General features: G+C 31.1%; 52 protein-coding genes and 5 tRNA genes. 44 read left to right on the top strand and 13 right to left on the bottom strand.

Going from position 1 to position 44,964, the window contains the following annotated elements:
• The first annotated feature begins 187 nt into the window (after positions 1–187).
• The 8 genes from B5E87_RS15075 (at position 188) to B5E87_RS15435 (ending at position 5,460) form a co-directional block, all read left to right on the top strand.
• On the top strand, positions 188–325 hold the full coding sequence (locus B5E87_RS15075) for a hypothetical protein (RefSeq protein WP_158095601.1): 138 nt from the start codon (positions 188–190) through the stop codon (positions 323–325).
• Between the two features lie 96 nt (positions 326–421).
• On the top strand, positions 422–892 hold the full coding sequence (locus B5E87_RS10230) for a hypothetical protein (protein ID WP_158095600.1): 471 nt from the start codon (positions 422–424) through the stop codon (positions 890–892).
• A 31-nt stretch (positions 893–923) separates the two neighbouring features.
• Entirely contained in the window at positions 924–1,661 is a 738-nt protein-coding gene (locus tag B5E87_RS10225) for a CPBP family intramembrane glutamic endopeptidase (protein ID WP_087244825.1), read from the top strand.
• 195 nt (positions 1,662–1,856) lie between these two features.
• Entirely contained in the window at positions 1,857–2,288 is a 432-nt protein-coding gene (locus B5E87_RS10220) for a PH domain-containing protein (protein WP_087244824.1), read from the top strand.
• 515 nt (positions 2,289–2,803) lie between these two features.
• Complete coding sequence (gene rhuM / locus B5E87_RS10215; RefSeq protein WP_224759593.1) at positions 2,804–3,433, top strand: RhuM family protein; 630 nt, start codon at positions 2,804–2,806, stop codon at positions 3,431–3,433.
• 6 nt (positions 3,434–3,439) lie between these two features.
• A complete protein-coding gene (locus tag B5E87_RS15445; RefSeq protein WP_342670400.1) occupies positions 3,440–3,760 on the top strand; it encodes a type II toxin-antitoxin system death-on-curing family toxin in 321 nt (106 codons plus the stop codon).
• Between the two features lie 393 nt (positions 3,761–4,153).
• Positions 4,154–4,900 carry a hypothetical protein gene (locus B5E87_RS15440; RefSeq protein ID WP_241147163.1) on the top strand — a complete coding sequence of 249 codons (747 nt, stop codon included), beginning with the start codon at positions 4,154–4,156 and terminating at the stop codon, positions 4,898–4,900.
• Entirely contained in the window at positions 4,897–5,460 is a 564-nt protein-coding gene (locus B5E87_RS15435; protein WP_241147162.1) for a transposase, read from the top strand. The genes B5E87_RS15440 and B5E87_RS15435 overlap by 4 nt, the downstream gene beginning before the upstream one ends.
• A gap of 119 nt (positions 5,461–5,579) precedes the next feature.
• On the opposite strand, the gene B5E87_RS10205 is transcribed toward B5E87_RS15435, so the two are convergent.
• The 6 genes from B5E87_RS10205 to B5E87_RS10180 form a co-directional block, all read right to left on the bottom strand.
• Positions 5,580–5,927 (bottom strand): hypothetical protein, encoded by a 348-nt coding sequence (locus B5E87_RS10205; protein WP_087244823.1) that lies wholly within the window; start codon positions 5,925–5,927, stop codon positions 5,580–5,582.
• A 25-nt stretch (positions 5,928–5,952) separates the two neighbouring features.
• Positions 5,953–6,624 carry a flavodoxin gene (locus B5E87_RS10200; RefSeq protein ID WP_206399294.1) on the bottom strand — a complete coding sequence of 224 codons (672 nt, stop codon included), beginning with the start codon at positions 6,622–6,624 and terminating at the stop codon, positions 5,953–5,955.
• Positions 6,625–6,803: 179 nt separating this feature from the next.
• Positions 6,804–7,766, bottom strand: coding sequence for an alpha/beta hydrolase (locus B5E87_RS10195; protein WP_087244822.1), 963 nt, complete (start codon positions 7,764–7,766; stop codon positions 6,804–6,806).
• Positions 7,767–7,769: 3 nt separating this feature from the next.
• A complete protein-coding gene (locus tag B5E87_RS10190; protein ID WP_087244821.1) occupies positions 7,770–8,450 on the bottom strand; it encodes a flavodoxin in 681 nt (226 codons plus the stop codon).
• A 32-nt stretch (positions 8,451–8,482) separates the two neighbouring features.
• Positions 8,483–9,331, bottom strand: coding sequence for an aldo/keto reductase (locus B5E87_RS10185; RefSeq protein ID WP_087244820.1), 849 nt, complete (start codon positions 9,329–9,331; stop codon positions 8,483–8,485).
• The gene (locus B5E87_RS10180) at positions 9,328–10,200 is read right to left on the bottom strand and encodes an aldo/keto reductase (RefSeq protein WP_087244819.1); all 873 of its coding nucleotides are present in this window, start codon (positions 10,198–10,200) and stop codon (positions 9,328–9,330) included. The genes B5E87_RS10185 and B5E87_RS10180 overlap by 4 nt, the downstream gene beginning before the upstream one ends.
• Before the next feature lie 107 nt (positions 10,201–10,307).
• Between B5E87_RS10180 and B5E87_RS10175 the strand changes: the two genes are divergently transcribed.
• The 17 genes from B5E87_RS10175 to B5E87_RS10095 all read left to right on the top strand — a co-directional run bounded on the left by B5E87_RS10175 (position 10,308) and on the right by B5E87_RS10095 (position 25,667).
• Positions 10,308–11,207, top strand: a complete 900-nt coding sequence (locus tag B5E87_RS10175) for a LysR family transcriptional regulator (RefSeq protein ID WP_087244818.1) — start codon at positions 10,308–10,310, stop codon at positions 11,205–11,207.
• A gap of 15 nt (positions 11,208–11,222) precedes the next feature.
• Entirely contained in the window at positions 11,223–12,998 is a 1,776-nt protein-coding gene (locus B5E87_RS10170) for a DUF885 domain-containing protein (RefSeq protein WP_087244817.1), read from the top strand.
• Complete coding sequence (locus B5E87_RS10165) at positions 12,998–13,447, top strand: HD domain-containing protein (RefSeq protein WP_158095599.1); 450 nt, start codon at positions 12,998–13,000, stop codon at positions 13,445–13,447. Before B5E87_RS10170 ends, B5E87_RS10165 begins: the two co-directional genes overlap by 1 nt.
• Complete coding sequence (locus tag B5E87_RS10160; RefSeq protein WP_087244815.1) at positions 13,444–14,070, top strand: HAD family hydrolase; 627 nt, start codon at positions 13,444–13,446, stop codon at positions 14,068–14,070. Before B5E87_RS10165 ends, B5E87_RS10160 begins: the two co-directional genes overlap by 4 nt.
• Positions 14,071–15,438, top strand: a complete 1,368-nt coding sequence (locus B5E87_RS10155; protein ID WP_087244814.1) for an MATE family efflux transporter — start codon at positions 14,071–14,073, stop codon at positions 15,436–15,438.
• A 68-nt stretch (positions 15,439–15,506) separates the two neighbouring features.
• Positions 15,507–16,175, top strand: coding sequence for an N-acetylmuramoyl-L-alanine amidase family protein (locus B5E87_RS10150; RefSeq protein ID WP_087244813.1), 669 nt, complete (start codon positions 15,507–15,509; stop codon positions 16,173–16,175).
• 75 nt (positions 16,176–16,250) lie between these two features.
• Positions 16,251–16,327: transfer RNA gene (locus B5E87_RS10145), tRNA-Ile, on the top strand.
• Between the two features lie 24 nt (positions 16,328–16,351).
• Positions 16,352–16,428 (top strand) — tRNA-Ile (locus tag B5E87_RS10140).
• A 16-nt stretch (positions 16,429–16,444) separates the two neighbouring features.
• A tRNA-Ala gene (locus B5E87_RS10135) sits at positions 16,445–16,520 on the top strand.
• A gap of 84 nt (positions 16,521–16,604) precedes the next feature.
• Positions 16,605–17,561, top strand: coding sequence for a choloylglycine hydrolase (bsh, locus tag B5E87_RS10130; RefSeq protein ID WP_087244812.1), 957 nt, complete (start codon positions 16,605–16,607; stop codon positions 17,559–17,561).
• A 72-nt stretch (positions 17,562–17,633) separates the two neighbouring features.
• Positions 17,634–18,383 carry a putative ABC transporter permease gene (locus tag B5E87_RS10125; protein ID WP_087244811.1) on the top strand — a complete coding sequence of 250 codons (750 nt, stop codon included), beginning with the start codon at positions 17,634–17,636 and terminating at the stop codon, positions 18,381–18,383.
• A complete protein-coding gene (locus B5E87_RS10120; RefSeq protein ID WP_087244810.1) occupies positions 18,370–19,386 on the top strand; it encodes a PTS sugar transporter subunit IIC in 1,017 nt (338 codons plus the stop codon). Before B5E87_RS10125 ends, B5E87_RS10120 begins: the two co-directional genes overlap by 14 nt.
• A gap of 32 nt (positions 19,387–19,418) precedes the next feature.
• Positions 19,419–20,879 (top strand): UDP-N-acetylmuramoyl-L-alanyl-D-glutamate--2,6-diaminopimelate ligase, encoded by a 1,461-nt coding sequence (locus B5E87_RS10115; RefSeq protein ID WP_087244809.1) that lies wholly within the window; start codon positions 19,419–19,421, stop codon positions 20,877–20,879.
• Between the two features lie 38 nt (positions 20,880–20,917).
• Positions 20,918–22,312, top strand: coding sequence for a polysaccharide deacetylase family protein (locus B5E87_RS10110; protein WP_087244808.1), 1,395 nt, complete (start codon positions 20,918–20,920; stop codon positions 22,310–22,312).
• A 98-nt stretch (positions 22,313–22,410) separates the two neighbouring features.
• Positions 22,411–23,037 (top strand): hypothetical protein, encoded by a 627-nt coding sequence (locus B5E87_RS10105; RefSeq protein WP_087244807.1) that lies wholly within the window; start codon positions 22,411–22,413, stop codon positions 23,035–23,037.
• Positions 23,038–23,120: 83 nt separating this feature from the next.
• Positions 23,121–24,464, top strand: coding sequence for a glycoside hydrolase family 1 protein (locus B5E87_RS10100; protein WP_087244806.1), 1,344 nt, complete (start codon positions 23,121–23,123; stop codon positions 24,462–24,464).
• Between the two features lie 183 nt (positions 24,465–24,647).
• The gene (locus tag B5E87_RS10095; RefSeq protein ID WP_087244805.1) at positions 24,648–25,667 is read left to right on the top strand and encodes a LacI family DNA-binding transcriptional regulator; all 1,020 of its coding nucleotides are present in this window, start codon (positions 24,648–24,650) and stop codon (positions 25,665–25,667) included.
• A 15-nt stretch (positions 25,668–25,682) separates the two neighbouring features.
• Here the strand turns inward: B5E87_RS10095 and gltX are convergent, their stop codons facing one another.
• Positions 25,683–27,092 (bottom strand): glutamate--tRNA ligase, encoded by a 1,410-nt coding sequence (gltX, locus tag B5E87_RS10090; protein WP_087244804.1) that lies wholly within the window; start codon positions 27,090–27,092, stop codon positions 25,683–25,685.
• A 48-nt stretch (positions 27,093–27,140) separates the two neighbouring features.
• Between gltX and B5E87_RS10085 the strand changes: the two genes are divergently transcribed.
• The 4 genes from B5E87_RS10085 to B5E87_RS10070 all read left to right on the top strand — a co-directional run bounded on the left by B5E87_RS10085 (position 27,141) and on the right by B5E87_RS10070 (position 28,821).
• A tRNA-Gln gene (locus tag B5E87_RS10085) sits at positions 27,141–27,216 on the top strand.
• Positions 27,217–27,931: 715 nt separating this feature from the next.
• Positions 27,932–28,150, top strand: coding sequence for a hypothetical protein (locus B5E87_RS10080; RefSeq protein ID WP_087244803.1), 219 nt, complete (start codon positions 27,932–27,934; stop codon positions 28,148–28,150).
• Between the two features lies 1 nt (position 28,151).
• Entirely contained in the window at positions 28,152–28,412 is a 261-nt protein-coding gene (locus B5E87_RS10075; RefSeq protein ID WP_087244802.1) for a hypothetical protein, read from the top strand.
• Positions 28,413–28,584: 172 nt separating this feature from the next.
• Complete coding sequence (locus B5E87_RS10070) at positions 28,585–28,821, top strand: hypothetical protein (RefSeq protein ID WP_143746901.1); 237 nt, start codon at positions 28,585–28,587, stop codon at positions 28,819–28,821.
• Positions 28,822–28,980: 159 nt separating this feature from the next.
• Here the strand turns inward: B5E87_RS10070 and B5E87_RS10065 are convergent.
• A tRNA-Glu gene (locus B5E87_RS10065) sits at positions 28,981–29,056 on the bottom strand.
• Between the two features lie 291 nt (positions 29,057–29,347).
• Here B5E87_RS10065 and B5E87_RS10060 point away from each other — a divergent pair.
• Positions 29,348–30,613 carry a UDP-N-acetylglucosamine 1-carboxyvinyltransferase gene (locus tag B5E87_RS10060; RefSeq protein ID WP_087244800.1) on the top strand — a complete coding sequence of 422 codons (1,266 nt, stop codon included), beginning with the start codon at positions 29,348–29,350 and terminating at the stop codon, positions 30,611–30,613.
• 101 nt (positions 30,614–30,714) lie between these two features.
• Positions 30,715–30,918, top strand: coding sequence for a 50S ribosomal protein L31 (rpmE, locus tag B5E87_RS10055; protein WP_087244799.1), 204 nt, complete (start codon positions 30,715–30,717; stop codon positions 30,916–30,918).
• A gap of 36 nt (positions 30,919–30,954) precedes the next feature.
• On the opposite strand, the gene B5E87_RS10050 is transcribed toward rpmE, so the two are convergent.
• Complete coding sequence (locus tag B5E87_RS10050; protein WP_087244798.1) at positions 30,955–31,548, bottom strand: cytidylate kinase-like family protein; 594 nt, start codon at positions 31,546–31,548, stop codon at positions 30,955–30,957.
• Between the two features lie 125 nt (positions 31,549–31,673).
• Here B5E87_RS10050 and B5E87_RS10045 point away from each other — a divergent pair, with 125 nt between their 5' ends.
• From B5E87_RS10045 to B5E87_RS10030, 4 genes are all read left to right on the top strand, one after another.
• Positions 31,674–32,423 (top strand): MBL fold metallo-hydrolase, encoded by a 750-nt coding sequence (locus tag B5E87_RS10045; protein WP_087244797.1) that lies wholly within the window; start codon positions 31,674–31,676, stop codon positions 32,421–32,423.
• Positions 32,413–32,892 carry a 23S rRNA (pseudouridine(1915)-N(3))-methyltransferase RlmH gene (rlmH, locus tag B5E87_RS10040; RefSeq protein WP_087244796.1) on the top strand — a complete coding sequence of 160 codons (480 nt, stop codon included), beginning with the start codon at positions 32,413–32,415 and terminating at the stop codon, positions 32,890–32,892. The genes B5E87_RS10045 and rlmH overlap by 11 nt, the downstream gene beginning before the upstream one ends.
• 394 nt (positions 32,893–33,286) lie before the next feature.
• On the top strand, positions 33,287–33,520 hold the full coding sequence (locus B5E87_RS10035; RefSeq protein ID WP_087244795.1) for a hypothetical protein: 234 nt from the start codon (positions 33,287–33,289) through the stop codon (positions 33,518–33,520).
• Positions 33,521–33,534: 14 nt separating this feature from the next.
• A complete protein-coding gene (locus B5E87_RS10030; RefSeq protein WP_087244794.1) occupies positions 33,535–34,254 on the top strand; it encodes a glucosamine-6-phosphate deaminase in 720 nt (239 codons plus the stop codon).
• Positions 34,255–34,307: 53 nt separating this feature from the next.
• Here the strand turns inward: B5E87_RS10030 and B5E87_RS10025 are convergent, their stop codons facing one another.
• Both B5E87_RS10025 and B5E87_RS10020 read right to left on the bottom strand, forming a co-directional pair.
• Positions 34,308–35,705 (bottom strand): C40 family peptidase, encoded by a 1,398-nt coding sequence (locus B5E87_RS10025; RefSeq protein WP_158095598.1) that lies wholly within the window; start codon positions 35,703–35,705, stop codon positions 34,308–34,310.
• A gap of 162 nt (positions 35,706–35,867) precedes the next feature.
• On the bottom strand, positions 35,868–37,928 hold the full coding sequence (locus B5E87_RS10020) for an elongation factor G (protein ID WP_087244792.1): 2,061 nt from the start codon (positions 37,926–37,928) through the stop codon (positions 35,868–35,870).
• Between the two features lie 140 nt (positions 37,929–38,068).
• Here B5E87_RS10020 and B5E87_RS10015 point away from each other — a divergent pair, with 140 nt between their 5' ends.
• From B5E87_RS10015 to B5E87_RS09995, 5 genes are all read left to right on the top strand, one after another.
• Positions 38,069–38,356 carry a hypothetical protein gene (locus B5E87_RS10015; protein WP_087244791.1) on the top strand — a complete coding sequence of 96 codons (288 nt, stop codon included), beginning with the start codon at positions 38,069–38,071 and terminating at the stop codon, positions 38,354–38,356.
• Positions 38,353–38,835 carry a peptidylprolyl isomerase gene (locus tag B5E87_RS10010; RefSeq protein WP_087244790.1) on the top strand — a complete coding sequence of 161 codons (483 nt, stop codon included), beginning with the start codon at positions 38,353–38,355 and terminating at the stop codon, positions 38,833–38,835. Before B5E87_RS10015 ends, B5E87_RS10010 begins: the two co-directional genes overlap by 4 nt.
• A gap of 1 nt (position 38,836) precedes the next feature.
• Positions 38,837–39,100 carry a thioredoxin domain-containing protein gene (locus B5E87_RS10005; protein ID WP_087244789.1) on the top strand — a complete coding sequence of 88 codons (264 nt, stop codon included), beginning with the start codon at positions 38,837–38,839 and terminating at the stop codon, positions 39,098–39,100.
• Positions 39,097–40,101 (top strand): UDP-glucose 4-epimerase GalE, encoded by a 1,005-nt coding sequence (gene galE, locus B5E87_RS10000; RefSeq protein ID WP_087244788.1) that lies wholly within the window; start codon positions 39,097–39,099, stop codon positions 40,099–40,101. The genes B5E87_RS10005 and galE overlap by 4 nt, the downstream gene beginning before the upstream one ends.
• 114 nt (positions 40,102–40,215) lie before the next feature.
• Entirely contained in the window at positions 40,216–40,620 is a 405-nt protein-coding gene (locus tag B5E87_RS09995; RefSeq protein ID WP_087244787.1) for a hypothetical protein, read from the top strand.
• A gap of 84 nt (positions 40,621–40,704) precedes the next feature.
• Here the strand turns inward: B5E87_RS09995 and B5E87_RS15275 are convergent, their stop codons facing one another.
• Positions 40,705–41,475 carry a hypothetical protein gene (locus tag B5E87_RS15275; protein ID WP_204209681.1) on the bottom strand — a complete coding sequence of 257 codons (771 nt, stop codon included), beginning with the start codon at positions 41,473–41,475 and terminating at the stop codon, positions 40,705–40,707.
• 163 nt (positions 41,476–41,638) lie between these two features.
• Here B5E87_RS15275 and B5E87_RS09985 point away from each other — a divergent pair, with 163 nt between their 5' ends.
• The 3 genes from B5E87_RS09985 (at position 41,639) to B5E87_RS09975 (ending at position 43,532) form a co-directional block, all read left to right on the top strand.
• Positions 41,639–42,469: an ABC transporter ATP-binding protein gene (locus B5E87_RS09985; protein WP_087244786.1), complete on the top strand. Its 831-nt coding sequence runs from the start codon at positions 41,639–41,641 to the stop codon at positions 42,467–42,469.
• Positions 42,469–43,191, top strand: a complete 723-nt coding sequence (locus B5E87_RS09980) for an ABC transporter permease (RefSeq protein WP_224759477.1) — start codon at positions 42,469–42,471, stop codon at positions 43,189–43,191. The genes B5E87_RS09985 and B5E87_RS09980 overlap by 1 nt, the downstream gene beginning before the upstream one ends.
• A 71-nt stretch (positions 43,192–43,262) precedes the next feature.
• Positions 43,263–43,532: an acylphosphatase gene (locus B5E87_RS09975; RefSeq protein ID WP_087244784.1), complete on the top strand. Its 270-nt coding sequence runs from the start codon at positions 43,263–43,265 to the stop codon at positions 43,530–43,532.
• A gap of 308 nt (positions 43,533–43,840) precedes the next feature.
• Here B5E87_RS09975 and B5E87_RS09970 read toward each other — a convergent pair whose 3' ends face one another.
• Complete coding sequence (locus B5E87_RS09970) at positions 43,841–44,233, bottom strand: hypothetical protein (protein ID WP_143746900.1); 393 nt, start codon at positions 44,231–44,233, stop codon at positions 43,841–43,843.
• A gap of 123 nt (positions 44,234–44,356) precedes the next feature.
• Here B5E87_RS09970 and B5E87_RS09965 point away from each other — a divergent pair.
• On the top strand, positions 44,357–44,964 hold a 608-nt coding region (locus tag B5E87_RS09965; RefSeq protein WP_143746899.1), incomplete at its 3' end, for a transposase.

Below are 44,964 nucleotides of genomic sequence, written 5' to 3'. Positions count from 1 at the left end.
CTTCACCTCGATATAAGTATAGCACTGATGAAAATATCATGTTTTATTTTAAAGGGCTTTAACACCGTTTTTATGGAGTTAAAATCAATTACCAACATTTAACTGAAGTTAAATTTTATAAATTAAAAACGGTAAACGACAAGTAAGATACAAAAAAACTAACCATATTTCTCTATTTCTCCATGATGTGATAGATGAACAAAATCATCTTGTGTATCGAGATGTAGATGAAGATAAAGATATCGTATTTCATGATACAAAAAGTATTACTCTATCTGATTATCTCAGCAAACATCCTATTGTGAAAAATAAGCATGTAAGTTAAATTATATTGTAATAAAAAACTCCACATGAGATAATTTAGTTAGATAAATTGAAATTTGAAAGCGAGTTGATTTTAATGTTAATTCTAATGTTACTAATGGAAGGTATAGTATTATGTTTTATACTTTTAATGTTTTGTGTTATTGGTATAGCAAATGGTCCTGAAAAATTTACTGTATTTTACGAAAAGAATGTTCAAGAAAAAGCAATAAAATTAGGATATACTACTCAAAAAGAAATAAAGAAACAAACCATTATATCAATTATAGTTTTATACTTACCTTGTTTTATTCTAGTGCCATTAATGGTTTGCTATATAAATGATGCAAAAGAGTTTGGAAATATTTTTATTCAAAGTTTATTTATAATGTATATAATGGGACTATTTGATAGATTTTTTGTTGACTGGTATTGGGTAGAACATACAAAAGCGTGGGATATACCCAATACAGAAGAATTAAAACCTTATATTCCTACAAAAATGAAAATAGTCAAATGGCTGGGAACCATAGTTGGATTTGCAATAATTGCTTTAATTATTGCTTTAATAATGAGTAAGATGGTTTGAAAATTGTAATTTGAAAAGGAGATATACTGAATTGGATACTAAACGGTTAGCAAAATTTCTTATAATTACATTTGTTATTACAGGGATAGCCTGGTCTGGACTTGCTGTGTTAACGAGTTTAAATATTATCCCATTTTCGCATCCTTTAGGCACTATTTTACATATTATAGGAGGATTCGGACCGACAATAGCAACTTTCTTTGTCTTAGAAGAAAAAAACACGGTTAAATCTATATTAGATTTTATTTTTGGCTACAGAAAGAAATCATTGATTTTTTTGTTTTTATTTTCTATTTTTGAAATACTGACAATAGGTTTATCGTCAAGGGAATTTAATTCCGCATTACCATGGTATTTGATGCCTTTAATCTTTCTTCAAGCAACATTTATATATGGCGGCGAAGAAGAATTAGGTTGGAGAGGTGTTATGCAGCCTTTATTAGAGGAAAAATTGAATTTCCCTATAGCCACAATCATTACGGGTGTTGTGTGGGGAATTTGGCATATTCCCCTTTGGTTTGTAAATGGCTCATCGCAACAAAATATGCCATTTCTCTTTTTCTTAGCGTTAGCTGTTATACTGAGCTTTTGGCTGGCGACAATTTACAAAAAAACGAAATGTGTTTTTGCTTGTAGTGTTTTTCATGGATTGACAAATACTCTTTTGTCTGTATTTATAATTAAAGTGAATGTTCTATTGGTAATAGGACTGATTGCTATGCTTGTATATTCAATATATTTATGGTATTGTGGAGAAGCAAAACAATAAATTCCAGTTTGTAGAGTATGAAAATCGAAATTATATCAATATAAAGAAAAACAGGTATTTCTTTGAGTTGAAAAGTAGTTATGAAACTATAAAATACTAGCTATAACGTAAATAGGTGTGATATGTCGTTTTGGCAATGCAACAAGTAAGCGACAAAAAGGCTTTAAATCTATTAAATATGTGGAGGTTATTTAAATGAAATTTAAAACAAAAAAGGATGTTATTTACTATATATTCAGTTTGATTTGTATACTGCTAACCATTTTAGGATTTATTCGTATTTTAAAAATTATTGACCTCACCTCTATGACTCTTATCGGCTCATCATTAATAATTGATTTAATTTTTTTGCCAATAATGTGTTATTCATATTATAAGTTAGACATGGTATCTTTGATAATTAGATTTGGTTTTATTAAGATAAATATACCATATACTTCAATAACAAAAATTATTAAAATAAACAACTCAATAGCTGCGGCAGCAACATCAACAAAAAGAGTACAAATCGATTATATTGATAAAGACAAAAAAGAATATAATACTATTTATATATCACCGATCAATAGAGATTTATTTATTAATGAACTTCAAAATATGATTAATAACAATACCTTATACTCGTAAAAATATCTCTAATTAGACAAAGTGAGGAAATCAATTTATAAGATTGGTTCCATTTTGTCAGTCGCTTTCTCATGCTGTCTAGAAATTACTGTCAACACAATCATTATCTTAGACCTTCATTGTGTTCATATATATTCGTTATTTTATAGAATATGTGATTTGAAAGATATAAATCAGCTATAAAAATGGATTCTATTTTAAAAAAGCAACAATTTTCTATAATATAGCGATAATGAATAAAAGTAATTTCGATTAGAATTTGACATTGTTCATAACATTTATATATGTTCAATGTTGATTTGAGATGTTCTGGCAATGCAACAAGTAAGCGACAAATAGGCTTAAAAACCCTTAGTTTATAAGGTTTCGGAGTTCTCAAAACGTTAATCAAAACAAATACGGAAAAAGATTCAAGATTATATCTTGAGTCTTTTTTTGTGCTTGTTAATGAAATAAATGTAAATAAATGATATAATAAGTTAATTAATAAAATTTCAGATGAAGAAGGTGATATTATGATTGATATAGTAGAAAGAAATGAAGTTGTACAATTTAAAAATGGAGATTTTGTATTAGATGTTACTATTGATTCTAATAAGGAAACAGTATGGTTAAATAGAGAACAATTATCACAATTGTTTGATAGGGATATCAAGACAATAGGGAGACATATTAATAATGCATTAAAAGAAGAATTAGATAATTCAACTGTCGCAAAATTTGCGACAGTTCAAAAAGAAGGCACTCGTCAAGTGACTCGACAAATTGAATATTATAACTTAGATATGATAATAAGTATTGGATATAGAGTAAAATCTAAAAATGGTATTCTTTTTAGAAAATGGGCTCATAATATATTAAGAGAATACTTATTAAAAGGATATGTTATAAATGATAGACATTTTCAAGATATTGAATATGTTACAAAAATGCTGGATCAATATAAAGAAGCAGGTGGGAAATTACCATCGAGTGATGCTATGTTAGAATTTTTAAAAGCTTATCAAAAAGGTTTTAAAATATTAGATGATTATGATCATCATACTTTAGAAGTACCTGAAGGACAAAAAGATGTTTATGTTATTCAATATGATGAATGTATAAAATTGATACACAATACAATGTTTGCAAACCAAGGAGATTAATTTGCAATTGAAAGAGATGATTCATTTAAAAGTAGTATATCAACCATATATCAAAGTTTTGGAGGTAATCACTTATATCCAACACTTGAAGACAAAGCAAGTGCATTATTATATTTTATTGTTAAAAACCATAGCTTTATTGATGGTAATAAAAGAATAGGGGCAACAATATTTTTATATTTTTTAGAAAAGAACAATGCATTATATAAAAATGGAAAAGAAAGAATTAATAATGATGCTTTAGCGACTTTAACGATATTAGTCGCAACGTCAAGACCAGAAGATAAAGATATTATGATGCAACTTATTAAGACAATTATCCAATAAGAGGAATATTCTTTAATAATGAAATGTTTTAACCATAATTCATTTTTGGTATCTTTTAGTTAATTGAAAGTGTTAATAAAATCAATGAATTTGGGATGTTATTTGAGTAAAACAATAATCATAATTGTTATGAGAGGATGAGAGAAGCATTTAAAATTGATGAAAGGCAAGAAAGTATATGAGTAAGAAAAAGAAAAAAACATACGAAGCAATATCATTAAGTTAAGGACTGAATGACATTCGAGGGTTATATTGCAAATATACCCTCTCTCTCTTTTTTTATTATTTTTCAAAGAAAAGTATTGACATTGCAACGATAGTGTGCGGCCTATTATCAATAAAAAATTGATAATAGGCCAATTGTTTATAGGTATATCTTGGAGGTACTTGATCATGAATAGCTATAAACATCTTAAAAACGTCCTTTTTCACAATATCAAAACACTTTCTCAAGTCTGTTCTATCTTCTGTGTCAATCCTGATGCTGATTTTACCAGAAACAGAAAGCTTGATTTTGAAACTATCATGAAGATTATCCTTTGCATGGGCGCTTCTTCCATCAAGGATGAACTTCTCAAATTCAATGATTTTTCTATTGATACTCCTTCTGCCTCTGCCTTTGTTCAGGCCAGAAGCAAGATCAAGCCTGAAGCTTTCAAAGCTTTGTTTGATGGATTCAACAAAAAAACTTTCAAGAAAAAGTTATTTCATGGCTACAGGCTATTGGCCATTGCTGGCAGTGAACTGCCTATTGACAATACCATCTTTGACGATGAAACAACTGAATTAAGACATGGCACTCTTGCAAAACCTTACTCTGCCTATCATTTGAATGCCAGTTATGATCTATTAGAACGTACATATGATGATATTATCATTCAGGGTGAAACCAAAAAAGACAAAAATGATGCTTTCTGTCAACTTGTTGACAGATATGATGGACAGAAAGCCATCTTCATTGCCGATAGAGGCTATGAATCCTACAATGGTTTTGAACATGTTGTACACTCAGGACATAAATATATCATTCGTGTTAAAGACATTGAATCTACGACTAGCATCACCAAGTCACTAGGACCATTTCCTGATGGTGAGTTTGATGTTGATGTGTTTAGAATGCTGACCTTAAAACAAAAATGACAAAAGCCTGTCCTGAAATATATAAAATTATTACCAAATCAATGAGATTTGATTTTATGGACAAAGAGAATCCCTGGTATGAGTTCAACTGTAGGGTCGTGAGATTCAAAATATCCGATGATAAATATGAAACTATTATTACCAATTTAAGCAGAGAGGAATTCTCAATGGAAGAAATCCGTGAAATCTACAATATGAGATGGGGCGAGGAAACTTCTTTTCGAGAACTCAAGTATGCCATTGGACTCAATGCATTGCATGCCAAGAAAAGAAAACTCATACAGCAGAAAATCTATGCACGTATGATCATGTATAATTTCTGTCAAAGGATTGTACAGGAAATAAAGATTCCTAAAAAGGACAGAAACAAATATACATATCGGGTTAATTTTACAAAATCCATACATATCATCAGAGAGTTTCTAAGAAAAAAAGGTGGAAAGAATCCACCTGTAGAGTATCTGATAGCTAAAGAGATTCTGCCAATTCGACCCAACAGAAAATACAAGCGACATGTCAAGCCAAAGACTGTCGTATGCTTTAACTATAGATATAACTAACATAGTTTATTATATACCTTGACAGATGTAGTTTCAAGACTACATTTTTTGAGCTTGAGTAAATATTAAAAACCAGGAAAAATATATTTCCATACAATTCCTGGTTAAATATTGTCATCTTAACTTAATGACATTGGTCCTGTATTCTCTTTGCTTGGATCAGCTGATTTTTCTTCATCTGTATAAATATCATAGAAAATAGAATCGTGATGATCAGTCATATAGTTAAGAACGTCAATCGTTGTTTGTGTATTGATATGGCTATGATAAGGAAGTAAAGAGTCAATATGATTGATCGTCAGTGATTCATCATATCCTCTCTCAATAGGGAAAATAAATTGACCATAACTCTCAAATCTTTCATCATGAACAATCTTACTGACAGTTGTCTTTTCATTGATTTGAGAAACTGCAGTTGTTTGATTATCTGTTGTCTGTGAAGCACATCCACTTAACAATAGACCCATACCTATCACCACCTTTAATAATTTTTTATTCAAGACTATCAATCCATTCTTTCACCTGAGTTGCTGTTTCATCTGGATTTGTATCGACATCTTGAGCACTGACTGTCAATCCTTCTTCGACAACTTGTGCATCAGGTTCAAGTTCCTGAATGGTTTCTATTGTTGAAGAAAACTGACTACCGGCATGGCTGCAAAATGGAATAATTGTTTTGCCACTAAAGTCATATTCATCAAAGAAACTATACATGACTTGAGGAAGAGCATACCACCAGATTGGATAACCCACAAAGATGACATCATAGTCTTCTAAATTATCAATATGACTTGTTAATTCTGGTCTGACATCTTGATCCTGTTCTTCTTGAGCATAATCAATGACATCATCGCTGGATTGAGGATATTGCACAGAAGTTGTAATGGAAAAGAGCTCTCCATTAGTATTATCCTGAATCATATTGGCTAAAGCACGAACAATTCCTACAGGTTCTCCCTGATATTGTGTGACACTGGCTGAAGAAGCAACATCAACTACACTGTTTTCACCAGAAGCAAAATAAGTAATCAAAATGTTATCACCATCTTGAATATAGGAATTCTGACTTGCCTGAGAAGCAGACGGTGAATCAGATGGACTGGCGCAGGCAGTCATCAAGCAAAGCATCATCAGACAAATGATTGTTTTTTTGATGTATTTCATTGGTAAGACCTCCTTGAAGTGATTTATGAAAGTTCTCCCCAAAACAACTGTTTTTCAATATGGCATGAAGGTTTAGAAAGGCATAAATATGTTATTGGGGAGGAAAAATATTGTATGGAAATGTGATACAAAAGAATGTTTGATTTTGGAATGTGTTGTTGAAATAATGGGAAGTTGAATTAATGATTCCAAAACCACAACAAACAATTGTATGTGTATTCATGAGAAGCTTTAGCATCATGTGAAGCTCCTTCTTTAATCAGATAGTTTAAATTTCCTTTTGTTTCATCATTGGCGAAACGAAAGATGTTGTTATCTGCATTTTTCATGGCTTCAATCTGTGATGTGAATGACTGATAGGCAAAATCATCAGTACCAGAAAAGGCAAAGATGAAGAAATCATTCCATGAATAACCAGCATTTTCCACAATGGAAGTCATATAATCTCCATCACTAGTTAAACTGCCACTCATAGGCATGAAATAACGAAAATAATCAAGACAGTATTCAAAAGTATGCCAAGTTGCGACTGAACCCATTGAGAAACCACCAAAACCTCTATGATCTCGTGATTGACGTAAACCTTCAGGCGTTGTATCTTTGGCATACGTACTGTATTTTCCTTCTACAGCTGGTATTAAATCATTGACTAGTTCATTATGATAGTTATCCGTTAATGTCAGAGCTAGACTATAGTTATCACTATCATCAGGATTTTCATTATTATAAGTTGGACATACAATAATGAGTGGATCCATCAATCCATCTTCAATCGCATGATCAATGGCATATTTTAATTCAGTTGGCTTAGAGGATGTTCCTAAAACGGTTGTTTCATTACTCCAGCCTCCATGCATTAAATAGAAAATGTTATAGGATTGATGGGGATCATATTGATAGGGAAGGTAGACATAAGCACTTTTCTGTAATGTTTTGTCATGGGATTCATAGCTTAAGGATTCATATGTTGTATAATCCAGTTGAACGAGTTCACCTGAATGTGTTGCCGGTGATTTATAATTTTCTGGAATGCTTTGAATCTCTAAAGCTGTGTTTTCCTGCTTAGAAGTTTGATTTGAAGAACAGCCAGCCAGACATGTTGATAATATTGTCAATGTGAGTAAAGCTTTCTTGATAGACATCGTTTATAATCCTAAACTTTCAACCCAGTCAACAATTTCACTTTCTGCATCAGTAACATCATTTCTGGAAATCGTTAAACCATCTTCAGTCACTGTTGCATTTGGCTGTAATTCTTCAATAGTACTGATGGTACTTGAAAATCGGCTGCCACCATGAGTATTAAACGGAATAATCGTTTTATCACTGAAATCATATGCTTCTAAGAATGTATATAAAGGCATTGGCATATCTCCCCACCAGTTTGGATAACCAAGAAAAATCACATCATAATCATCCAAATTGTCAATAGTTGTTTTTAATGCTGGACGTGCATTTTCATCCTGTTCATCTGCAGCCTGATCAACTAAAGGATCATGTGTTCCAGGATATGTCTGCTCTGTTTCAATCTGAAATAGATCACCACCAGTATTGTCTTGAATGACTCTAGCGACATATTCAGTTGCACCCATCAGTTCATCATTATTGATAACACGACTGGCAGATGAAGACATATCTGTTCCATCAGTTTCAGGCATTGTGAAATAGGCAATGAGTATTTTTCCATTATTTTGGATTTGACTTGTTTCTGGTGTAGAAGTTGTTTCGTTTTGAGATGCATTCTCTGACGTTGATGGCTGACTTTGACAAGCTGTTAAACTCAACAGCGAGCCAGCGCATAGTAGACTGATCCATAATTTTTTCATGTGAAGACCTCCTTAATCTGATATCATGTTGTTTAATCGTGAATCTTTAATTGTGATAATCTGACTTCATTGGCAGGATCTTCAGGATTGTGTGTTGGTTTACCTGTATCTAAAGCACGCATTTTTTCCATTTCTTGGGCATTCAATTCGAAATCAAAAATATCAATATTTCCTTTCATTCTTTCAGGATTTGTAGATTTTGGTAAAGAAATCACACCTTCCTGATAAATCCAACGTAAGATAATCTGACCAGCATTTTTATGATATTTGTCAGCTAATTCACAAATAACAGGATTTTCTAATAATTCTTTATTACCATGTCCTAAAGGATACCATGCTTCTAAAAGAATATGATTTTCATCCATCACTTTTCTGAGTTCTCTTTGTTGAACAAATGGATTAAATTCTACCTGATTGACTGCAGGCATGACTTTCATACCATCCTTAAATTGATTCCATAAGTTGACAGTGATATTAGAAATACCAATAGATTTCAATTTTCCTTCTTCATAAGCTTCTTCTAAAGCTTTCCATGCTCCTAAATAATCACCATAGGGCTGATGTAATAAATAAAGATCAATGTAATCTACACCAAGCAGTCTTAATGAATTTTCAATCCCTTTTTTCGCATTTTCATATCCATAATCCTGTAACCATAATTTAGAAGTAATAAAAATATCTTGACGATCAATACCACTATCTTTGATTGCTTTTCCAACATCGCTTTCATTCATATATCCAGCAGCTGTATCAATATGACGATATCCTGCTTTTAAAGCAGCTAATGTGGCATCGTAAGTTGGGCCATCGTTTGGAATCATAAAAACGCCAAAACCGACGGCAGGAATGTGTTGTTTGTTGTTGAGTTCAAATGTTTTCATATGTGTATCTCCTTTGTTGAATTTTCATGAATTTTAAATTTGTTTAAGTTTTTAGCAGTTGAATAACATTGATAATCAATGATTTCACTATGACCAAGATTGAGTTTATTCATTTCTATAAAATCATCCTGATCTAATTGAAAATCCCATATATCCATATTTTCAATCATGCGTTCTTGATGAATTGTTTTCGGAATCGCAATAATTCCTTGTTGGATTTGCCATCTTAATACAATTTGGGCAACTGTTTTATGATGTTTTTTTGCTATTTTTAATAATATTGGATTTTCAAAAATATGTCTTTGACCTTCATTCAATGGACCCCATGCCTGTGTTATACATTGATATTGTTCAAACAGGTGATGAGCTTCTTTTTGTTGAAAGAATGGATGATATTCGATTTGATTAATCATCGGTTTAATAGAACAGTTCATATATAAATCTACAAATCTTTCCGGACTAAAATTACAGACACCCAGTGCTCTGATTTTTCCTTTCATATATAATTCTTCCATGGCTCTATAAGATCCATAGTAATCACCATAAGGTTGATGAATCAGATACAAATCAATATAATCTAAACCTAAATTTTCTAAAGATGTCTGGAAAGCTTTCATTGTCTTTTCATAACCAGTATCTTGAACCCATACCTTGGTTGTGATAAAGAGTTCTTTTCTAGGAATTTGAGATTTTTGTAAAGCTTTACCAATTTCTTTTTCATTCAAATAAGCAGCCGCACTGTCAATAAGACGATAACCACTTTCTAAGGCATGAAGAATACATTTTTCAGTCTGTAAAGGTGGAATCTGAAATGTTCCATAACCTAACATAGGCATCATGACACCATTATTGAGTTTTTGATATTGCATTGACTTCCTCCTTTCACTTGTTATTTTAGAAAAAGAGTTGAAAAAAGTACAATATCAATATTTTATTGTGCTATAATTAAAATGCATAGTGAAATGGAGGTGTATTCATGATTGAATTTTATCAGTTAGAACAGTTATTAACGATTGCGAAAGTGGGAACAATTTCTAAAGCGGCTGAAGTTTTACTTATATCGCAACCAGCTTTAACACGTTCGATTCAACGTCTGGAAGATGAATTAGGTATTCAGCTTTTTGACCGTAAGAAAAATAAAGTTGAATTGAATGCAAATGGGAAATTGGCTGTGGAACTTTTTGAGAAACTTTTAAATGATAAAGAAAAGATTGTGAATACTTTGCAGGCCTATAATCGCAGCCAATACGAAGTGAAAATTGGGTCCTGTGCACCAGCACCAATCTGGGGATTACGTCATGTTTTCAAAAAATTATACCCTGAAATGCAAATTCATGATGTTCTTGATTCTCGAGAAGACATTTTACTGCAAGGATTAAAAAATTATGAATTTTCTATTATTGTTTTTCATCATCCTATTGATGATTCTGATTATGAATGTGTGCCATTATTTGAAGAAAATCTCTTTTTATCTGTACCACCAGCACATCCTTTAGCTTTATTTCCAGAAATATCATTTGATGACTTAAATGGTGAAAGTGTTCTGTTGTTGTCAAAAATAGGATTCTGGAATGAAATCTGTCAAAAAGTCATTCCTCAATCACATTTGTTATTTCAGGAAGATGGGCAGGTTTTCAATGAATTGATTAAGGCATCGGCATTACCTCATTTTAGAAGTGATATTACAATGAAACAGGAAGGAAAATCAGAAAATCGCAAGGCTATTCCTATTAGTGATCCACAGGCACATGTGATGTATTATGGGATTTATAGAAAAACAGATAAAAAAATATTTTCATCACTACTAACAGAAGTTCAAAACTTACATTGGGAAGATGTCAGTCAAGTCACGGAAAGTGTAGATAACAACAAATAAGACATGAGGAAAAATATGAAATATTTAAAAAAGTCAATCCAGTTTTTATTGTCCATAACATTATTCTTTTGCATGGTAGGATGCCAGCAAGATAATGTGACAGTTCAAAAAGAGTTTGATCAATTTTTAAATCAGGAATTTATAGAAACGATGGAAAACGATTATGTGACTTTACATACTTATGTGACTCATCCAGATGATTTTGGAATTGATATGAGTCAGGTAGAAGTTGGACTAGGCATGGGTGCATCTCAAGATGACCAGCAAAAACTCAAACAGGCGTTAAATGATACCTATGAACAATTAATGGGATTTGATTATGATGCTTTAACTGAAGATCAAAAAGATTCTTATGATATTTATAAAACACAATTATCAATTGATCAAAAATTGAGTGATGAAAAATTTGATTATTATGGTTCTTTATTTGCCAGTATGACAGGTTTACATTATCAATATCCAACTTTACTAACTGATTGGGACATACGAAATGAAGAAGATTTAAAAAATATGATTGTCATGGTTAAAGATATTTTACCCTATACGCAAGAAGCTTTAGATTATACAAAAACACAAGCTCAAAAAGGTTTGTTAATGATTGATTTTGATTCAGTGTTAACTTATTGTCAAAGAATTTTAGATCAAAAAGATCATAGTCCTGTTTTACAGGCTGTTTATGAAAATATTGAAAATCTAGATATCACAAAGCAAAAGAAAGAAGATTATAAACAACAAATGGAAGACGCTTTTCAAACGTCTTTCTTTCCAGCTTATCAAGAAATCATAACTACTTTATCTCATCTTAAAGATGGTACCAATAATGAGCAGGGACTCGCTCATTTCAAAGATGGTAAAGAATACTATGCTTTATTATTACAACAAAATAGTGGAACTGATCAAACAGTAGAAGAAGTCAAAAATATGATGGAAGATGCTTTTCATCAGCATATGCAACGTCTGGTTGTATTAGCTATTCAAAATCCTGAGCTTTATGAAGATTATACAAATGGGAATTTCCCTCAAACAAATTTCCAGAGTTACGATGAAATTTTGAAGTTTATTAAACAAAATTTATCGCAAGATTTTCCTGAAGTTGATCAACTGTCATATCAAATTCAAGATGTCAATGAAAATTTAGCTTCTGATTCAGGGGTAACAGCTTATTTTAATATTCCTACATTAGATGGAACACAAGTGAAACAGTTGCGAGTCAATCCTAAAACAAATGATGTCAAGACGATATCAACATATGCGACAGTGGCACATGAAGGGCTAACAGGACACATGTATCAATATGCGTATATGTATGAAAATCAGACAAACAATTTTAGAAAAGCCATTGCCAGCTGTCAGGCATATAGCGAAGGCTATGCGACATATGCACAATATGAATGTTTAAAGTATTTAACAGATAAAATTGATGAAGATGTTTTGCAGTTATATAAAGAAGCAGAATTATTGAATAATAGTTTAACGATTTTGATAGATATTGGTATTCATTATGAAGGATGGAGTCAAAGTGATGTTCTTGATTTTTTAGAAGACAATGGAATGCTTTTAGATGAAGAGTCTTTGTCAGCATTATATAAACAGCTTCAAGCTAATCCAGCAGCATTTGTTCCTTATTATGTTGGATATGAAAAAATAGCACAAATGAAAGAAGAAGCTCAAGAAACGTTAGGGGACAATTTTGATCATAAGTTATTTCATGAAGCGTTATTAGAAACGGGAACAGCGCCATTTGATGTCGTAGAACGTCATATTGATCGCTATGTGGAGAATAGCCAATGATGGACTATCTTATATCACCAGATTTGAGTTTAAAAGAGAATGTTTGCCAGTTTTTTGATACATATCAATGTATTTATACGAAAGAACATAGTCTGAAAGTTGCAAATGAGAGTCTGAAACTTGCTCATAGATTTGGAGTTGATCCTCAAAAATGTTATCAGGCAGCTTTATTACACGACATCAGTGCTGTGATTTCTCACAATCAAATGATGGAAATAGCGTTACAAAATGCCTGGACAATAGGTCCATCCGAAAAAAGTATCCATTCCTGCTGCATCAAAGAGTTTCCTCCTTATTTAGATGTTATTGAAGAAGGAATGAAGATATCATTAGCATATAGTGCTTATTTATTTTTAAAAGAACAGTTACAACATAAACGTATTTTATATCCACATCAGTGGTTAAAAGAAGCTTATGAAGATTTATCAAGAGAGGAAAAAAAGATATGAAAAAGTATAAAGCAGTTATTTATGATATTGATGGAACAGTTTTAAATACATTAAATATGAATATGTATCCATTAATGAGAATTATTAAAGAAGAATTAAATGAAGATTGGAGTTTTGAAGACGTTTTAAAATTTGCGGCTTATCCTGGTATGAAAGTGATGGAAGAATTAAATATAAAAGATAAAGAAAAAACATATGCCAAATGGGTTCAATATGTCAATGAATATGAAGAAGGAGCAACACTTTATGAAGGATTTGAAGAGGTTTTTATAAAACTGGAAGAATCAGGGATTATTCAAGCTGTGGTATCTGCCAAAACAAAGGCTCAATATCAAATTGATATGGTTGAAAAAGGGTTGGATAAATATATGAAAGCTACAATATTAGCAGAAGATACTGATAAACATAAACCAGATCCAACACCTTTATTAGAATGTTTAAAAAGATTACAGCTTCAACCTGATGAAGTGATTTATATTGGTGATGCTCGTTCAGATGAATTGGCTTCTCAAAATGCTCATATAGATTTTGGATATGCCAAATGGGGTAATGTCGCTAAAGAAGAAATGAAAAATGCAACAATTGTTTTAGAAAAACCATTAGATTTATTACAGCTTATATAAATGCAAGATCAAAATAACTTTGCATTAGGAAATGTATCCCAGCATATTTTACATATTGCTGGACCAATGATTGTTGCACAGTTTATCAATATTTTATATAACGTTGTTGATCGTATTTATATTGGAAGATTACCTGATGTAGCCACTCTTGCGATGAGCGGCTTAGGTTTATGTTTGCCATTAATTTCAATTATTATTGCTTTTGCGAATTTATTTGGTATGGGTGGTTCACCACTTTGTTCTATAGCGAGAGGAAGTGGAGATCATGATTTGGCAGAAGAAATTATGGGGAATTCGTTTTCTCTACTGATTCTTTTTTCAGTTTTGATTATGATCATTGGACTGTTGTTTAAAGAACCGTTATTATGGGCTTTTGGAGCCAGTCAGAATACCATTACATATGCAAATGATTATATGAGTATTTATTTATTAGGAACGCCATTTGTTTTGATTGGTTTAGGCATGAATAGTTTTATTAATAGTCAAGGTTTTGCGAAAATAGGCATGATGACAGTTTTGTTAGGTGCTATAACAAATATTATTTTGGATCCTATCTTTATTTTTGTTTTAGCAATGGGAGTCAAAGGCGCAGCGCTTGCAACTGTAATATCACAGTTTGTATCTGCCTTATGGACATTCCAATTTTTAACAGGTCAAAAAACGATATTGAAATTAAAAAAAGAAAGACTGAAATTAAAAATAAAACATGTGAAAAAAATATTTGCTTTAGGGATGGCTGGATTTATGATGGGATTGACAAATTCTGTTGTTACAATTGTTTGTAATGCCACACTTCAGACATATGGTGGAGATTTCTATATTGCGATTATGACAATTATTAATTCTATTAGAGAGGTTGTATCTTTACCAGGACAAGGCTTAGCTAATGCTTCACAGCCAGTGCTTGGCTATAATTATGGAGCTAAACAATATCAAAGAGTTTTAAAAGCTATTCGTTTTACAACAATCACTTGCTTCTTAACGAGTTTTCTTTTATGGCTCAGTATTACTTTGTTTCCTCAATTTTATATTCAGATCTTTAGTCATAATCCAGAAATCATAACACATGGAACGCAAGCTATTCATTTATACTTTTTTGGCTTTTTTATGATGGCTTTTCAAATGACGGGGCAAGCTGTGGCGGTAGGATTAGGAAAGTCTAAACAGGCGGTTTTCTTTTCACTTTTTAGAAAAGTGATAATTGTTGTTCCATTGACTTTGATTTTGCCTATATATATGGGTATTGATGGTGTTTTTATTGCTGAAGCTATCAGTAACTTTATTGGTGGAGGCGCATGTTATTTAACAATGATGTTGACAATTGGAAAAGATTTGAAGAAAAAACGTTTATCTGTCGCTAAAGGTTAATATAAGGAGAAAGACTCTAAGCATAAAGACATTTCTTTTTTCATATAAATAAACGGGTGATGATTCATATGAAAAAAATGATGTCTTTTATTATTCTTTTTGCTTTATGTACATGTTTATATAAACCAGTTATTCATGTTTCATCATCACAATTGTTAAATCAAAGAGTGATAGTTTTGGACCCTGGTCACGGGGGTTTAGACAATGGAGCGAGTATTGCTGGAGTCGATGAAGATGAATTAAATTTGAAAATCAGTTTTGCATTGAAAGAAGAATTGGAATCACGTGGAGCAACGGTTTATATGACAAGAACAGATGACCAGGATATGACAAGAAGAAATTATAACTATTCTAAACAGGATGATATGTATTTAAGAGCGTTAAAGATTGATGAATATCAGCCAGATTTATTTTTAAGTATTCATTTGAATTCTTCAAATTCTAGTGCCTGGGGATCACAAGTTTTTTATTATAAAAAAAGTGAGGATGGGAAAAGATTAGCTGATAGTATTCATAATCAAATGAAAACCTTAACGGGAACAAGGAAAAATATTTCATCAAGTAGTTTTTATATCTTGCGTGCAACACAATCACTGGGAGTATTGATTGAATGTGGCTTTTTATCTAATGCTAATGAAAGAGGACAGTTAAAAAGTCGCAGTTATCATAAAAAGCTGGCGACAGTGATTAGTGATGGAATACAGGGTTACTTTCAGGCTTTATCTGCTCCATTATAAAAATATATCTTAAAAAATAAAAAAAGTATTGACGAAAAAAGAAGCCTATGCTAATATATTAGGGCAGTCGTTAATGGGCCTGTAGCTCAGCTGGTTAGAGCGCACCCCTGATAAGGGTGAGGTCGATGGTTCAAGTCCATTCAGGCCCACCATTAATAACTGTTATATATATACATGGGCCTGTAGCTCAGCTGGTTAGAGCGCACCCCTGATAAGGGTGAGGTCGATGGTTCAAGTCCATTCAGGCCCACCATGTATAATTGAATAATGGGGCTTTAGCTCAGCTGGGAGAGCGCCTGCTTTGCACGCAGGAGGTCAGCGGTTCGATCCCGCTAAGCTCCACCATTATGTATGTAACCTATATATCAATATAGGTTTTTTTGTTATTTGATAGAAATTGGTCTATAATGGTAATGAGGTGATTTTGATATGTGTACAGCATTTCAATTAAATGGGTATTTTGGTAGAAATTTAGATCTGGAAACAACATTTGGTGAACAGGTTGTATTGACACCAAGACATTATTCTTTTCCATTAAAAAATGGAACATTGTTTAAAAATCAATATGCAATGATTGGTATGGCAACAGTCGTGGAAAATTATCCATTATATGCTGAAGCTATGAATGAAAAGGGATTATGCATGGCTGGCTTATATTTTCCAGGGAATGCTCGTTATTTTCCTGAACAGGCCAACAAAACCAATATAACGCCTTATGAACTCATTCCCTATATTTTAGGGCAATATCAAAGCGTACAAGAGGTCAAAAAGGTTATTGATCGTTTTCATCTTTTGGATATTCCATTCCACGAAAAATTGCCTTTAGCACCTTTACATTGGATTATTGCCGATCAAAAAGAGAGTCTGATTCTGGAATCAACAGAATCAGGATTGCAGGTTTATCAAGATGCTTTTCATATTTTAACCAACAATCCACCTTATCCGTATCATCAATGGAATGTCCATAACTATATGCATTTAACATCGTCTTATCCTCAAGATCATTTAACGGACCAATCATTGAAGCCTTATGGAAACGGATTTGGGACAATCGGTATTCCTGGTGATTTTTCACCTGCTTCACGTTTTGTGAAAACATTGTGGTTAAAGGAAAATGCTGTGATGAGTGAAAAAGAAGAAGAGAATGTCAGTCAGATTTTTCATATTTTAGATGCTGTAGCAATGGTCAAAGGTTCAGTGAAAACAGCACAAAATCAGGATGATTATACGGTTTATTCTTGTTGTATGAGTATGAATGAAGGGGCTTATTATTACAAGACATATGAAAATAATCAAATTCATTGTATTCAAATGAAAAATAAAGTTTCTGCTTCACAATTATCCATCTACCCATTAAATAGACAACAAAATATTCAATATCAATGAAACTGCGTAAGCAGTTTTTTTCTTGCTTAATCATAAAAACGAAGTATAATATTTCTAGATAAGGAGTTTATTATGGAAAAATATATTAGTGCTTATATTGTAACTTTTTATATATATGGTTTTGCAGGATGGATTTGGGAATCTTTGATATGTCCAATTATGACGCGTCATAGAATTAAAAATAGTGGCTTTTTAAATGGACCTATTGTTCCAATATATGGTTTTGGAGCCATCACTGTCTCTCTTTTATTTTCTGCTAATGAAAGTTATTTATCTGTTTTTATTGAAGGAGCATTTGTGGCCTGTGTGATTGAATATATAACATCATGGGCTATGGAGAAACTTTATCATAGAAGATGGTGGGATTATTCTGATAAAGCTTTTCATGTTAATGGAAGAGTTTGTTTAGAAGGTTTTTTAGTTTTTGGTGTTTTTAGTGTTGTTGCAGTGAAATTTGTTCAACCTTATTTGTTAGAAAAAATCATGCAACATGGCTTAATTACATTGGTTGTGATAGCAACAATGTTAACGACAATATTTATCATTGATCTTATTTTTACAGTCGTATCATTAACACATTTGGATGAACGTTTAGATGAATTTATGAAGGATATAGAATCATCAATGCAAAAATTGATTGATGATGTTGAACAAAGTAAACACAGTTTTAATGAATTAATGGATTTATGGAAAGAAAATGATATCTCAAGTTATCGTCAATGGATACATGATAAATCTATGAGTGAGCGTCGTATTATGAAAGCTTTCCCTGCATTAATGAATCATCAAAGAAAAGAGGAAAAACAGGATGGCAAGAAATAGACATGAAAATTATATTGTAAGAACATTGAATGGATTGGCATATGGCTATTTTGTGAGTGTTGTCTTTGGTATCATCTTGAAACAGATTGGGACGGCTGTTCATATCAATATGCTTTATCAATGGGGAGTCATGCTTGGTTATTTAATGGGACCTGCCATTGGTATTGCAATGGGCTTATGTATTGATGCTAGAGGGATGAATTTGTTGACGGCATTGCTGGCTGGAACGATCGGTGCCGGAACAATTGTTGTAGATGGCGGTCAGATATCGCTTGCGACGGGGAATCCATTGTTAGCTTATATAGCTGTCATTTTAGCAATTGAAGTAGGGCGTTTGGTACAGGGAAAAACACCTTTTGATATTTGGCTGGTACCAGTTATGTCAATTGGCTGTGCTGGTTTGGTTGTCTGGCTTATAGGACCATTTATGCATCAAATTTCTTTCTGGCTCAATAGTGTAATGAAACAATGTGCAACAATGCCTTCTGTTTTAATGGGAATGCTAGTTGCTTTATTAGCTGGTGTCATCACAACATCACCACTTTCATCTTTACTTTTAACAAGTATAATGGTTGATTTTAATGGTGTTGTTTTAGGAGCTGTACTGGCTGGAGTATGTAGTCAAATGATTGGATTTGCTGTGATGTCAATGAATGATAATCGTTTTGGTGAAGTTTTGGCTATTGGTTTAGGGACAAGTCTTTTACAGTTTAAAAATATTGTCAAACGACCTGTTATATGGATACCACCACTACTTGCCAGTATGTTAAGTGGAATGATTTCAGTGCTTTTTTCTTTACGTTGCAGTGTGCAAGGTTCAGCTATGGGACTAACAGGATTATTAGGATTAACGGATTCATTTTCAATCATGGCAACAACTTATTGGATACCACTGTTTTTGATAGATGTTGTTTTGCCAATGGTTGTTTGTTATAGTATGTATAAAGCATTTAGAAAATTAAATTACATAAAAAATGGGGATTTACAAATATCTCAAATTTAAAGATAGATATCAAATGAGGAATGGTGAGGAAAATGAAATTAAATGAATTACTAGATGAAATGAATTATCAGTTCATTCAAGGACATTTAGATGAAGAAGTTTCACAAATAGATTATGATTCCAGAACAGTTCAATCAGGCAGTCTATTTGTTTGTATTCCTGGCGCAAAGGTTGATGGACACTCTTTTATTGATCAGGTTATTCAAAAAGGTGCAAAGGTTATTGTGATTGAGCATCCAGTGGAATATCAGGAAGGAATCACTTATTTATTAGTTGATAATGCAAGAAAGGCTTTAGCGTTACTTTCTTGTGCTTTCTTTCATCATCCAAGTCGTCAAATGAAAGTCATCGGGATTACTGGAACTAAAGGGAAAACAACAACATCTTATATGGTGGCTTCTATTTTAGAAAAGGCTCATAAAAAAGTCGGCATCATTGGAACAATTGGTTCTATTGTAAATGGTGAATTTAGAAAAACAAAGAATACCACACCTGAATCTTTTGAACTGCAAAAATTAATGCATGAAATGGTGGAAGCAGGTTGTGAATATTGTGTTATGGAAGTTTCATCACAGGGACTTATGTTAGACCGTGTAACAGGTATTGATTTTGATATAGGTGTTTTTACGAATTTATCACCTGATCATATTGGTGAAAATGAGCACCGCTCTTTTGAACATTATATGTCATGTAAAAAACAATTGTTTCAAATGTGTCGCATTGGTTTATTCAACAAGGATGATGAACATTATTTAGATATGATAGATCGTGCTCACTGTCAGATTCAAACTTATTCTATAGATCAGGAAAGTGATTTACAGGCTTGCAACATCAATCTTTATCGTCAAGATAATATATTAGGTGTGACATTTGATACAAATGGTGTTATTTCAGCATCATTTCAAACGAATACACCTGGAAAATTTAGTGTCTATAATTCATTAGTCGCAATTATGATATGTCATCTTTTAGATATAGATGTTCCTTATATCCAAGAAGCTTTAAAACAAGTCAGTGTAAAAGGACGTGTAGAAATGGTACCAGTTCCTCGTCCATATACAGTTTTTATTGATTATGCACACAATGCGTTATCTTTTGATAGTATCTTATCGACTATGAGTGAATATCATCCTCACCGTATTTATTGTGTCTATGGATTAGGTGGACATAGAGATGTGCATAGACGTTATGGAGCTGGAGAAATTGTCGCAAAATATCATGCTTTCTCTATTTTAACAGCAGATAATCCACGTGGCGAATCAGTACAAAAAATCTGTCAGGATATTATTGAGGGGATCAATAAAGAAAATGGGGAATATATTGTTATAGAAGATCGTCAACAAGCCATTCATTATGCTCTTGAGCATGCTGAAGCTCATGATATTATTTTGTGTCTAGGAAAAGGGCATGAAGATTATCAGATTTTGGATGAAGAACCATTACCTTTTAGTGAAAGACAAATCATTGAAGAATATTTTCAACAGGAGGACTAAAAAAGACTTTTCATTCATATAGTATCTTGGTGATACATATGAAAAAAGTCTTTTTTTATACTTTTGTATTTTGTTTGATTGTCTTAATTGTTTATCTGTTTTTACAGCCACGTATAACTTTTGTAGATAAAGAAATTCATTTAGCATTATATCAGGAAGTTGAACCGCTACAATATATTGAAAAACTTTCACATATCGAAGAAGATGAAATCAAGATTGATAATCAAGTTGATAATAGTCAACTTGGTCAATATAAAATAGTCTATTCTTATCATCAAAAAGTTTTTACTTTAATTGTTTATGTTGATGATATGTTACCTCCACAATTTGAAACACAAAATAAGACAATTTTGAAAGATGAAACAATATCTGCAAAAGAATTGGTTAAAAACATTCGTGATGATTCTAAAACAGAAGTTTATTTTCAACAAAATTATACTTTTCATGAAGTGAAAACTTATAAAGTTGTAGTTGTTGTGGAAGATAGTTATGGAAATAAATCAGAGAAAAGTGCCTATGTACAAGTTCAGGCAAAAGATGAACAGCCACCAGTAGTGAGTGGTTTGACACCCATTACATTATTGATTGGAGATGAAATTGATTTAAAAAAAGATGTCATTGTTAAAGATGATCATGATGATTCACCAGTATTAACCATTGATGATTCTAAACTGAATATTCGTAAAATTGGTGAATATGAAGTTTATTATCATGTTAAGGATCAATCGGGTAATGAGGATACATTTATAAGAAAGATTGAAGTTTTAAGTCAATATGATAATCGTGAAGCTTTAAGTGATGGGAAGAAAACGTGTTATTTAACCTTTGATGATGGTCCATCATCAAATACCAAAGAAATTCTAGAAATTCTAGATCAATATCATATTAAAGCAACTTTTTTTGTGACAGGAACCTCCCCTAAAGATTTTCATTATATTAAAGAAGCATATCAAAAAGGGCATACAATAGGATTGCACACATATAGTCATGATTATGAATATATTTATAGTTCTTTAAAAAATTATATAAGTGATTTAAATAAAATTAAGGATGTTGTTTATCAACAAATTGGGAAGAATGTGAATTTTATACGTTTTCCAGGTGGTTCCAGTAATCTTGTTTCTAAGAAATATAATGATGGTATCATGACACGTTTAACAAAAAAGGTTATTGATTTAGGATATCAATATTATGATTGGACTTCTATTAATGGTGATGGAGAAGGGATTAAAACGGTAGATGGTCTTAAAAAGAAAGCTATTGAAGAAATTGGGAATCGAGAAGATATTATGTTTTTGATGCATGATAGTGGAACACAAGAAAATACTGTCAAGGCACTGCCAGATATTTTAGATTATCTCATTGAGCAGGGATATGTTTTTCAGGTATTAGATGAAACTTCTCCAACGTTTCATCATCATGTTCAAAATTAAGAGATTTGTTTGTTATTATGTCAAAGAGTTTAGACTAAAAATAAATAAAATCGAGATAAAAACATCTCTTTGTTGTATAATAGACAAGAGGTGTTTTTATGCTTTTAAATGAACAACAATATCAACATGCATTCAATTTACTGTGTCATCCAGAACAGAAAAGTTTATTTTTATTAGAATTTGAACAATGGTTTGAGCAGGTTTTTCAATTAAAACTTTATGATTTTATTTATGATCAGACACATGATAATCAATCCAGATTGAAACTTATATTATGGAATCATGATGATCAACAAAAAATGAAGAATGGTATAAATTTTGATGAAACAAAGCAACAGAAAATTCGTGAACAATTCTTATTACTTTGTCAAAAACATCATATATCTACAAAGTGTCCTTCGATTATCAGTTATGATACATTGGAAGATGAAATAAGAAAAAGAATTTTAAACCAGGTACAAAAAGAAATACAAAATATTCATAGACCATATATATGGAAAATCAAAATTATTTTTGATCAAGTTCATGTTTTCTATAAAACAGATGAGCAATGTGAAGCTTGCCAGCAAACTGGTATATCTCAAGAAATCAATCAAAAAATCTTAGACATAGTCAAGCCATTGGATTCATTTCATGTTTTTCATGATAATTTTTCGTGTGTTTTTACCAGTCAACAGACATTAAATGAAAAATATGATGGGAAAATGTTTAATTATACAAGATAGTTTTATTAAAAATTCAAGTTATTTTTCATTGAATTTCAAGTAAATTGATGAAAAAATAAAAGTAAAATAAAGGAGGATGAACGATGTTAAGAAAAGATTTTTTATGGGGTGGGGCAGTCACTGCTCATCAAAGTGAAGGAGCTTATCAGGAAGGAGGAAAAGTTCCAGCTGTCTGTGATTTAACTGTAACAGGTGATTTCTCAGATTTTAAAGATGGTATTGATAGTTATCATAGATATAAAGAAGATTTTGACTTATTTCAAGAAATGGGATTTAATGCTTATCGTTTTTCTATAGACTGGTCTAGATTGATGAGTGATGAAAATACTTATAATGAAGCAGGTTTCCAATTTTATGATGAATTTATTGATGCCTTAAAAGAAAGAGGAATGGAACCTATTCCAACTTTATATCATTTTGAAATGCCAGTTTATTTACAAGAAAAATATAATGGTTTTGCGAATAGAAAAGTTGTTGATATTTTTGTAGAATTATGCAAAAAAATTGTAGATCGATATAATGATAAAGTTAATTATTGGATTATTTTTAATGAACAAAATGGAATTCTTCAAAAAGGACCTAAAATGTTTTTTGGTGGAGTATGTCCTGAAGGGATGAACCCACAAACATTTGATAATCAAATTATGCATAATACTTTGATTGCACATAGCTTAGTTAATGATTATATTCATCAAAAAGGTGGGAAAGTCATGGGAATGGCAACTGTTGTTCAAAGTTACCCTGAAACTTGTCATCCTTTAGATACACTTGAAAGTATGAAAGCACAAAGTGAAGCTTATGTTTTCTTAGATGTTTTTGCAAGAGGACATTATAATTCTTATTACTATGCAAATATGAAAAATGAAGGAACAATGCCTGAAATTCTTGATGGAGATTTTGATATTTTAAAATTAGGAAAAACTGATTATTTATCTATCAGTTACTATATGTCTACAATTTCTCATTATGGAGAACAAAGTTTAACAAATGTCAATGATGTTGTAATTAAGAAAAATCCATATTTGGAAATGTCTGATTTTGGATGGTCAATTGATCCTGTTGGATTAAGAATTACTTTACGTCAATTATACGATCGTTATGAAATGCCTATCTATGTAGTTGAAAATGGCTTTGGTTGTGATGATGAAATCAATGAAAATGGTGAAATCATTGATGATTATCGTATAGATTATATGCGTAAGCATATTGAAGAAATGAAAAAAGCAGTTGAAGAAGGTGTGGATTGTCGAGGATATCTTGTCTGGGGACCAGTTGATATTTTAAGCAGCCGTGCTAATATGAATAAAAGATATGGGATGATTTATGTCAATCGTAAAAATAATGATTTAAAAGATATGAAAAGAATGAAGAAAAAATCTTTTGATTGGTACAAACATGTCATTGAAACAAATGGAGAAGAATTATAAAAAAGCCATGTTATAACTGATATGGTAACCGCCCTTAACAGTATTTTATTAAGGGCGGACATCATATCATAACGACATGGTTTTTTCTATTTGATAATGATATACTATAAAAGATAAAAACAATTATAAAATATTTTTAAAAAGATATAATGAAAATAATAATGAGAATAAGAGGAATTAAAGATGAAGGTAACAATGAGAGATATCGCTGAAAAATTGAATATTTCGATTAATGCTGTATCCATTGCTTTAAATGATAAACCAGGTGTGAGTGATCAAATGCGTTTGCTTATTTTACGTACGGCTGATGAAATGGGATATATTAATGAAAAGCGAAAATATTTATCTGTTTTTTCTAGATCAAATATATGTATTATGATGCAAAGTTATTATGCAGATGCAGGCCATTTTTATTCCATTGTTTTAAAATCTATTGTAGAAGAGGCTAAGATTTTAGGCTATTCTTCCATTATGCACTATTTTGAAGATGCCAATATGGATATCCCTGAATGTATTTTAGAAAGAAAAGTAGCAGGTATTTTGATTGTTGGAAAAATCTCTTCTGGAAATCTAAAAACATTAAAAAATACAGGAATACCAATTGTATTAGTTGATTTTACTTCATTGTATGATGCTTGTGATTGTATACTCACTCATAATAAACAAGGTGGGTATATGATTACAAACTATGTTATTCAAAAAGGATACAAAAAGATTGGCTTTTTTGGTGATTTGAACTATTCTTTGAGTTTTCAAGATCGCTTTATAGGATATAAGGAAGCGCTTATTCATCATCATTTGATCAATGGGTATTGTGATGAACAATATATTCATAAATATTCTTTTTTAGAAAATATTGAAAAGTACATTCTTCACCATCAGATAGATTGTATTGTATCTCTTTTACAATCGAAAGAATTACCTGAAGTACTTGTTTGTGCTAATGATTCAAATGCTTTTATAGTTATACAGGCCTTAACAAAATTAGGTTTGAAAGTTCCTGATGATATTGGAGTAACAGGATTTGATGACATACCTTTAGCACAAAAAATGATTCCCCCTTTAACAACATTACAAGTTCAAAAAGAAAGTATGGGAAAAGAGGCTGTACACAGACTGGTTGATCGTATTCAAAGAAAGGATTATATTCCAACCACAGAGTTATTAAGTGTTCATATTATTGAAAGATTATCTGTGAAGTAAATGAATTATCTATATTTATAGAGAATCTTTAAGATTTTGAATAGCCTGATTCAGACGTTTCAATGTTTCTTTTTTTCCGAATATGTGGACTAGTTCAACGGCACCACCAGCACTAGAACGTTTATGAGTTAAGGCAGCTCTGACAGGTTCCATGACTTGACCATTTTTCATACCATTTTCTTTAGCAAGATTGATAAAGAATTGAAGAATATTTTCATCATTTTGAAAATCTGATATTTCATGCAAATGGTTTTGTACTAATAAGAGAGCATTGAGTGATTTTTCAGGATTTGTTTTAAATTTTTTATGAGAATAGACTTGAATATCAAATGGATATGCCTGATTGATAAAGTCTAATGTTTCTTGAATGATTGCATCATTGACCTGAAGTAAACGAGGTTGTAGGACACGAGAGACTTCTAATAAATGAACAGATTGATGAATAAAAGAATAGTGTGGTAATAAAAGTTTATGAAAATCCTGCAAAGGCATATTGCGTAAATACATACCATTGATCCATTTTAATTTTTCTATATCAAAAATAGCAGGAGCTTTAGAAATATGATGAATATCAAATTGTTCAATCAATTCATTTAAAGATAAGATTTCACAACCTTCAGGAGCCCATCCTAAAAGTGCAATATAATTCATAATAGCTTCAGTTAAAAAACCATGATTTTTTAAATCATAATAAGATGCATCACCATCACGTTTACTTAATTTATGTGTTTCATCTTTATTGACGGTAGGAAGGTGAATATAAGTGGGGATATCCCAACCTAATGTCTGATAAATCAGATTATATTTAGGAGTGCTGGAAAGATATTCATTTCCTCTTACAACATGAGTGATGTGCATGAGATGATCATCAATAACATTTGCAAAATTATATGTAGGATAGCCATCACTTTTAATGAGAATACCTTCATTTAAGGTTTTGTTTTCAACTTCAATATGTCCATAGACTTCATCATCAAAAGTCGTTATACCTGTTTGAGGAATGGTTTGTCTAATAACATAAGGAGTACCATTTTGAATCTTTTGTTGAATTTCTTCATCACTTAAATGAATACAAGGATCTTGTTCTTGGATTTCATCTGAACAAAAACAATAATGAGCACCACCTTTACGAATTAATTCTTGAGCATAATGATGATAAATATCTAATCTTTGTGATTGGATATAAGGTCCATAAGGACCACCCATTTGAGGACCTTCATCATAATGTAGACCTGTTTCTTCTAAAGTCTGATATATCAATTGACTGGCATTACTGACTTCTCTTTTTTGATCAGTATCTTCAATTCTTAAAATAAAATCTCCATTATTCTTTTTGGCGATTAAATAACAATATAAAGCTGTTCTTAAATTACCAATATGCATGTAACCAGTAGGACTAGGTGCAAAACGTGTGCGTATTTTCATTTTTTTCTTTACTCCTTTAAAAAAAAGATATATAATAGATTTTGTGATTGGGGTATAGCCAAGTGGTAAGGCATCAGACTCTGAATCTGACATTTCCTTGGTTCGAATCCAAGTACCCCAGCCATAAAGTTATCAAAGAATCATTCGTGATTCTTTTTTTTAATTATAAATGATATGAGTGTCAAATCTCATTTCATATAGATTGATTTTATAATCTCTATTCTTTATTATATGAGTAAAAAATTATTTTCGCAATGAAATATACATATTATCATTTTAGTATTTATAGATGTTTTAAAGATCAATGATTAAAATCTGGACCCTTCAATTATTTAAAGTCCTATTGTCGTAGTTCTCTTTCTCTTTGAGTATTTTTATTTACTCATATAGTTCCCACTTCTAGTGTGCCACAAAGAATGATAATGTAAATTAAAAGAATGATAAAATACGTCAATTGAAAAATGAAATTTTATTCCTAGACGATATTATGATTGAAGGAATATTTTTAATGTATTTTTGAACGTCAATTAAGTTGCTTTTATATTTATATAAATAATCATCATAAATAAGAAGTCATAAACTATGTTTTTTCTAAATGAGTGTCGTAAATTAATATGTAAATTTTTAATTTTAACTACTTTTAATATAGACTTAAAAATATTTTTTCAATTCTTTTTAATTTAATTGGATATATACTAATGATATTATAATAAATACAGTTTCTAAATATGTGGATAAAAAAGATTTTTCCTTGATATTCAATGTCATATGTTTTATCTCTCATTTAAGAGTATATTTTTCTTTGATATTATGGTATATTATAAGCAGAGGTGATATTCATGGATTCTAAATTGAATGTAAATGATTTTCCAACTTCTAATGGTATTTCTAAAATACCTACAGATTTATTAACAAAAATGATAAAAATTTATAATGATAGTATTGATGAAGAATTTGAGAATAGAACTTTAGAAAAATATAAGCTCATCAAAGAAGGAAAAATAAAAACACATACTGAAGAAGAATTTTTTACTATTTTGGAAGAATCAGGGCTTTAATGTGTATAAGGTTATTGTTTCTGCAGAAGTCAGTATGTTTTTATTAGAAAATAGAATGAGAATCAAAGATGAATTACAGGAAAAAATAAATGTTTTAAAAGAAAATCCTAGATTATATCCAGTTATTCATAACAATGATATTGTAAGGTCGTTTTATATAAGTTCACTAGCTTTTTCGTATATTATAGATGATAATAATAAACTAATAACAATTACTGAAGCTGAATTTATTAAATCATCATTAAAATTGAAAGTAAAATAATATGTTAGGGGTTGTTTTTCAACTCCTTTTATTTTTTATATTTAAAAATCAGTAGATATAAAAATATATTATTATTAAAATTAAGATAATAATATGTGAATATATCTGTATATATTGAATATGTACGGACAAAAATGCATACTAGGGATAAAATGTGAGGAGATGTAATATGATGAGAGAAGAACGAATTGAATTAAGAGTCAGTAAAGAAGAGAAAAAAATAATGAATGATGCATTAGAAAATGATATGAGCATGATTGATTATATATTGAGATGTGTTAATGCTCAAAGATGCTGTATAAATAATAATAGTATAAAGTTAGATAACACAAAAGATATTATCGAATGCATAATGGATCTTGATGATATTGCTAGTGAAAAAATGATGAACGATCAAGACGCATGTTGAAAAGATTGGGGGGGGGATTTAGAATGTCTATTATAATTGTGATGAGCATAAACAAGTAGTCATAAACTATGTTTTTTTTCTAAATAAGTGTCGTATGAGTGTCGCGGGTACTTTTAAAATGAAAAAAAGTCCATTTTATCGGACTTTTTTGATTTCTACTGGTAGTCCGTAGGGGTTTCGAACCCCTGAATGCTAGGATGAGAACCTAGTGTGTTGACCACTTCACCAACGGACCATTTTTGACTATACTATAAGTATAGCACTCTCAAATAAAGTGTAAAGAATTTTTTTGAAATAAATGCAATAAAATGATTTATAAAAGTATTAATATAATAGAGATATTTTATGAGAAATAAATATGAAATAAGATTGTGATATGTCTATTTGAATGATATAATGAAGTCGAAAAATTTTTTGAAATTGTTTTGATATTAACGATATAAATGTGTATAATCTCATTAAAAAGAGAAATAGTGTCATAAATATTGATTAGATATATATAAATAAGTAGAAAGGAAATAAACACATGGCAGAAGTAATTGCGATTGATGGTGGATATAAATTAAATGGAACAGTAAGAATTAGCGGAGCAAAGAATGCAACAGTAGCATTGATTCCAGCAGCAGTTTTGTCAGATGGACCAGTAGAAATATTAGGAGTCCCAGAAATTTCAGATGTTGCAGCTTTAGCTACACTTTTAAGAGAATTAAAATGTGATGTAGAAATAGATGGAGAACGTATTAAAGTAGATCCAACTCATATGGAAGATATACCTTTAGTAAGTGATGCAGTGAACAAGTTAAGAGCTTCTTATTATTTTATGGGAGCATTACTAGGAAAATATAAAAGAGTCAAAATTAAAATGCCTGGAGGATGTTATTTAGGACCACGTCCTATTGATCTTCATTTAAAAGGATTTGAAGCTTTAGGAGCAAAAATCACATATGAAGATGATACGTATTTATTAGAAGCAGAAGAATTAGTAGGAAATTCTATTTATTTAGATTTTGCTTCTGTTGGAGCAACAATCAACATTATGTTGGCAGCAGTGCGTGCTCAAGGAAAAACAGTCATTGAAAATGCAGCGAAAGAACCTGAAATTATTGATGTTGCCAATTTGCTTACAAAAATGGGAGCAAAAATCAGAGGTGTAGGAACGGATACAATTACGATTGATGGAGTTGATCATTTGAGTGGAACTTTTCATGAAATCATTCCTGATCGTATTGAAGCTGGAACATTCTTGATTATTGCTGCAGCGGCGGGTGAAAAGGTTATTGTTCAAAATATTATTCCTCAACACTTAGAAGCTTTAATTTCAAAGTTAAAAGAAATGGGAATTAAAATGGATGTTGTAGGAGATAGTATTGTTGTTTATGGTCGAGATGATGCTTTAAAACCAGTTAATGTTAAAACGCAGATTTATCCTGGTTTTGCGACAGATTTACAACAACCTTTAACAACACTTTTAACACAGGCTCAAGGTGATTCGCATGTGAAAGAAACGATTTATATTGAACGTTTTAAACATTGTCCACAGCTTAATAAAATGGGAGCTCATATTGATTTAGAAGAAGCTGCCAGTGTGATTCATGGTCCAACACCATTGCATGGAACAAGAGTTGAGGCTACTGATTTAAGATGTGGTGCAGCTTTGGTTATTGCTGGACTTATTGCTGAAGGAAGAACTGAAATTACAAACGTTTATCATATTGATCGTGGTTATGATAACATTGATCATAAATTAATTACATTAGGTGCTCATATTACAAGATATCATATTGATGAATAAAAAATAAAAAAACTATTGTTTTTATCGTCAAGAAATGATATTATAATTGAGCAACTTACTTTGAAGTAGCAAATATTTCAAGGCGGAAGGAGAAATGAAAAATGAAAAAAGGAATTCATCCAGATTATAAAAAAGTAAAAGTCGTTTGTACTTCTTGTGGTGCTGAATTTGAAACTGGATCAGTATTAAACGAAATTCGTGTTGATACATGTTCAAATTGTCATCCATTCTATACAGGAAAACAAAGATTTGCTAGTGCTGATGGACGTGTAGAAAAATTCAATAAAAAATACGGACTTAAATAAAAAGAACCTGCTTACGCAGGTTTTTCTTTTTCACTATTATTTATTTTTATGTTCACCTTTCTTATATAAAGCAACAATAATATCAGCCACTTCTTCAATACCAAAATCACTATTGATAGTTAAATCAAAATTCTTTAATTGACCCCATTTTTTAGTCGTATAATAATTATAATAATTACTTCTTGCTTTATCTTTTTTCATAACAAATTTTTTATAATCTTCGTGTTTTTCTTTATAGTCTTCTTTAACACGTCTTACTCTTGATTCAAATGGTGCATGAACAAAGACAGTTAAAACATCATCAAAATCTTCTAGAATATAATCAGCGCAACCACTGACAATAATACATGTATCATTTTCAGCAATATGACGGATGATTTTAGACTGCATTGCAAAAACCTGATCGTTTAATGGTAGGGTAAAAGCAGTTGAAGAAAGAGTATACATAAAACTTGATGATTTTTCTTCAGAAACTTTACGAATTGTATCAACATCAAATCCCAATTCTCTGGCAGCAAGATCTATAATTTCATTATCGTAATAAAAGATTCCTAATTTTTCTGCAACACGTTGTGCAATTAAACGACCACCAGATCCGTATTCTCTTGCAATAGTAATAATTCTAGGCATAAAATACCCCTCCTTTGATACTACTATTTTATCACATTTTTAATTTCTTGTTAAATTTTTCATATATGAAAAAGTTGTTTTTTTATGGTTGAATTTGTATAATAGAATCACAAAGGAGTTGAACTATGGAATTTCATGTTTTAGCAAGTGGATCAAAAGGTAATGCTACATTTATTTATGATCAGCAATGTGGGATATTGATTGATTGTGGTATTACTAGAAAACAACTTTTATTTAAATTAAATCAGTTAGGATTTCATGAAGAAGATATTACTTATGTCTTTTTAACACATGATCATTATGATCATAATAAAAATATTCATATTTTTGATACAGGAAAAATTTATAGTGCTAAAAAGAATATTAAGGATTTAGATGAATATCACACATTAGAACCTTATACGCATCGTCAATTCGGTGTCTTTGATGTTTTAACATTGAGAACATCACATGATGCCAGTGATCCTATTGGATTTGTGATTTCCAGTCAGAATGAAAAGTTATTATATATGACTGATACGGGTTATGTGTCACAAAAAAATCGTCAATATATGCAAAATTTAGATTACTATATCATTGAAAGTAATCATGACATTGAAATGTTGATGGCGACAAAAAGACCGATGTTTTTAAAGAATAGAATTCTTAATGATAAAGGACATTTAAATAATGAATATAGTGCGCATTTAATGTGTGAAATGATAGGGGACAATACAAAAGAAATAGTATTAGCTCATTTATCACAGGAAGCAAATACAAAAGAAAAAGCTCTTGCAACATATGAACAAATATTTGCTAAGGAAAATATTGCTTTTTCAAATATAAAAGTAGCAAGTCAAATTGACGTTGTATCAGGAGGAAACTATGAAAATTAAATTGATTTGTGTTGGAAAATTAAAAGAAAAATATTTATATGATGGAATCAAAGAATATTTAAAAAGAATATCAGCTTATTCAGATATTGAAGTGATTGAAGTTGCAGATGAAAGAATACCTGACAATCCTTCATTAGCTGAAGAAACAATTGTAAAATCTAAAGAAGGAAGACGTATTTTAGATAAAGTTAAACAAGATGATTATATGATTTTATTAGATGTTCAAGGTAAAGAATTAGATTCAATTCAATTTGCTGAACGTATTGAAGATTGTATGATTAATGGAAAAAGTACGATTGATTTTGTCATTGGTGGATCATTGGGACATGGAGAAGATGTACTAACAAGAGCCAATGCACGTATTAGCTTTTCACAAATGACTTTTCCACATCAATTAATGCGTTTGATTTTAGTTGAACAGATTTATCGTGCATTTAAAATTATAAGACATGAAACATATCATAAATAACCGCATTTGATGTGGCTATTTTTTTACAATATATTTATAATAAAAATGATGCTTGTTTATTGTGTAAAGCTATAGAATGTTCATAAAAGTGGATGAATATGAAATTTTTATATGACTGATAGTTATGAATTGATAGTCAAAGAAATAAAGAGTAAAATAAATATAGAAAGAATAACAGTGGGAGTCTGAAAATAATGATTTTGAGTAGTACATATGAGAGTTAATAATGATTCAGTATATGTTCATCAAGTCTCTATTTTGAAAATAAGGCTTTTTAAGTAGTAAGAAAAGTTTAGAGTTGTATAAATAAAAAAGTGAAAAGGTATTGTTTTAATCCAAAGATTGGAAGTTTTGTTGATGAAGCTATAAATCATGGTGCATAGGAGTGATGCTTATGACAATTATTTGGTATTTTATTATTATGGGAATTTGTTTGGTGACTATTTTTGTTTATTATCGTAAAAATAATAAAATCTATAATGAAAATTATATGTCAGAAGGCATAGGACTAGGAATATGTGCTGGAGCCTTATTATTTCGTGATTTAGGTGTTGCTTTAGGAATTAGTTTAGGAATGATGATTGGACTGACAATAGGAATGTTCATAAAAAAAGAGAAAAAGAGATAAAGGAGAATGTTATTATGAAATTGGTTATTGAAAAAGATTTGAAAGCAATGAGTGAGAGTGCTATGTATATTTTGCTTGGAGCTATGCTGCAAGATAAGAGGGTGAATATTTCTTTAACTTCTGGTAGAACTCCACGTATGTTATATAAGATGATGATTCCACTCATTAAAGATCAAGAAAAATTTAAAGATATTGAATATTATTTATTTGATGAAAATCCATATATAGGCGAAAAATATGGAACAAACTGGGCTGAGATGAAAGAAATGTTTTTTGAACCAGCACATATTTCCAAAGAACATATCCACCGTATTTCATTAGATAACTGGCAGGATTATGATTGGCAGATTAGACAGGCTGGAGGCATAGATGTGATGGTGCTTGGGCTTGGACATGATGGCCATTTTTGTGGTAACTGTCCACGTTGTACGCAGTTTGACAGTTACACTTACTGTATGGAATATAAAGATAAATTAGCAGTGAATCCAACTTATGGTGAAAGACCTCGACAACCTTATACGATTACAATGGGAGCTAAAAGTTTAATGCGTGTTAAACATTTAGTGATGATTGTAGATGGTCAAGAAAAAGCAGAGATATTCAAGCGTTTTATAGAAGAACCAATCAGTCAAGAAGTTCCTGCAACGATTTTGAAACTTCATCCTAATTTTACAGTGATTTGTGATGAGGCAGCAGCATCATTGTTATCTAAAAATAAAGATTTAAGATTGTAAAAGCGATAGAAAATATCGCTTTTTTGCATGAAAAAAAGACATCTCAAGGATGTCTAATATAAACGACGGCAAGTATACCATTCATTTTGCCAATAACTATAACTTAAATTAGCGACTTGGACAGGCTGCCCCGTAGATGGTGCATGAACCATTTGGTTGTTTCCAATATAAATACCTACATGGTGAACACCACTGGCTTGTCCATTACTACTAAAGAGAATAATATCGCCTGCTTGTAATTCACTTCTTGATATACCTGTTCCAGCATTGATGAGTGAACCAGTATAATGGATACGTCCTAAGTTGACTCCTGCCTGATAGTGTGACCAATTGACTAATCCAGAACAATCAAATTGTGTCCAATTAGGATTTTGAATACTGCTCCAACTGTGTCCACCACCCCATACATACATGTAACCTTGACGTGATAAAGCTTTATTTGCAATGGCTAAACCAAGTTCTTCACTAGATGTTAAGCTGTCACCAGGCGTTGTATTGTTGTTGTTTTCCTGATTATTGTTGTTATTGTTTTCATTGTTATTATTGTTATCTTCTTTTTCATCATTTTGATTTGAATTGCTTTGATTAGATTCATTTTGATCTTCACTTGGCTTTTGTGTTGATTGAGAACCAGATGGAGAAGAAGGCTTTTTATTTGGTGTTGCCTGTGTGACATTATTGACCTTTGAAGCATTTGATGCCTTTTGAATGGCTGCTAAATTCTTTTGGATAGTTTCAATAGATTCTTGATTTGCTGCTGCTTCAGAATTATTGTTGGCAATTGTTTTATTTTGTTCAGTCAGTTTAGCCTGGAATGTTTTTTGTAGACTAGCCTGTTCTTTTTTGTCAGCTTCTAAAGAATCCTTTAGATTTTTTAAAGTTGTTTCTTGCTTTTCAACTTCTTTTAAATTTTCATTAATTTGAGCAATCAATTCATTATCATAATTTGTAATTTCTTTGATATTAATGACACGACTCATAAAATCAGAAAAAGTGTCTGCTCCAAAAATATAAGTTGTAAAGATATGAGAATTTAAAGTTGTTTGCATACTATACAAACGTTCTTGAAGTTGTTCACTTTGTTTTTCAACTTCTTTTTTGAGTTTATCTATACTATCTTGAACATAGTTAAGCTCACTTTGAGCTGATTCTATTTTGGTATCAATTTGTGAAATTTGATCAGCAATTTTTGCAAGATCATCTTTTGTATCTTCAGCTTCTTTTTTAGCCTGAGAAGCTTCTTGTTTTAATTCTTTATTTTTTTCATATAAATAACTATTAAACTCTTTACATGTTGTTTGCTGATTGCTCGTTAATTTTGAAGAAGAACATAATTTAATATATTTGGATTCTTGACCTTCAAAATCAGTAGCATTGACTATATATGTTGATGCCAAAGCACAAGCCAGCATACTTAATGATAAAAGAGAGGCGACAATTTTCTTTTTCATCACAAGAGATTCCTCCTTTATTGCTATAATTCTATAATCTATTCTAAAGCATTTTTGGAAACTGTCAAATAAAATCAAGGAATTCTTATTGGAATATTATGGGAATTCATGTGATTATAACTATAAATTTTAAAAAAAGAAGCTCCTAAGAGCTTCTGACTACTATTGTTGATGGTTTGCAATCACACGTTTGGCAACATGTTCAGGAGCAAATTCATATCCCAAAAATTCCATATCAAAGAAGCCTTGACCTTGTGTCATTGCTCGTAAATCAACAGCATAATTCATGACTTCTTCTTGTGGGGCTTCAGCTGTAATCTTAATTAAACCATCTTCTAAGATTTCACTTCCCATCACACGTGCACGTTTTTTATTGAAATGTCCCATAATATCTCCCGTAAATTGTTCATCAATATAAACGTGTAAAGTCATGAATGGTTCTAATAAAGCTGGTTTTGCTTTTTCCATAGCTTCTTTAAAACACATAATTGTAGCTGTTTTAAATGCCATTTCAGAAGAATCGACACTGTGATATGAACCATCAATCAAAGTGGCTTTAATACCTAAAACAGGGTACTGTGCCAAAATACCATGTTTTGTTGCTTCTACTAAACCTTTTTCTACAGCAGGGAAATAAGCTTTAGGAACGGCTCCACCAAAGATTTTTTCTTCAAAGACAAAAGGAACAGTATAATCATGTAAAGGTTCAAATGTCATTTCAACATCACCATATTGTCCATGTCCACCTGATTGTTTCTTATATTTATATCTTTGTGTCACTTGACCACGAATTGTTTCTCGATAAGGAATAATAATATTATCTAAAGTGACATCAATCTTAAATCTTTCTTTTAATTTAGAAACAACACTATCAATATGAATATCACCAATACCATAAATACATTGTTGTTTTGTTTCTGGATTGTTTTCAAATTTTAATGTTTTATCTTCTTCTAGAAGTTTATTAATAGCATTTGTAATTTTTTCTTCATTAGCCTTACCTACAGGTTTAATAGCTTTACCATAGTATGGTTTTGAAAATAAAATAGTTTCATAAGTCATACGATAATCTAAAGTACATAAAGTATCATTCGTTTGTGTATATGATAATTTAGATAAAGCACCAATATCCCCAGCATAGAGGCAATCTGTTTCAATCAAATCTTTACCTTTCATCACATAAAGTTTATTGATCTTTTCAGCTTCTTTTTTCTGTACATTAAATAATGTGATACCTGTACGAATAGAACCTGTACAAACTTTAAATAAAGAAATACGACCAACAAAAGGATCAGCAATTGTTTTAAAAACAAATAGGGATGGAGCTAAAGATTCATCATAACCAATCAAATCATCTTCATCCGTTTCTTCATTATGCACAACCATAGAATTAACCATATCTCCAGCAGCACTAAAGAATGCCACCATAGAATTTAAAATGATTTGAATACCAATTTGATTTGTTCCACATAAAACAGGAATCAATGTTTTATTCATAACACCTTGACGTAATGCCCAAGAAATTTCCTCTTTTGTAAAAGGTTCTTCATTAATATATTTTTCTAATAATTCATCATTGGTATTCGCGACAGCTTCGTCAATCATGTTTTTAATAGGTGTTATTTCGTCCCACATATTATCAGGAATAGGACAAGGATGAGTCTGTTCACCATCAAAATAACGACCTTCCATTTTCGCAACATTGACATAACCTACCATTTTATGACCTTCCATGATTGGCACTTGAATCGGTGCAATAGCTTTACCATAAGTCATTTTTAAATCTTCAAGTTTTTGATGATAGGCAGCATTAGGGTAATCTAAGCCACTAATATAAATCATTTTAGCTTTGTCATAAGCTTTATGCATTGCTTCCTTAGTACCAACACTAATACCTTCTGTAGCAGGTACAACAATTAATGCACTTTCAGCAACCTTTAAAGCCGCTTCTACTTCACCGATAAAATCAAAAGAACCAGGCGTATCTAACAAATTGATTTTACAGTTGTTCCATTCAAGAGGAATAACAGATAATCCTACAGAAGAATGTCTTTTGATTTCTTCAGGTGAATAATCACTAAGGGTATTCCCGTCTTCAATTCTTCCAATACGATTTGTTAAACCAGCACGATAAGCCATGGCTTCAATCACACTGGTTTTGCCACTCCCAGAGTGACCTAACACAACGACATTTCCAATTTCGTTTGAGTGATAAGCTCTCATTATCATCACGCTCCTTTAATATTTTTTTGGAATATCTTTCTTTCATTTTAACATATTTATAATTTAATGAAAACGGTTACAGCATAATTATAGTGAAATTTATTGAAAAAGATGTTATGATAGTGTCAGGAGGATAAAACATGGAAGTAGGACTGATTATTATATTGTTTTTGTCAAATGCTTTAGCATTGGACTGTCTTTATAATCATAGAATTAAAACCACGGGAGCTTTACTGATTCTCAATCTATGTTTAACTGTCGCTTTAGCATATCAATTTGAACAAATGAATAAAATAGTACATCTATTATTAGGTTTAATAGCATTAATTGTTTTATTTTTTGGTATAAAATTTTATTTACAAAAGAAAAAAGAACAAACAATACAGAAAAATGATCGAATGATTGAAGAGAAAGAGGATAAGTTATGAAAACGATTGATTTTGAAATTGAAATGGAAAATGGAGAAGTAATGTCTGGTGAATTATATCCTGAGATTGCGCCTCGTACTGTGAAGAATTTTGTTGACCTGATTGAAAGCCACTTTTATGATGGATTGATTTTCCATCGTGTCATTGCTGGCTTTATGATTCAAGGTGGAGGATATGATAAAGATATGCATATTCATGAAACACCAGCGATTAAAGGTGAATTTAAAAGCAATGGTATTGATAATCCTTTATTACATACAAGAGGAGTGCTTTCCATGGCACGTACGATGATTAAGGATTCTGCCAGCTCACAGTTTTTTATCATGCATGAAGATGCACCTCATTTAGATGGGGAGTATGCAGCTTTTGGAAAAATCACAAAAGGGAAACATGTGATTGATGAAATCGCTAATGTCCCAACAGATGCTCGTGATTGTCCAATTGAACCTGTTGTGATTAAGACAATGAGGTTAATTTAATATGAAATTATTTTATTTAAAGAATTGTCCATATTGTCGTCAGGCATTAGCCTGGATACAAGAATTGTATCAGCAGGATGCAAAGTATCAACGTATTCCTTTAGAAATGATTGAAGAAAGTGAACAGAGTGAATTGGCTGATACTTATGATTATTATTATGTTCCTTGTTTTTTTGAAGGAACAAAGAAATTACATGAAGGCGCTATAACAAAAGAGGCGATTCAAAAGATATTTGATGACTATTTAAGGGAGGAAAACAAATGAGAATATTAGTAACAGGTGGCGCAGGATATATTGGAAGCCACACAGTTGTAGAATTGATGCAGGAAGGACATGAGGTTGTCATTGTAGATAACTTTTATAATTCTAAACCTGAAGCATTAGATAACATTGCAAAAATCACTGGAAAAAGACCTGCTTTTTATGAAGTAGATTGTTGTGATTTAGAAGCAATGGAAAAAGTTTTTCAAGATAATCAAATTGATGGGGCTATTCATTTTGCTGGGTATAAGGCAGTGGGTGAATCAGTTCAAAAACCAATGGAATATTATCAAAACAATTTATTAAGTACACTTGTTTTATGTCAATTGTTAAGAAAATATAATTGTAAAAATTTGATTTTCTCATCAAGTGCAACTGTTTATGGAAATCCTCACACAGTTCCTATTCAAGAAGATTTCCCACTAGGACCAACAACAAATCCATATGGAACAACAAAATTAATGATTGAAAATATATTAAGAGATATTTATATTTCAGATCATGAATGGAATATTGTTTTATTAAGATATTTTAATCCTATTGGTGCACATGAAAGTGGATTATTAGGAGAAGATCCAAATGGTATACCAAATAACTTAGTTCCATATATTTCTAAAGTTGCAGTAGGAGAATTAGAATGCTTAGGTGTTTTTGGAAATGATTATGATACACCTGATGGAACAGGAGTCAGAGATTATATTCATGTTGTCGATTTAGCCAAAGGACATGTGAAAGCTTTAAAGAAACTTGTTGGTGATCATGGTGTTTATACTTATAATTTAGGAACTGGTCATGGTTATAGTGTTTTAGATATTGTGAAAGCTTATGAAAAAGCGAACAATGTAACAATCAATTATGAAATCAAACCAAGACGTGCTGGAGATATTGCAACTTGTTATGCTGATCCAACAAAAGCAAGAGAAGAACTTGATTGGGTAGCTGAAAAAACATTAGAAGATATGTGCAAAGATGCCTATAACTTTATTACTCATAACAAAAAATAAAGAATAGATGTTGAAGCTGTTGACTATATATGTTAACAGCTTTTTTGATGAAATGATATATTTATGAAACATTGAATGAAAAATGATATACTGAAAGTAGAGAGGTGATTGATAATGAAAAAGACTTTAAAAAAGATTTATATTTTGATATTTCCTGTTTTTTACTTGATGTTGATGTTATATTATCAATACATTCGTTATGATATATTGACTTTTATATCACAGCATAATTATCTTTTGACTATCACATGGATATTTATAGGATTAGGGATTATGACATCAATTTGGAATGGAATGTTGTTGATGGATAAAAATGATAGGAAGATGGATGTTATATGTTTGATAGTTTGGTTTATATTGATTGTTGCGGGTTTTATTTGCTTATTTATATTGCCAGAAGTTTATCCTCCAAAGATTTATTATATGCTAATAGATGGAATCCCTTTTCTTTTTTTCCTTATAGGAAATATGATGAGTTTATTAGGATATAATTTATCTTATATCCTAATGAAGAAATAAAGAGTAATCTCAAATCTAATTATTTTAAAACATTGATATAAAAAAATACAACAATGACTAAAATGTTAGTCGTTGTTGTATTTTTTATTTTTTTGCACCACAAATACTGCAATATTGATAATCTACATATTCCTCATAATAGCCCTGATCTTCTTGATGAGAACCAACTTCTACTTTTTCTGTTTTTGTGACATTTTGATAGTTACCGTAATAAACGCCGTTATATAAACCATTTTCATCGGCATTTTTCATACCTTCGCTTATAATGTTTTTCAAATCATCCTGAGTAAATCCATCTTCAAACCAATAAGTAGGACCATTTGCAATATATGTTGGTTGTCCTAATTCGTTTGTTCCATTATAAGTGTAAAATTTTGCTCCACGAATTGTTTGTGTTTCGTAGTCTGTGACAGTCACCATTTTAGAAACCCATCTTTTTGATTTATGGTCTTTCCATACATGTTCATGGGTTGATGATGAACTTTGGTTTGTAGAAGAACTTTTATTGGTTGTTGTCTTTTGTGAGCTTTTTGAAGTTGATTGTGTTTGAGAATTCTTTTTTGATGTTTGTGTTTGAGTATCTTTATTTGTTTCTTTTGTTTTTGATGCTGAATCATTTGAAGATTCTTGATTTTGTGATGAGTTGTTATCAGATTTTATGGTTGCTGTGTCTTGTTCTTGTTTTGAATCATCTGATTGTTGATTGGCAACAACTGTCTGACTCTCTGCTTTTTTTGCGACTGTTTGATTTTTTGAAAAGAAAAAGATACAAAGACAAAATATGATGATGAAAATAATTACTGCAATTATGATCATGGTTCTCTTTTTATTTGTGACAGGTAATTTGAAATTCATATGAAAACTCCTTTCATCTTTTTTGCTTTTTTATTATAGCACAAAATCATACGATTTATCATGAATTATAATGTTATGTAAAAATAAAGGAAAGAAATAGTAAAATGATTGTCTGTTAAAAATGACTATGATACGATGAAAGTAGGAAAAAGGAGGGAGTATGATGGATAAAAATGTTATTGAGGTTAAGCAACTATCAAAAAGTTTTCAGAAGACAGTTGCTTTACAAGGATGTGATTTTTCAGTTCGAAAAGGGGAAATTTTTGGTTTTTTAGGTCCTTCAGGAGCTGGAAAGACAACAACGATTAAATTATTGACGGGACAGTTAAAAAGTGATGGAGGAGATATTCAGATACTAGGGGAGAAGCCTTTTTCTTCAAAAATAAAAAGTCAAATAGGGATTATGAGTGATAATAGTGGATTATATGAAAAGATGAGTGTTTATGATAATTTACTGTTATTCGCAAAAATCTATGATATTGATAAAAGCTGTATTGAAAAAGTCTTAGAAGAAGTTGATTTATTAGATGCTAAAAAGCAATTGGTTAGTCAATTATCAAAAGGAATGAAACAACGATTAATCTTTGCTAGAACCATTATTCATTCACCATCTCTTCTGTTTTTGGATGAACCAACAGCAAATTTAGATCCCTCAACTGCTAATGAGGTAAGGGAAATTATCAAGAAACTTAATGCGAAAGGGACGACTGTCTTTTTAACAACTCATAATATGGAAGAAGCAGATGAAATGTGTCATCGTGTTGCATTTTTGAATCATGGACACATTATTGAAAGTGGACATCCTGGAGATTTGAAACTTAAATATTCTAAAAAACAGATTCGTATGAAAACAAGTCAAGAAGACTATACGATTCCTTTAGATCCAAAACTTTTAAAACAGGAATTGGAACATATTGATGAACTATTAATGATTCATTCCATTGAACCAACTTTAAAAGAAGTTTTTTTAACATTGACTAAGGAGGAATCATGATGAATATACGTATTTGTAAAGCTTTGTTTATGAAGGATTTAAAGAATTGCTTCGTTAATAAAAATGTTTTTTTAATGTTGGCTTTGCCAGTTTTATTTGGTGTGATGTATAAATTTTTATTAGGGGATATTCTTAAGGGAGCTACAGGGAGTTTTGTTATTGTTATGTGTATTATTATGACAATTTCTATTGTTCCACTGAATGTTTTAGCCAATATGGTTGCTGAAGAGAAAGAAAAACATACTTTACGTTCTTTAATGTTGGCTAATGTCAGTGCAACTGATTTCTTATTGAGTAAAGCTTTTGTTGCACTGGTTTTGATGTTGATTGATGGCATTCTTATTTTCCTGGTTTGTCAGGAGCCAATGGAGTATTTTGGATATTTCCTTATCTTTTATGTTTTATCATCTTTAAGTGTCTTGTTTTTTGGAGCACTGGTAGGTCTACTTTCTAAAGATCAGATGAGTGCTGGAACATTGAGTTCTCCGTTGATGATTTTATTAATGTTGCCACCTATGTTCAGTCAGCTTAATGAAATGATTGAAAAGATTGCAGTTATTTTTCCAACAACATCTTTCCAAACGCTTTATTTACAATTGTCAGTTCAACAACCCTTCTTTAATCAGGAGACAGTGATAGCTATAATTGTCTGTATAGTATGGATTCTATTAGGGGTGATAGCTTTCATGTATGGTTATAAGAAAAAAGGATTGGATGATTAGAGAAATCTCATATTGATTTCTCTTTTTTTCATTTTTATAAAATGATAAAATAGAAAAAAAGAGGTGGTTATATGGTGAGAAAACATTTCATTTTTAAAGGGCGTGTACAAGGGGTTGGATTTCGTATTACATTTTACCAACAGGCGACACGTTTGCATTTAACAGGTTGGGTTAGAAATTTAAGTAATGGTGATGTGGAAGCATGCTTACAAGGAGAACTTTCTTTGATTCAGCAGGTTATTGACTATATGCATAGTATTCGCTATATTCGAATAGAACAATGTGAAGTTGAAGATTTGGCAGTTTTAGAGAATGAAAAAAGTTTTGAAATGAAATATTAGCGTTAGCGATTATTTTCTTGAGGTGAAATGAAAAACTAAATTCCACTTTGTATATTTAAATTCAACTCTTCTTGTGGGAGTTGAATTTCAAATTGCAAAGTGATTTTTTGTATTATAAAAATCACCTTCAGATATTGATTTTTGACACATCAGGTCTTAAAATGAACTTGTAAGAAGCAATTTGACTTGTTTTTGAGAGTATAGTAAAGCCAGGGTCAAATTTTCTGTTTTTTTTGCAAAGCAAAATTCCACCCCTGATGGTCTTATTTATCTGTACATTATGGGTATCCCTGTGTTTTGTTTATGCTTTATCTTTGAGATAAGAGCGACTGAGTCAGATTGATCTTATCTGGGTCAATATGTTCGATTCCAAAGTAGCTTGCAACTTCTTTGGAAAACAGCAAAGCGAAGACAAAGAGTGGGGTTTTGTCATTCAGCTTTGGACGAGCATACGAATTAATGTGAGACATCATTAAATTGATGTCTTTTTGCGTATAAGGATCAAATGGTTTTCCTTTGGGTGCGATTCTTCTTATAAATTCATGATTGACTTCACAGTCACCTTTTTCAAACGGAGAGCTGGGGTGACAGTAAAACATATATGTTCTTCTGTTTCCATCTTCATCAAATTCAATGGCTTCTGGATTGGAGAACTCAGGTCCGTTATCTGTGAGAATGACAGGGAAAAGCTTCATGAACATATCTCTTCCAAGATGGTTGTAAAGGGGCTGTAACGAAATAAATATTCGTAAAGTTACCTAAAAAAGAAAACGACAATGATTATCTTTAATGATTATCATTGTCGTTTTTGGTATAATTAGATTATGGAATCTTTAAATTTTATGCAATCTAATTACACTGATAATTATAACGCAATTCAGTTATCTTTGCCACTAGATTTGGGTATAAAAATTAATTCTGACGATGAGGTTGTTTCTTTCTTAAAGGCGCTGGAAGGAGTGAATCTTAAGAAATATCTAAAAAGAGATGAGCGTCGTGGTAGAAAGGGATATGATAACGTATTGCTTCTTAAGGCTGTTCTCTTTGCTAGAATGGTCAGTGACTGTGATGTAAGAAATCTGGAATCTTTATGTAAGCATGATATTAGATTCATGTATATCATGCAGGAGGCAACTCCTAGCCATATGGCTTTTGAACGATTCATGAAGAATTATCTTATTGATGATATTGACCATATCTTTTTTGATATAGTCAACAATATCTGTAATCTCATGAATGTTGACAAATCAATTCAATATATTGATGGTACCAAAATAGAAGCCAATGCAAACAAATATTCCTTTGTATATAAGGCAAGAATCCTCAATGCAAGAATGAAACTGTTTTCTAAGATAACAGATTCAATCATTCAGATGAACATGGAAAGAGGATTTGACTTTCCATATCATTATTTTTACTGTGCACAGGAGAT

Origin of the sequence: Massilimicrobiota sp. An142 (genome assembly GCF_002160725.1) — a bacterium.
Taxonomy (GTDB): domain Bacteria; phylum Bacillota_I; class Bacilli_A; order Erysipelotrichales; family Coprobacillaceae; genus Allocoprobacillus; species Allocoprobacillus merdigallinarum.
This window is presented reverse-complemented; position numbering and strand designations above follow the sequence as displayed.

Excerpts from the sequence above, each read along its gene's own strand:
- B5E87_RS10230 (WP_158095600.1), top strand. The coding sequence starts at position 422 with ATGGAAGGTATAGTATTATGTTTTATACTTTTAATGTTTTGTGTTATT.
- B5E87_RS10220 (WP_087244824.1), top strand. The coding sequence starts at position 1,857 with ATGAAATTTAAAACAAAAAAGGATGTTATTTACTATATATTCAGTTTG.
- rhuM (WP_224759593.1), top strand. The coding sequence starts at position 2,804 with ATGATTGATATAGTAGAAAGAAATGAAGTTGTACAATTTAAAAATGGA.
- B5E87_RS15440 (WP_241147163.1), top strand. The coding sequence starts at position 4,154 with ATGAATAGCTATAAACATCTTAAAAACGTCCTTTTTCACAATATCAAA.
- B5E87_RS15435 (WP_241147162.1), top strand. The coding sequence starts at position 4,897 with ATGACAAAAGCCTGTCCTGAAATATATAAAATTATTACCAAATCAATG.
- B5E87_RS10205 (WP_087244823.1), bottom strand. The coding sequence starts at position 5,927 with ATGGGTCTATTGTTAAGTGGATGTGCTTCACAGACAACAGATAATCAA.
- B5E87_RS10200 (WP_206399294.1), bottom strand. The coding sequence starts at position 6,624 with ATGAAATACATCAAAAAAACAATCATTTGTCTGATGATGCTTTGCTTG.
- B5E87_RS10195 (WP_087244822.1), bottom strand. The coding sequence starts at position 7,766 with ATGTCTATCAAGAAAGCTTTACTCACATTGACAATATTATCAACATGT.
- B5E87_RS10190 (WP_087244821.1), bottom strand. The coding sequence starts at position 8,450 with ATGAAAAAATTATGGATCAGTCTACTATGCGCTGGCTCGCTGTTGAGT.
- B5E87_RS10185 (WP_087244820.1), bottom strand. The coding sequence starts at position 9,331 with ATGAAAACATTTGAACTCAACAACAAACAACACATTCCTGCCGTCGGT.
- B5E87_RS10180 (WP_087244819.1), bottom strand. The coding sequence starts at position 10,200 with ATGCAATATCAAAAACTCAATAATGGTGTCATGATGCCTATGTTAGGT.
- B5E87_RS10175 (WP_087244818.1), top strand. The coding sequence starts at position 10,308 with ATGATTGAATTTTATCAGTTAGAACAGTTATTAACGATTGCGAAAGTG.
- B5E87_RS10170 (WP_087244817.1), top strand. The coding sequence starts at position 11,223 with ATGAAATATTTAAAAAAGTCAATCCAGTTTTTATTGTCCATAACATTA.
- B5E87_RS10165 (WP_158095599.1), top strand. The coding sequence starts at position 12,998 with ATGGACTATCTTATATCACCAGATTTGAGTTTAAAAGAGAATGTTTGC.
- B5E87_RS10160 (WP_087244815.1), top strand. The coding sequence starts at position 13,444 with ATGAAAAAGTATAAAGCAGTTATTTATGATATTGATGGAACAGTTTTA.
- B5E87_RS10155 (WP_087244814.1), top strand. The coding sequence starts at position 14,071 with ATGCAAGATCAAAATAACTTTGCATTAGGAAATGTATCCCAGCATATT.
- B5E87_RS10150 (WP_087244813.1), top strand. The coding sequence starts at position 15,507 with ATGAAAAAAATGATGTCTTTTATTATTCTTTTTGCTTTATGTACATGT.
- bsh (WP_087244812.1), top strand. The coding sequence starts at position 16,605 with ATGTGTACAGCATTTCAATTAAATGGGTATTTTGGTAGAAATTTAGAT.
- B5E87_RS10125 (WP_087244811.1), top strand. The coding sequence starts at position 17,634 with ATGGAAAAATATATTAGTGCTTATATTGTAACTTTTTATATATATGGT.
- B5E87_RS10120 (WP_087244810.1), top strand. The coding sequence starts at position 18,370 with ATGGCAAGAAATAGACATGAAAATTATATTGTAAGAACATTGAATGGA.
- B5E87_RS10115 (WP_087244809.1), top strand. The coding sequence starts at position 19,419 with ATGAAATTAAATGAATTACTAGATGAAATGAATTATCAGTTCATTCAA.
- B5E87_RS10110 (WP_087244808.1), top strand. The coding sequence starts at position 20,918 with ATGAAAAAAGTCTTTTTTTATACTTTTGTATTTTGTTTGATTGTCTTA.
- B5E87_RS10105 (WP_087244807.1), top strand. The coding sequence starts at position 22,411 with ATGCTTTTAAATGAACAACAATATCAACATGCATTCAATTTACTGTGT.
- B5E87_RS10100 (WP_087244806.1), top strand. The coding sequence starts at position 23,121 with ATGTTAAGAAAAGATTTTTTATGGGGTGGGGCAGTCACTGCTCATCAA.
- B5E87_RS10095 (WP_087244805.1), top strand. The coding sequence starts at position 24,648 with ATGAAGGTAACAATGAGAGATATCGCTGAAAAATTGAATATTTCGATT.
- gltX (WP_087244804.1), bottom strand. The coding sequence starts at position 27,092 with ATGAAAATACGCACACGTTTTGCACCTAGTCCTACTGGTTACATGCAT.
- B5E87_RS10080 (WP_087244803.1), top strand. The coding sequence starts at position 27,932 with ATGGATTCTAAATTGAATGTAAATGATTTTCCAACTTCTAATGGTATT.
- B5E87_RS10070 (WP_143746901.1), top strand. The coding sequence starts at position 28,585 with ATGAGAGAAGAACGAATTGAATTAAGAGTCAGTAAAGAAGAGAAAAAA.
- B5E87_RS10060 (WP_087244800.1), top strand. The coding sequence starts at position 29,348 with ATGGCAGAAGTAATTGCGATTGATGGTGGATATAAATTAAATGGAACA.
- rpmE (WP_087244799.1), top strand. The coding sequence starts at position 30,715 with ATGAAAAAAGGAATTCATCCAGATTATAAAAAAGTAAAAGTCGTTTGT.
- B5E87_RS10050 (WP_087244798.1), bottom strand. The coding sequence starts at position 31,548 with ATGCCTAGAATTATTACTATTGCAAGAGAATACGGATCTGGTGGTCGT.
- B5E87_RS10045 (WP_087244797.1), top strand. The coding sequence starts at position 31,674 with ATGGAATTTCATGTTTTAGCAAGTGGATCAAAAGGTAATGCTACATTT.
- rlmH (WP_087244796.1), top strand. The coding sequence starts at position 32,413 with ATGAAAATTAAATTGATTTGTGTTGGAAAATTAAAAGAAAAATATTTA.
- B5E87_RS10035 (WP_087244795.1), top strand. The coding sequence starts at position 33,287 with ATGACAATTATTTGGTATTTTATTATTATGGGAATTTGTTTGGTGACT.
- B5E87_RS10030 (WP_087244794.1), top strand. The coding sequence starts at position 33,535 with ATGAAATTGGTTATTGAAAAAGATTTGAAAGCAATGAGTGAGAGTGCT.
- B5E87_RS10025 (WP_158095598.1), bottom strand. The coding sequence starts at position 35,705 with ATGAAAAAGAAAATTGTCGCCTCTCTTTTATCATTAAGTATGCTGGCT.
- B5E87_RS10020 (WP_087244792.1), bottom strand. The coding sequence starts at position 37,928 with ATGAGAGCTTATCACTCAAACGAAATTGGAAATGTCGTTGTGTTAGGT.
- B5E87_RS10015 (WP_087244791.1), top strand. The coding sequence starts at position 38,069 with ATGGAAGTAGGACTGATTATTATATTGTTTTTGTCAAATGCTTTAGCA.
- B5E87_RS10010 (WP_087244790.1), top strand. The coding sequence starts at position 38,353 with ATGAAAACGATTGATTTTGAAATTGAAATGGAAAATGGAGAAGTAATG.
- B5E87_RS10005 (WP_087244789.1), top strand. The coding sequence starts at position 38,837 with ATGAAATTATTTTATTTAAAGAATTGTCCATATTGTCGTCAGGCATTA.
- galE (WP_087244788.1), top strand. The coding sequence starts at position 39,097 with ATGAGAATATTAGTAACAGGTGGCGCAGGATATATTGGAAGCCACACA.
- B5E87_RS09995 (WP_087244787.1), top strand. The coding sequence starts at position 40,216 with ATGAAAAAGACTTTAAAAAAGATTTATATTTTGATATTTCCTGTTTTT.
- B5E87_RS15275 (WP_204209681.1), bottom strand. The coding sequence starts at position 41,475 with ATGAATTTCAAATTACCTGTCACAAATAAAAAGAGAACCATGATCATA.
- B5E87_RS09985 (WP_087244786.1), top strand. The coding sequence starts at position 41,639 with ATGGATAAAAATGTTATTGAGGTTAAGCAACTATCAAAAAGTTTTCAG.
- B5E87_RS09980 (WP_224759477.1), top strand. The coding sequence starts at position 42,469 with ATGAATATACGTATTTGTAAAGCTTTGTTTATGAAGGATTTAAAGAAT.
- B5E87_RS09975 (WP_087244784.1), top strand. The coding sequence starts at position 43,263 with ATGGTGAGAAAACATTTCATTTTTAAAGGGCGTGTACAAGGGGTTGGA.
- B5E87_RS09970 (WP_143746900.1), bottom strand. The coding sequence starts at position 44,233 with ATGTTCATGAAGCTTTTCCCTGTCATTCTCACAGATAACGGACCTGAG.